Annotated in this window: 55 protein-coding genes, 3 tRNA genes and 1 pseudogene (2 of these 59 only partly in view); 18 read left to right on the top strand and 41 right to left on the bottom strand. The window is 62.8% G+C overall.

What is annotated here, in order from left to right:
- The 17 genes from JQ609_RS08240 to JQ609_RS08160 form a co-directional block, all read right to left on the bottom strand.
- Positions 1-1,225, bottom strand: the 5' portion of a protein-coding gene (locus JQ609_RS08240) for an NADH-quinone oxidoreductase subunit M (RefSeq protein WP_212208106.1). 284 nt of this gene lie to the left of the window's left edge; only the first 1,225 of its 1,509 coding nucleotides appear in the window; it begins with the start codon at positions 1,223-1,225; its stop codon lies off the left edge, out of view.
- Positions 1,225-3,306, bottom strand: a complete 2,082-nt coding sequence (nuoL, locus tag JQ609_RS08235; RefSeq protein ID WP_212272946.1) for an NADH-quinone oxidoreductase subunit L — start codon at positions 3,304-3,306, stop codon at positions 1,225-1,227. The genes JQ609_RS08240 and nuoL overlap by 1 nt, the downstream gene beginning before the upstream one ends.
- Before the next feature lie 86 nt (positions 3,307-3,392).
- Positions 3,393-3,701, bottom strand: a complete 309-nt coding sequence (gene nuoK, locus JQ609_RS08230) for an NADH-quinone oxidoreductase subunit NuoK (protein WP_028162793.1) — start codon at positions 3,699-3,701, stop codon at positions 3,393-3,395.
- Complete coding sequence (locus tag JQ609_RS08225; RefSeq protein ID WP_192733446.1) at positions 3,698-4,336, bottom strand: NADH-quinone oxidoreductase subunit J; 639 nt, start codon at positions 4,334-4,336, stop codon at positions 3,698-3,700. The genes nuoK and JQ609_RS08225 overlap by 4 nt, the downstream gene beginning before the upstream one ends.
- A 9-nt stretch (positions 4,337-4,345) precedes the next feature.
- On the bottom strand, positions 4,346-4,840 hold the full coding sequence (gene nuoI / locus JQ609_RS08220) for an NADH-quinone oxidoreductase subunit NuoI (protein ID WP_192733447.1): 495 nt from the start codon (positions 4,838-4,840) through the stop codon (positions 4,346-4,348).
- 7 nt (positions 4,841-4,847) lie between these two features.
- A complete protein-coding gene (nuoH, locus tag JQ609_RS08215; protein ID WP_212208108.1) occupies positions 4,848-5,888 on the bottom strand; it encodes an NADH-quinone oxidoreductase subunit NuoH in 1,041 nt (346 codons plus the stop codon).
- A gap of 10 nt (positions 5,889-5,898) precedes the next feature.
- Complete coding sequence (gene nuoG, locus JQ609_RS08210; RefSeq protein WP_212272945.1) at positions 5,899-7,974, bottom strand: NADH-quinone oxidoreductase subunit NuoG; 2,076 nt, start codon at positions 7,972-7,974, stop codon at positions 5,899-5,901.
- 7 nt (positions 7,975-7,981) lie between these two features.
- The gene (locus tag JQ609_RS08205; protein WP_212272944.1) at positions 7,982-8,470 is read right to left on the bottom strand and encodes a hypothetical protein; all 489 of its coding nucleotides are present in this window, start codon (positions 8,468-8,470) and stop codon (positions 7,982-7,984) included.
- 5 nt (positions 8,471-8,475) lie between these two features.
- Positions 8,476-9,801, bottom strand: coding sequence for an NADH-quinone oxidoreductase subunit NuoF (gene nuoF / locus JQ609_RS08200; RefSeq protein WP_212001216.1), 1,326 nt, complete (start codon positions 9,799-9,801; stop codon positions 8,476-8,478).
- Between the two features lie 18 nt (positions 9,802-9,819).
- The gene (locus JQ609_RS08195; RefSeq protein WP_212272943.1) at positions 9,820-10,035 is read right to left on the bottom strand and encodes a hypothetical protein; all 216 of its coding nucleotides are present in this window, start codon (positions 10,033-10,035) and stop codon (positions 9,820-9,822) included.
- Entirely contained in the window at positions 10,032-10,643 is a 612-nt protein-coding gene (nuoE, locus tag JQ609_RS08190) for an NADH-quinone oxidoreductase subunit NuoE (protein ID WP_212208113.1), read from the bottom strand. Before nuoE ends, JQ609_RS08195 begins: the two co-directional genes overlap by 4 nt.
- 3 nt (positions 10,644-10,646) lie before the next feature.
- The gene (locus tag JQ609_RS08185) at positions 10,647-11,615 is read right to left on the bottom strand and encodes an FkbM family methyltransferase (RefSeq protein WP_212208114.1); all 969 of its coding nucleotides are present in this window, start codon (positions 11,613-11,615) and stop codon (positions 10,647-10,649) included.
- Between the two features lie 2 nt (positions 11,616-11,617).
- Positions 11,618-11,938: a hypothetical protein gene (locus JQ609_RS08180; RefSeq protein ID WP_212272942.1), complete on the bottom strand. Its 321-nt coding sequence runs from the start codon at positions 11,936-11,938 to the stop codon at positions 11,618-11,620.
- Positions 11,935-13,125 (bottom strand): NADH-quinone oxidoreductase subunit D, encoded by a 1,191-nt coding sequence (locus JQ609_RS08175; RefSeq protein ID WP_192733455.1) that lies wholly within the window; start codon positions 13,123-13,125, stop codon positions 11,935-11,937. The genes JQ609_RS08180 and JQ609_RS08175 overlap by 4 nt, the downstream gene beginning before the upstream one ends.
- A gap of 2 nt (positions 13,126-13,127) precedes the next feature.
- Positions 13,128-13,739 (bottom strand): NADH-quinone oxidoreductase subunit C, encoded by a 612-nt coding sequence (locus tag JQ609_RS08170; protein WP_212208115.1) that lies wholly within the window; start codon positions 13,737-13,739, stop codon positions 13,128-13,130.
- Between the two features lie 12 nt (positions 13,740-13,751).
- Complete coding sequence (locus tag JQ609_RS08165) at positions 13,752-14,348, bottom strand: NADH-quinone oxidoreductase subunit B family protein (RefSeq protein ID WP_192733457.1); 597 nt, start codon at positions 14,346-14,348, stop codon at positions 13,752-13,754.
- Positions 14,339-14,704: an NADH-quinone oxidoreductase subunit A gene (locus JQ609_RS08160; RefSeq protein ID WP_192733458.1), complete on the bottom strand. Its 366-nt coding sequence runs from the start codon at positions 14,702-14,704 to the stop codon at positions 14,339-14,341. Before JQ609_RS08160 ends, JQ609_RS08165 begins: the two co-directional genes overlap by 10 nt.
- Positions 14,705-15,532: 828 nt before the next feature.
- Here JQ609_RS08160 and JQ609_RS08155 point away from each other — a divergent pair.
- Positions 15,533-15,733, top strand: coding sequence for a hypothetical protein (locus JQ609_RS08155; protein ID WP_212208116.1), 201 nt, complete (start codon positions 15,533-15,535; stop codon positions 15,731-15,733).
- 160 nt (positions 15,734-15,893) lie between these two features.
- On the opposite strand, the gene JQ609_RS08150 is transcribed toward JQ609_RS08155, so the two are convergent.
- A tRNA-Asp gene (locus JQ609_RS08150) sits at positions 15,894-15,970 on the bottom strand.
- A 227-nt stretch (positions 15,971-16,197) separates the two neighbouring features.
- Here JQ609_RS08150 and JQ609_RS08145 point away from each other — a divergent pair.
- The 3 genes from JQ609_RS08145 (at position 16,198) to JQ609_RS08135 (ending at position 18,137) form a co-directional block, all read left to right on the top strand.
- Complete coding sequence (locus JQ609_RS08145; RefSeq protein WP_212208117.1) at positions 16,198-16,497, top strand: HU family DNA-binding protein; 300 nt, start codon at positions 16,198-16,200, stop codon at positions 16,495-16,497.
- A 104-nt stretch (positions 16,498-16,601) separates the two neighbouring features.
- Entirely contained in the window at positions 16,602-17,858 is a 1,257-nt protein-coding gene (gene pepT / locus JQ609_RS08140; protein WP_212272941.1) for a peptidase T, read from the top strand.
- A gap of 111 nt (positions 17,859-17,969) precedes the next feature.
- On the top strand, positions 17,970-18,137 hold the full coding sequence (locus tag JQ609_RS08135) for a hypothetical protein (protein ID WP_212208119.1): 168 nt from the start codon (positions 17,970-17,972) through the stop codon (positions 18,135-18,137).
- A gap of 63 nt (positions 18,138-18,200) precedes the next feature.
- Here the strand turns inward: JQ609_RS08135 and JQ609_RS08130 are convergent, their stop codons facing one another.
- The 8 genes from JQ609_RS08130 to JQ609_RS08095 all read right to left on the bottom strand — a co-directional run bounded on the left by JQ609_RS08130 (position 18,201) and on the right by JQ609_RS08095 (position 26,755).
- Positions 18,201-19,061, bottom strand: a complete 861-nt coding sequence (locus JQ609_RS08130; protein WP_212273167.1) for a class I SAM-dependent methyltransferase — start codon at positions 19,059-19,061, stop codon at positions 18,201-18,203.
- 110 nt (positions 19,062-19,171) lie between these two features.
- Positions 19,172-19,248: transfer RNA gene (locus JQ609_RS08125), tRNA-Val, on the bottom strand.
- A gap of 52 nt (positions 19,249-19,300) precedes the next feature.
- On the bottom strand, positions 19,301-19,702 hold the full coding sequence (locus JQ609_RS08120; protein WP_212272940.1) for a GFA family protein: 402 nt from the start codon (positions 19,700-19,702) through the stop codon (positions 19,301-19,303).
- Between the two features lie 105 nt (positions 19,703-19,807).
- On the bottom strand, positions 19,808-22,231 hold the full coding sequence (gene lon / locus JQ609_RS08115; protein ID WP_212208120.1) for an endopeptidase La: 2,424 nt from the start codon (positions 22,229-22,231) through the stop codon (positions 19,808-19,810).
- Positions 22,232-22,553: 322 nt separating this feature from the next.
- Entirely contained in the window at positions 22,554-23,828 is a 1,275-nt protein-coding gene (gene clpX, locus JQ609_RS08110; protein ID WP_027537232.1) for an ATP-dependent Clp protease ATP-binding subunit ClpX, read from the bottom strand.
- 430 nt (positions 23,829-24,258) lie between these two features.
- Entirely contained in the window at positions 24,259-24,894 is a 636-nt protein-coding gene (locus JQ609_RS08105) for an ATP-dependent Clp protease proteolytic subunit (RefSeq protein WP_212001188.1), read from the bottom strand.
- Between the two features lie 250 nt (positions 24,895-25,144).
- The gene (tig, locus tag JQ609_RS08100) at positions 25,145-26,506 is read right to left on the bottom strand and encodes a trigger factor (protein ID WP_212272938.1); all 1,362 of its coding nucleotides are present in this window, start codon (positions 26,504-26,506) and stop codon (positions 25,145-25,147) included.
- Positions 26,507-26,670: 164 nt separating this feature from the next.
- A tRNA-Leu gene (locus tag JQ609_RS08095) sits at positions 26,671-26,755 on the bottom strand.
- 137 nt (positions 26,756-26,892) lie between these two features.
- On the opposite strand from JQ609_RS08095, the gene JQ609_RS08090 reads away from it, so the two are divergent.
- Together JQ609_RS08090 and JQ609_RS08085 are read left to right on the top strand one after the other, a co-directional pair.
- Positions 26,893-28,221, top strand: coding sequence for a multicopper oxidase family protein (locus tag JQ609_RS08090; RefSeq protein WP_212272936.1), 1,329 nt, complete (start codon positions 26,893-26,895; stop codon positions 28,219-28,221).
- Positions 28,222-28,231: 10 nt separating this feature from the next.
- Positions 28,232-29,317 (top strand): enolase C-terminal domain-like protein, encoded by a 1,086-nt coding sequence (locus JQ609_RS08085; protein ID WP_212272934.1) that lies wholly within the window; start codon positions 28,232-28,234, stop codon positions 29,315-29,317.
- A gap of 52 nt (positions 29,318-29,369) precedes the next feature.
- Here the strand turns inward: JQ609_RS08085 and JQ609_RS08080 are convergent.
- Both JQ609_RS08080 and JQ609_RS08075 read right to left on the bottom strand, forming a co-directional pair.
- Positions 29,370-29,519, bottom strand: a pseudogene (locus tag JQ609_RS08080) (transcriptional regulator); the annotation flags it as partial.
- 127 nt (positions 29,520-29,646) lie between these two features.
- Positions 29,647-31,146 carry an NAD(P)H-hydrate dehydratase gene (locus tag JQ609_RS08075; RefSeq protein ID WP_212272932.1) on the bottom strand — a complete coding sequence of 500 codons (1,500 nt, stop codon included), beginning with the start codon at positions 31,144-31,146 and terminating at the stop codon, positions 29,647-29,649.
- A 366-nt stretch (positions 31,147-31,512) separates the two neighbouring features.
- Here JQ609_RS08075 and JQ609_RS08070 point away from each other — a divergent pair, with 366 nt between their 5' ends.
- Both JQ609_RS08070 and glnA read left to right on the top strand, forming a co-directional pair.
- Positions 31,513-31,851, top strand: a complete 339-nt coding sequence (locus JQ609_RS08070) for a P-II family nitrogen regulator (RefSeq protein ID WP_027537227.1) — start codon at positions 31,513-31,515, stop codon at positions 31,849-31,851.
- 139 nt (positions 31,852-31,990) lie between these two features.
- Positions 31,991-33,400, top strand: a complete 1,410-nt coding sequence (gene glnA / locus JQ609_RS08065) for a type I glutamate--ammonia ligase (RefSeq protein ID WP_212208125.1) — start codon at positions 31,991-31,993, stop codon at positions 33,398-33,400.
- A gap of 113 nt (positions 33,401-33,513) precedes the next feature.
- On the opposite strand, the gene JQ609_RS08060 is transcribed toward glnA, so the two are convergent.
- From JQ609_RS08060 to JQ609_RS08045, 4 genes are all read right to left on the bottom strand, one after another.
- On the bottom strand, positions 33,514-33,912 hold the full coding sequence (locus tag JQ609_RS08060) for a RidA family protein (protein WP_212272930.1): 399 nt from the start codon (positions 33,910-33,912) through the stop codon (positions 33,514-33,516).
- A 48-nt stretch (positions 33,913-33,960) separates the two neighbouring features.
- On the bottom strand, positions 33,961-36,267 hold the full coding sequence (locus tag JQ609_RS08055) for a PAS domain-containing sensor histidine kinase (RefSeq protein ID WP_249127748.1): 2,307 nt from the start codon (positions 36,265-36,267) through the stop codon (positions 33,961-33,963).
- Positions 36,268-36,652: 385 nt separating this feature from the next.
- Positions 36,653-37,423, bottom strand: a complete 771-nt coding sequence (locus JQ609_RS08050; RefSeq protein ID WP_212208127.1) for a gamma-glutamyl-gamma-aminobutyrate hydrolase family protein — start codon at positions 37,421-37,423, stop codon at positions 36,653-36,655.
- A gap of 224 nt (positions 37,424-37,647) precedes the next feature.
- Positions 37,648-38,349: a hypothetical protein gene (locus JQ609_RS08045; protein WP_212272928.1), complete on the bottom strand. Its 702-nt coding sequence runs from the start codon at positions 38,347-38,349 to the stop codon at positions 37,648-37,650.
- Positions 38,350-38,602: 253 nt separating this feature from the next.
- Here JQ609_RS08045 and JQ609_RS08040 point away from each other — a divergent pair, with 253 nt between their 5' ends.
- On the top strand, positions 38,603-39,709 hold the full coding sequence (locus tag JQ609_RS08040) for an AI-2E family transporter (RefSeq protein WP_212272926.1): 1,107 nt from the start codon (positions 38,603-38,605) through the stop codon (positions 39,707-39,709).
- Between the two features lie 6 nt (positions 39,710-39,715).
- On the opposite strand, the gene JQ609_RS08035 is transcribed toward JQ609_RS08040, so the two are convergent.
- From JQ609_RS08035 to JQ609_RS08010, 6 genes are all read right to left on the bottom strand, one after another.
- Positions 39,716-40,018: an antibiotic biosynthesis monooxygenase gene (locus JQ609_RS08035; RefSeq protein ID WP_212272924.1), complete on the bottom strand. Its 303-nt coding sequence runs from the start codon at positions 40,016-40,018 to the stop codon at positions 39,716-39,718.
- A gap of 103 nt (positions 40,019-40,121) precedes the next feature.
- Positions 40,122-40,358 carry a hypothetical protein gene (locus tag JQ609_RS08030; protein ID WP_212272922.1) on the bottom strand — a complete coding sequence of 79 codons (237 nt, stop codon included), beginning with the start codon at positions 40,356-40,358 and terminating at the stop codon, positions 40,122-40,124.
- A 51-nt stretch (positions 40,359-40,409) separates the two neighbouring features.
- The gene (locus JQ609_RS08025) at positions 40,410-41,627 is read right to left on the bottom strand and encodes a GGDEF domain-containing protein (protein ID WP_212208131.1); all 1,218 of its coding nucleotides are present in this window, start codon (positions 41,625-41,627) and stop codon (positions 40,410-40,412) included.
- Positions 41,628-41,864: 237 nt separating this feature from the next.
- Positions 41,865-42,341: a 30S ribosomal protein S9 gene (rpsI, locus tag JQ609_RS08020; RefSeq protein ID WP_212272920.1), complete on the bottom strand. Its 477-nt coding sequence runs from the start codon at positions 42,339-42,341 to the stop codon at positions 41,865-41,867.
- 1 nt (position 42,342) lies between these two features.
- Positions 42,343-42,807 carry a 50S ribosomal protein L13 gene (rplM, locus tag JQ609_RS08015; protein ID WP_212032288.1) on the bottom strand — a complete coding sequence of 155 codons (465 nt, stop codon included), beginning with the start codon at positions 42,805-42,807 and terminating at the stop codon, positions 42,343-42,345.
- A gap of 154 nt (positions 42,808-42,961) precedes the next feature.
- The gene (locus JQ609_RS08010) at positions 42,962-43,390 is read right to left on the bottom strand and encodes a PaaI family thioesterase (protein ID WP_192733483.1); all 429 of its coding nucleotides are present in this window, start codon (positions 43,388-43,390) and stop codon (positions 42,962-42,964) included.
- A gap of 95 nt (positions 43,391-43,485) precedes the next feature.
- Between JQ609_RS08010 and JQ609_RS08005 the strand changes: the two genes are divergently transcribed.
- The 8 genes from JQ609_RS08005 (at position 43,486) to nadC (ending at position 51,748) form a co-directional block, all read left to right on the top strand.
- Entirely contained in the window at positions 43,486-44,310 is an 825-nt protein-coding gene (locus JQ609_RS08005) for an enoyl-CoA hydratase (RefSeq protein WP_212272918.1), read from the top strand.
- 130 nt (positions 44,311-44,440) lie between these two features.
- Positions 44,441-45,022, top strand: a complete 582-nt coding sequence (locus JQ609_RS08000) for a CoA-binding protein (protein WP_212272916.1) — start codon at positions 44,441-44,443, stop codon at positions 45,020-45,022.
- Positions 45,023-45,255: 233 nt separating this feature from the next.
- Positions 45,256-46,536, top strand: a complete 1,281-nt coding sequence (locus tag JQ609_RS07995) for an O-acetylhomoserine aminocarboxypropyltransferase (protein WP_192733486.1) — start codon at positions 45,256-45,258, stop codon at positions 46,534-46,536.
- A 230-nt stretch (positions 46,537-46,766) separates the two neighbouring features.
- On the top strand, positions 46,767-47,303 hold the full coding sequence (locus tag JQ609_RS07990; RefSeq protein ID WP_212272914.1) for a hypothetical protein: 537 nt from the start codon (positions 46,767-46,769) through the stop codon (positions 47,301-47,303).
- Between the two features lie 31 nt (positions 47,304-47,334).
- Positions 47,335-48,291, top strand: coding sequence for an NrtR DNA-binding winged helix domain-containing protein (locus JQ609_RS07985; RefSeq protein ID WP_212272913.1), 957 nt, complete (start codon positions 47,335-47,337; stop codon positions 48,289-48,291).
- A gap of 54 nt (positions 48,292-48,345) precedes the next feature.
- On the top strand, positions 48,346-49,332 hold the full coding sequence (gene nadA / locus JQ609_RS07980; protein WP_212272911.1) for a quinolinate synthase NadA: 987 nt from the start codon (positions 48,346-48,348) through the stop codon (positions 49,330-49,332).
- The gene (locus JQ609_RS07975; protein ID WP_212272909.1) at positions 49,329-50,882 is read left to right on the top strand and encodes an L-aspartate oxidase; all 1,554 of its coding nucleotides are present in this window, start codon (positions 49,329-49,331) and stop codon (positions 50,880-50,882) included. The genes nadA and JQ609_RS07975 overlap by 4 nt, the downstream gene beginning before the upstream one ends.
- Positions 50,879-51,748: a carboxylating nicotinate-nucleotide diphosphorylase gene (gene nadC, locus JQ609_RS07970; RefSeq protein ID WP_212272907.1), complete on the top strand. Its 870-nt coding sequence runs from the start codon at positions 50,879-50,881 to the stop codon at positions 51,746-51,748. Before JQ609_RS07975 ends, nadC begins: the two co-directional genes overlap by 4 nt.
- Positions 51,749-51,762: 14 nt before the next feature.
- Here nadC and JQ609_RS07965 read toward each other — a convergent pair whose 3' ends face one another.
- Both JQ609_RS07965 and JQ609_RS07960 read right to left on the bottom strand, forming a co-directional pair.
- The gene (locus JQ609_RS07965) at positions 51,763-52,575 is read right to left on the bottom strand and encodes an FTR1 family protein (protein ID WP_212272905.1); all 813 of its coding nucleotides are present in this window, start codon (positions 52,573-52,575) and stop codon (positions 51,763-51,765) included.
- Positions 52,576-52,694: 119 nt separating this feature from the next.
- Positions 52,695-53,786: a COX15/CtaA family protein gene (locus JQ609_RS07960; RefSeq protein ID WP_212272903.1), complete on the bottom strand. Its 1,092-nt coding sequence runs from the start codon at positions 53,784-53,786 to the stop codon at positions 52,695-52,697.
- Positions 53,787-53,893: 107 nt separating this feature from the next.
- Here JQ609_RS07960 and JQ609_RS07955 point away from each other — a divergent pair, with 107 nt between their 5' ends.
- The gene (locus JQ609_RS07955) at positions 53,894-54,100 is read left to right on the top strand and encodes a DUF2842 domain-containing protein (protein ID WP_192733494.1); all 207 of its coding nucleotides are present in this window, start codon (positions 53,894-53,896) and stop codon (positions 54,098-54,100) included.
- 9 nt (positions 54,101-54,109) lie between these two features.
- Here JQ609_RS07955 and JQ609_RS07950 read toward each other — a convergent pair whose 3' ends face one another.
- Positions 54,110-55,147, bottom strand: partial view of a polysaccharide deacetylase family protein gene (locus tag JQ609_RS07950; RefSeq protein ID WP_409411170.1) — the 3' portion only. The gene runs 15 nt beyond the window's last position; only the last 1,038 of its 1,053 coding nucleotides appear in the window; its start codon lies off the right edge, out of view; its stop codon occupies positions 54,110-54,112.

Raw genomic sequence — 55,147 nt, 5'->3', positions numbered from 1 at the left:
GGATCGAGACCTTGAAGGTGCCGAGCAGCGTCATGAATTCGCCTACGAAGCCGCTGGTGCCGGGCAACCCGACATTAGCCATGGTGAAGACCATGAACACCAGCGCGTAGAGCGGCATCCGGTTCACCAGCCCCCCGTAGGCGGCGATTTCGCGGGTATGCATGCGGTCGTAGACGATGCCGACGCACAGGAACAGCGCGCCGGAGACGATGCCGTGCGAGATCATCTGGAACACGCCGCCGGCCACGCCCTGCGTGGTGCCGGCGAAGATGCCCATGGTGACGAAGCCCATATGCGCCACCGACGAATAGGCGATCAGCTTCTTGATGTCTTCCTGCATCAAGGCCACCAGTGAGGTGTAGATGATCGCGATCGCCGACAGCGTGAAGATGATCCAGGCGAAATCATGCGACGCCAGCGGGAACATCGGCAGCGAGAAGCGCAGGAAGCCGTAGCCGCCCATCTTCAACAGGATCGCGGCCAGGATCACCGAGCCCGCGGTCGGCGCCTCGACGTGCGCGTCCGGCAACCAGGTGTGCACCGGCCACATCGGCATCTTGACCGCGAACGATGCAAAGAACGCCAGCCACGCCCACGTCTGCAGACTGCGCGGCACCGCGGTGTTCATCAGCGTCGGGATGTCCGTCGTGCCGGCGTTCCAGTACAGCGCCATGATGGCGAGCAGCATCAAGACCGAGCCGAGCAGCGTGTAGAGGAAGAACTTGAAGGACGCGTAGACCCGGCGCGGGCCGCCCCAGACGCCGATGATCAGGAACATCGGAATCAGGCCGCCCTCGAAGAACAGGTAGAACAGCACGAGGTCGAGCGCCGAGAAGGTGCCGATCATCAGCGTTTCCAGCAGCAGGAACGCCATCATGTATTCGCGCACCCGCATCGTCACCGATTTCCAGCTCGCGATGATGCAGAGCGGCATCAAGGCGGTGGTCAGGATCACGAACGGCAGTGAAATGCCGTCGACACCCATGTGGTAGGTGATGCCGCTCGCCAGCCACGACGCCTTTTCGATGAACTGGAAGTCCGGATTGGTCGCATCGAAGCGCCAGACCAGGATCAGCGAGACTGCAAAGGTGACCAGCGTGGTCCACAGCGCGATCCAGCGCGAGTTGCTTCTCGCCGCCTCGTCGTCGCCGCGGCTGATGTAGATCACCAGCGCGCCGAACAGCGGCAGGAAGGTGACGACCGAGAGGATGGGCCAGGTTGTCATCACTGGCCTCCCAAGCCGAACATGAACCAGGTGATTAGTCCGGCAACCCCGATCAGCATCGCGAACGCGTAGTGATAGAGGTAGCCGGTTTGGATCTTCACGACGTTGCGGGTGACGTCGAGCACCCTTGCGGAAATGCCGTCGGGGCCGAAGCCGTCGATGACATAGCCATCGCCCTTCTTCCACAGGAAGTGGCCGATCCACTTGGCCGGGCGAACGAAGATCAGGTCATAGAGCTCGTCGAAGTACCATTTGTTGAGCAGGAACTGGTAGAGCATCGGGTGCTGACTGGCGAGTTCGACCGGCAGATAGGGCCGGCGAATATAGAAGACGTAGGAGATGTAGGCGCCTACCACCATCATCACGGTCGGCAGATACGCGATCCACGCCGGGATGTGGTGCATTTCTTCGATGATGTTGGGGTGCATCTTCAGCGATTCACGGAAGAACTCGGCCACGCCATGGCCCGCGAACAACTCCTTGAACGGGAAGCCGGCCAGGATCGAGCCGGCGGCGAGGACGCCGATCGGGACCAGCATCCACAGCGGCGCCTCGTGGGCGGCTTCATAATGCGCCTGGTCGTGCGGCTCGCCGTGGAAGGTCTTGAAGATCAGACGCCAGGAATAGAACGAGGTCAGGCCGGCTGCGACCACCGTCATCAGGAAGCCGTACATCGCGAACGGATTATGCGAGACGAACGCAGATTCGATGATCGCATCCTTGGAGAAATAGCCGGCGGTGAGCGGGAATCCGGTCAATGCCAGCGTACCTATCACCATCACGATATAGGTGAAGGGAATCCGGTCCTTCAGCCCGCCCATGTTGCGGATGTCCTGCTCGTGATGCATCGCGTAGATGACCGAGCCTGAGCCTAAGAACAGCAGCGCCTTGAAGAAGGCGTGCGTGAACAGATGGAAGATGCCGACCGAGTAGGCCCCTGCCCCCATCGCCACGAACATGTAGCCGAGCTGCGAACAGGTCGAGTAAGCGACGATGCGCTTGATGTCGTTCTGCACGAGGCCGATCGTCGCCGCAAAGAAGGCGGTGGTGGCGCCGAAGAACATCACCACGGCCTGCGCATTCGGCGCCAGCTCGAACAGCGGCGACAGGCGCGCCACCATGAACACGCCGGCGGTGACCATGGTCGCGGCATGGATCAGCGCCGAGACCGGCGTCGGGCCTTCCATGGCGTCCGGCAACCAGGTGTGCAGCAGGAACTGGGCGGATTTGCCCATCGCGCCCATGAACAGCAAGAGACACGTCAGCGTCAGCGCGTCGGCCTGCCAGCCGAACACGTCGATGGTCTTGCCGGCGAGCCCCGGCGCGCCCGCGAAGATGGTTTCGAAATCGGTGGACTTGAGCAGCATGAACACGGCGAAGATGCCGAGCGCAAAACCGAAATCGCCGACGCGGTTGACTACGAAGGCCTTGATCGCCGCCGCATTGGCCGACGGCTTCTGGTACCAGAAGCCGATCAGCAGATAGCTGGCGAGACCAACGCCTTCCCAGCCGAAGAACATCTGCACCAGATTGTCCGAGGTCACCAGCATCAGCATCGCGAAGGTGAACAGCGACAGATAGGCAAAGAAGCGCGGCCGGTGCGGATCCTCGTCCATGTAGCCGATGGAATAAAGATGCACGAGCGCCGAGACGGTGTTGACCACGACCAGCATGACCGCCGTCAGCGTATCGACGCGCAGCGACCACGCGACCTGCAGATCGCCGGAATTGATCCAGGGGAACAGGGCAATGCGGACGTCATGGTGCATGAAGCCGACGTCGACCAGCGTGACCCAGGACAGCCCGGCCGAAATCATAAGCAGGCCGGTCGTGATCAGTTCGGCCGCGCGGGAGCCGGCGGCCGGCGGTTCCGCCACGTGGTGGTCGTCATGGCCGTGGTCATCGTGGCCATGGTCGTCATGGGCGGCTGACGCATGCGCGTGCGCGTCGTGCCCATGATGCCCGTCATCATGATGCTCGACGGTGTCGCCGCTCGGGTTGCGCGCATGCGCCCCGAACAGCGCGATCAGGCCGGCCAGAATGGCGCCCAGCAGCGGCAGAAAGACGATTGCCTGAACCATCAACGTTTTCCCTTGCGCATGATCTCCTGACAAACGAAGTCGTTTGTCTGGGAAAACCGGCGTCCACTTTTCCGGATCATGCGCCGTCAGCCCTTCATCAAATTAACGTCTTCAACCGCGATCGAACCGCGGTTGCGGAAATACACCACCAGCACCGCAAGACCGATCGCGGCCTCGGCTGCGGCGACCGTCAGCACCAGCAGCGCAAACACCTGGCCGACGATGTCGCCGAGGAAGGTCGAGAACGCCACCAAATTGATGTTGACCGAAAGCAGGATCAGCTCGATCGACATCAGGATGACGATGATGTTCTTGCGGTTGAGGAAGATGCCGAGGATCCCAAGCGTGAACAGGATGGCGCCGACCGAGAGGTAGTGTCCGAGCCCGATCGTCATTTCACCCACTCCGCCGCGTCCGCGTCCTGCAGGCCCTGCCCCGCGGCCACCTTGCGCACGCTCATCGCGAGCTCCGGTGTACGCGCGTTCTGCACGTTGATGTCCTGCCGCTTGACGCTGACCTTGTGGCGCAGCGTCAGCACGATGGCGCCGATCATGGCGACCAGCAGCACCATGCCGGCGAGCTGGAAGTAATGGATGTACTTCGTATAGAGCACGAGGCCGAGCGCCTCGGTGTTGCTGATATTGGCCGGGATCGCCGCCGTGATGTTCTTGGTCACGGACGGATTGATCGCCCAGCCGCCGACGACAAGCAGCAGCTCGAACACGAAGATGCCGCCGATCACGAGCCCGATCGGCAGATATTGCATGAAGCCTTCGCGCAGTTCGACGAAGTCGACGTCGAGCATCATGATCACGAACAGGAACAGCACCGCGACCGCGCCGACATAGACCACGATCAGCATCATGCCGAGGAATTCAGCGCCCATCAGGATGAACAGGCCCGAGGCGTTGACGAAGGCCAGGATCAGATACAGCACGGAGTGGACGGGATTGCGCGAGACAATCACCATCACCGCCGACGCCACGCAGATGCCGGCAAACAGATAAAAGAACAGCGCGGGAAGGATCATGCCCTCACCTCACCGGTACGGCGCGTCGAGTTCGATCGATTTTGCAATCTCACGCTCCCAACGGTCGCCATTGGCGAGCAATTTCGCCTTGTCATAATACAGTTCCTCGCGGGTCTCGGTCGCGAATTCGAAATTCGGTCCCTCGACGATGGCATCGACCGGGCAGGCTTCCTGGCACAGGCCGCAATAGATGCATTTCACCATGTCGATGTCGTAGCGCACGGTGCGGCGGGTGCCGTCGTTGCGGCGCGGGCCGGCCTCGATGGTGATGGCCTGCGCCGGGCAGATCGCCTCGCACAGCTTGCAGGCGATGCAGCGCTCCTCGCCGTTGGGATAGCGGCGCAGCGCATGCTCGCCGCGGAAGCGCGGCGAGATCGGGCCCTTCTCGAACGGATAGTTCAGCGTCGGCTTCGGCTTGAAGAAGTAGCGCATGGCGAGGAAGAACGCCGATACGAACTCGGTCAGGAGAAGCGAGCGGGCTGTTGCGTTGATATTGACACTCATAGCGACCTCATTTCGGCGCGAGCCCTGCGAATTGCAGGACCCCGGCGACGATCACCACCATCGCCAGCGACAGCGGCAGGAACACCTTCCAGCCGAGCCGCATCAGTTGATCGTAGCGGTAGCGCGGCACGATCGCCTTCGCCATCGCGAACATGAAGAACATGAAGAACACTTTCAGCGCGAACCAGATGATCCCGGGCACCCAGGTGAACGGTGCATAGGGCACCGGCGGCAGCCAGCCGCCCAGGAACAGGATCGTCGCCAGCGCGCACATCGTGGTGATCGCGACGTATTCGCCGAGCATGAACAGCAAATACGGTGTCGAGCCGTACTCGGTCATGAAGCCCGCGACCAGCTCCGACTCGGCTTCGACGAGGTCGAACGGCGGCCGGTTGGTTTCGGCCAGCGCCGAGACGTAAAAGATCACGAACATCGGAAACAGCGGCAGCCAGTACCAGCCGAGCAGCCCGAACCTGGTGTTCTGCGCCTGCACCACGTCGGTCAGGTTCAGCGAGCCGACGCACAACAGCACCGTGATGATGACGAAGCCGATCGAGACTTCGTAGGACACCATCTGCGCCGCCGAACGCAGCGCGGCGAGGAACGGGTATTTCGAGTTCGACGACCAGCCGGCCATGATGATGCCGTAGATCGACAGCGACGAGATCGCAAAGATGTAGAGCACGCCGACATTGATGTCTGATATCACCCAGCCGAAATCCATCGGGATCACGGCCCAGGCCGCCAGCGCCAGCACGCAACTGACCAGGGGCGCGAGCAGGAACACGCCCTTGTTGGAGCCGGAGGGAATAACCGGCTCCTTCAGCACGAACTTCAAAAGATCGGCGAAGGATTGCAGCAGGCCCCACGGGCCGACGACGTTGGGACCACGGCGGATCTGCACCGCCGCCCAGATCTTGCGGTCGGCAAGCAGGATGTAGGCGATCGCGATCAGCAGCACGACCAGCAGCAGCAGGCTCTGCGCGACCATGATGATCAGCGGCCAGAGGAAACCGGTCCAGAACGAGCTTGCGAAGAATTCAGCCATCAGGTCACGCTCACTCCGCTGCCGTCAGCATTTGCCCGGACGCCAGCCGGGAACATTCCGCCATCACCGCCGACGCGCGTGCGATCGGGTTGGTGAGGTAGAAATCCTCGACCGACGTCTTGAACGGCGTCTTGTCGACGCTGCCGCCCTTGCCGGCCAGCGCCTTGATATCGTCCGCCTTGCCGGGCTCGATCTGGTCGATCCGGATCAGATGCGGCACAGCCTTGACCAGCGCCTGGCGCAACGCCTGAAGCGAGTCATAGGGCAGCTTCTTGCCCAGCACGTCCGACAGCGCGCGGACGATCGCCCAGTCCTCGCGCGCTTCGCCCGGCGGGAACGCGGCGCGGTTGGCAATCTGCGCCCTGCCCTCGGTGTTGACGTAGATGCCGGATTTTTCGGTATAGGCCGCGCCCGGCAAAATGACGTCAGCGCGATGCGCGCCGCGGTCGCCATGGGTGCCGATATAGACCACGAAGGTTCCATCCGGCACCTTGACGTCATCGGCGCCGAGCAGGAACAGCACGTCGAGCGTGCCGAAGGTGGTCATTTGCGCGAGATTCAGGCTGCCCTTGCCGGCCGCAAAACCGATATCGAGCGCGCCCGCACGCGACGCCGTGTCCTGCAGCACGCCAAAACCGTTCCAGCCGTCCTTGAGTGCGCCGACGTCGACCGCGAGTTTGGCAGCGAGCGCCAGCACCGCCGCGCCGTCATGACGCGCCAGCGAACCGGCGCCAACCAGCACGATCGGGTTCTTGGCGCCCTTGAGCACCTCGGTGAATGAATGCTTGCCGGCCGCGAGATCACCGAGCGAATCCGTGCCGGCGCCGAGATAATCGTAATCATAGGTCAGGTCGGCCTTGGCGCCGATGACGCCGACCTTGAGCCTGCCCGTGCGCCAGCGCTTGCGGATGCGGGCGTTGAGGACGGCGGCTTCCTTGCGCGGGTTCGATCCCACGATCAGCAGCGCGTCGGCCTGCTCGATCCCGGCAATGGTCGGGTTGAAGATATAGGACGCGCGGCCTGCCTTGGGATCGAAGGCGTCGCCGCCCTGCACCGCGAGATTGCTTGAACCGCACTTGGCCAGCAGTTCCTTCAGCGCGAACATTTCTTCGACCGCGGCAAGGTCGCCGGCGATCGCACCGATCCGCTTGCCGTCGATCCGGCCGGTCTTGGCGGCGATCGCCGCAAACGCCTCCGACCAAGATGCGGCGCGGAGCTGGCCGTTCTGGCGGATATAGGGCCGGTCGAGCCGCTGGGTCCGCAGGCCGTCGACGATGTGACGGGTCTTGTCGGAAATCCATTCCTCGTTCACCGCCTCGTTGATGCGCGGCAGGATCCGCATCACCTCGCGGCCGCGGGTATCGACCCGGATCGCCGAGCCGACGCCGTCCATCACGTCGACCGACTGGGTCTTGCCGAGCTCCCAGGGCCGTGCCGCAAAGGCATACGGCTTCGAGGTCAACGCGCCGACCGGGCAGATGTCGACGAGGTTGCCCTGCAACTCCGAAGTCAGCGCCGATTCCAGATAGGTCGTGATTTCCATGTCTTCGCCGCGGCCGGTCGCGCCCATTTCCGGCGCGCCGCAGACTTCGGCGGAGAAGCGGACGCAGCGCGTGCACTGGATGCAGCGGTTCATCGAGGTCTTGACCAGCGCGCCGAGATACTTGTCTTCGACCGCGCGCTTGTTCTCGGCAAAGCGCGAAGTGTCGACGCCGTAGCCCATCGCCTGGTCCTGCAAATCGCACTCGCCGCCTTGATCGCAGATCGGGCAATCCAGCGGATGGTTGATCAGCAGGAATTCCATCACGCCTTCGCGCGCCTTCTTCACCATCGGCGAACGCGTCGAGATTTCCGGCGGCTCGCCCTTCGGACCCGGACGGCAATCGCGCACGGCCCAGGCGCAGCTGGCCACCGGCTTCGGGCCGCCCTTCACCTCGACGAGGCACATCCGGCAATTGCCGGCGATCGACAGCCGCTCGTGGTAGCAGAAGCGCGGAATTTCGGCGCCCGCGGCCTCGCACGCCTGCAGCAGCGTGTATTCCGCGGGGACATCGATTTCTTTGCCATCGACGATGAGTTTGGTCATTGCGATCTCAAGTCTTTCCGAGCTTGCAGTCGGGTGGTGTAACGCTTGATGTCTTCAGCGACGCCTTGATCCATTGCTGGGTCTCGGCGCCATAGGTGGCGAGATAGGCTGGCTGCGCCGCGTTCTTATCGCACAGGAACGGCAGATGCGGTTTCAGGTCGTAATCGCAGGAAGCCAGCCACTCGCGCTTTCCCGCGAACGCGCCGAGCGCTTCCTCGCAGGCGTAGAGGAAGTACGTGACAAAACTCTCGTACTGGACCTGCTCGTCGCCGCCGCCGGCCTTGATCTTCTCGTAGTCCGGCTGCGCGAATTTCGGATTCTTGAACGCCAGATCGGTGTAGCCCAGAAACGCCTGCCGCGCGCTGGTCGCGCGGTTGCCGGTGCGGATCTCGTTGATCTGGAACAGGATCGCAACAAAGCCGAGCAGCGCCACGGTCGCCTGCGCCATCTGCGCCAGCGTTCCGTATCTCTGCCACCAGAAGCTCGGTTGCGACATCGACATCACTCCGCCGCGACCATGTTGACGGGGTCGCGCACGCCGATATCGTCGATGTCGGCCTTGTGCGAATACTGATCGATACGCTCTTCGATCTCGTGACGGAAATGCGCGATCAGGCCCTGGATCGGCCACGCCGCGGCGTCGCCCAGCGCGCAGATGGTATGGCCTTCGACCTGCTTGGTCACCTCCAGCAGCATATCGATTTCGCGCTTGTGGGCGCGGCCGTCGGCCATGCGCGTCAGCACCCGCCACATCCACCCCGTGCCTTCGCGGCACGGCGTGCACTGGCCGCAGCTCTCATGCTTGTAGAAATAGGAGATGCGCGCGATCGCCCGGATCAAATCGGTCGACTTGTCCATCACGATCACAGCGGCGGTGCCGAGGCCGGAGCGCAGCTTGCCGAGGCTGTCGAAATCCATCGGTGTATCGATGATCTGTTCGGCCGGCACCATGCGCACCGACGAGCCGCCGGGGATCACAGCCTTGAGATTGTCCCAGCCGCCGCGAATGCCGCCGCAATGACGCTCGATCAGTTCGCGGAACGGAATCCCCATCGCCTCTTCGACGTTGCAGGGCCGCTCGACATGACCGGAAACACAAAACAGTTTGGTGCCGACATTGTTGGGCCGGCCGATCGCGGCGAACCATGCCGCGCCACGGCGCAGGATATCGGGCGCGACCGCAATCGACTCGACGTTGTTGACGGTGGTCGGGCAGCCATAGAGACCGACATTGGCCGGGAATGGCGGCTTCAGCCGCGGCTGGCCCTTCTTGCCCTCGAGGCTTTCCAGGAGCGCGGTCTCTTCGCCGCAGATATAGGCGCCGGCGCCGTGCGCGACATAGATGTCGAACGGCCAGCCATTGAGGTTGTCCTTACCGACCAGCTTGGCGTCATAGGCCTGGTCGATCGCGGCCTGCAGATGTTCGCGCTCCCGGATGAATTCGCCGCGCACATAGATGTAGCAGGCATGCGCGTTCATCGCGAAACTTGCGAGCAAACAGCCCTCGACCAGGAGATGCGGATCGTGCCGCATGATCTCGCGGTCCTTGCAGGTGCCGGGCTCGGACTCGTCGGCATTGACGACGAGATAGCTCGGCCGGCCGTCGGTGGACTCCTTGGGCATGAACGACCATTTCAGCCCGGTCGGAAAACCCGCCCCGCCGCGCCCGCGCAGGCCGGAGGCCTTCATCTCGTTGATGATCCAGTCGCGGCCCTTGTCGATGATCGATTTGGTGCCATCCCAGGCGCCGCGGCGGCGTGCACCCTCAAGGCCCCAATCGTGCAGGCCGTAGAGATTCTTGAAGATGCGATCCTTGTCGTCGAGCATGACCAGAACTTTCCGGGATCAACGTTTTGACTGAGAGTAAGCGAGCCCCGCGGCGCATCCGCCGAAGGTCAGCGCCCACAACAAAGCGGAATCAAGCGAGGCGCCCAGCGCGTAGCGCTGCAGCAGAAAAATGAACGTGGCCGCGGCCAGGGCGTGAAGGGTCATCAACTGCCAGGTTTTCATCGCAGCGGCCCTCCCCGGCCCGCCCGCTCGCAAAGTGCGACCGCGCGTCATGTGGTTTCCTTCAGCGTCGTCGGTCCGCCTACCGGCGCCGAGAACTGACGGTCGATCTGCGGTCCAGGCTTCGGCGGATTGCCGGAAGCAAAGCCGTCCAGCACCTTGCCGAAGTTTTCCTTGTTCAGGTCCTCGTAGGTATCCTTCCAGATCAGCACCATCGGCGCGTTGACGCAGGCGCCCAGGCACTCGACCTCTTCCCAGCTGAAATTGCCGTCTTTCGACAAGTGGAAGGGATCGTGATGGATGCGGCTCTGGCACACCTTGATGATGTCTTCCGCGCCGCGCAGGCGGCACGGCGTGGTGCCGCAGACCTGGACATGGGCTTTCTTGCCGACCGGCTGCAGCTGGAACATGGTGTAGAAGGTCGCGACCTCGAGCACGCGGATGTAGGGCATATCCAGGAGATCGGCGACCGCGCGGATCGCGGCTTCCGAAACCCAGCCCTCATGCTGCTCCTGCACGCGCCACAGGATCGCGATTACCGCGGACGCCTGGCGTCCGGGCGGATATTTTTCGATCTGCTTTTTCGCCCAGGCGAGGTTCTCCTCGGAGAACGTAAAGCTCGCGGGCTGCAGTTCCTTTGGTGCGAGGCGGCGGACGGACATCGTTCAGTCTCTCATTGCGCGCGGGGCTGCGGCTTTCGCATTGAGCGCGTTGATCCGGTCGAGCCAGAATGCGCTTGCGGTGCCGAACACGTTGTAGCCGACGTGGGTTGAAACCTTGATGCGATCGAGGATGGAAAGGTCGGTCACGGTTTCAAGGCGATTGCTGCGCGGATCGTAGACGATCAGCTTCAGCGGGGTCTGGTCGAGGATGTAGCGCGAGACGGTATGCTGCGGATCGTTGCCGTGCTCCTCGCACAGGATCACGCTGTCGCTCTCCAGCAGCCGCTTGCCGCCCTTCATGGCCTCGATCTCGACGCCTTCGACGTCGAGCTTGATCAGGAATTTTCCGCCGGCCGTGACCTTGCCGTCGTCGAGCAGATTGTCGAGCGCAATGACCGGCACTTCCTCGCCGCCGGTCTGGTCGCCGGCGATGCTGAAGGCTTCATGCTTGGTGCCGCTCAATCGCGCGGTGCCGCGCGCCGCGCCGATCGCGCATTTCATCACGTCAAAGCGGTTGCCGTTGAGCCTCGCGTTGTTGGCAAGTTTTGGAAAATTCTGCCCCGACGGCTCGATCGCGATCGCCTTGTGCGAACCGAACGGCTTGCTCGAGACCAACACCGACCAGTAGCCGTAATTGGCGCCGCAATCGAGCAGCGTGTAGTCGACGTCGGCGGAATGCTTGAACAGCAATTCGAGTTCGTCCTCATAGGCGAACGTGCGGTTGAGCAGTTTGCTCCAGTAGCCGTCGCCATAGGGGAATGCGAACGTCGCGTCCGCATTCAGCCTGACGTCGATGTCGCGCGCGGGCAACGTCCTGCGCAGCAGATTGGCGCACATATTGTAGCCGCGATGCGAAAAGTTCGACGATATTTTCGATCCCAGCGTCAGCGCAACCGCAGCCAGCCGCTCCCACGGGTTGGCGCCGTCAAGCGCACCCGAAGCCCGGTCAAACTGGATTGGCGGCTGCGCCATCACTAGTGGACCTCACTCAGTTCTTGGCAAGAGTTGACGCGCGAACGCGAACCACTACGCTCGCTGACTAACTGCACACAGACGACCGCCAGCTTCTCGCGAATCCAAACCTCGTAGCGCGAATAACCGTCAGCCATGTCTTGAGGGCTTTCTGCCTTATATTTGAGGGTCCAGCCTTCCTTCGATATTTGGCCTGGACACCAGCGGGCGCCCGTCGGGCTGCCGTCACAAGCCGCGCGGAATGCTTGCGATAGCTGCGCATGCGCGCCGCCGATCAGGCCAAACGTGCCTGCGAGTATCGCGGTCAGCGCAACCATCCTCATCGATCGACCTCTCCGAACACGATGTCGAGCGAACCGAGGATGGCCGAGACGTCGGCGAGCAGATGGCCCTTGCAGATGTGGTCCATCGCCTGCAGATGGGCAAAGCCCGGCGCGCGGATCTTGCACTTGTAGGGCTTGTTGCTGCCGTCGGCGACCAGGTAGACGCCGAACTCGCCCTTCGGCGCCTCGACCGCGGCGTAGACTTCGCCGGCCGGCACGCGAACGCCCTCGGTATAGAGCTTGAAGTGATGGATCAGCGCTTCCATCGAGCGCTTCATTTCGCCACGACGCGGCGGCGCGATCTTGTTGTCCTCGACGACGACAGGCCCCTGCCCGTCCGGCGCCCGCAGCTTGGCGATGCACTGCTTCATGATGCGCACCGACTGGCGCATCTCTTCCATGCGGATGCAGTAGCGGTCGTAGCAGTCGCCGTTCTTGCCGATCGGAATGTCGAAATCCATCTCGGCATAGCATTCGTAAGGCTGCGCCTTGCGCAGATCCCAGGCCGCGCCGGAGCCGCGCACCATCACGCCGGAGAAACCCCACTCCCAGGCTTCCTTCAGCGGCACCACGCCGATATCGACGTTGCGCTGCTTGAAGATGCGGTTGCCGGTGAGCAGCGTTTCGAGGTCGGCGACGACCTGCAGGAACGGATCGCACCAGGCGTCGATGTCGTCGATCAGTTTTGGTGGCAAATCCTGATGCACGCCGCCGAGGCGGAAGTAAGCCGCATGCATGCGCGAGCCGGAGGCGCGCTCGTAGAACACCATCAGCTTTTCGCGCTCTTCAAAACCCCACAGCGGCGGGGTCAGCGCGCCGACGTCCATCGCCTGCGTGGTGACGTTGAGCAGATGCGACAGGATGCGGCCGATCTCGCTATAGAGCACGCGGATCAATTGCCCGCGGCGCGGCACCGTGATGCCAAGCAGCTTTTCCGCTGCGAGGCAGAACGCATGCTCCTGGTTCATCGGCGCGACGTAATCGAGCCGGTCGAAATACGGGATCGCCTGCAAGTACGTCTTCTGCTCGATCAGCTTTTCGGTGCCGCGATGCAAGAGCCCGATATGCGGATCGACGCGGGCGACGACTTCGCCATCAAGCTCCAGCACCAAACGCAGCACACCGTGCGCTGCCGGATGCTGCGGTCCGAAATTGATCGTGAAATTGCGAAGATTCTGTTCGTTCATGGTCAGGCCTTCGGCTCCGCCTTCTCGTCGCCGGGCAGCGGATAATCGGCGCCTTCCCATGGCGAGAGGAAATCGAACTTGCGGAATTCCTGGTTGAGACGGACGGGTTCGTACAGCACCCGCTTCTCCTGGTCGTCGTAGCGCACCTCGACGAAGCCGGTGAGCGGGAAATCCTTGCGCAGCGGATGGCCGTCGAAGCCGTAATCGGTCAGCAGGCGGCGCATGTCGGGATGGCCGGTGAAGATCACGCCATAGAGATCGTAGCATTCGCGCTCGAACCAGTCGGCGCCGGGAAACACGTCGATGATCGAGGGCACCTGCGTGGTCTCGTCGGCCTCGGCGCGCACGCGGAGGCGACGGTTCAGCACAGGCGACAGGAAGTGATAGATCACGTCGAAGCGCTTTTCGCGGCCGGGATAATCCACCGCCGTGACGTCGATGATGCTGACGAAACGGCAGGCGGGATCGTCGCGCAGGAATTTGACGACCTCGACGATTTTGGTCGCATCGATCGTGATCGTGAGTTCGTTGTACGCGACCGCATGGCCGCTGACCGCACCCGGAAGCGCGCTAACAATCGTCTGCCCCAAGGCGTCGAGCTTGCCGTCATCCATTGACCTGAAACCTTAGCGTTCGATGGTGCCGATGCGCCGGATCTTCTTCTGCAGCAGCAGCACGCCGTAGAGCAACGCTTCCGCCGTCGGCGGGCAGCCGGGCACGTAGATGTCGATCGGCACGATCCGGTCGCAGCCGCGCACGACCGAGTAGGAATAGTGATAATAGCCGCCGCCATTGGCGCACGACCCCATCGAGATCACGTAGCGGGGCTCCGGCATCTGGTCGTAGACCTTGCGCAGCGCCGGCGCCATTTTGTTGGTCAGCGTACCCGCAACGATCATGACGTCGGACTGCCGCGGCGAAGCGCGCGGCGCAAAGCCGAAGCGCTCGACGTCGTAACGCGGCATCGACACCTGCATCATCTCGACGGCGCAGCAGGCGAGACCGAACGTCATCCACATCAGCGAGCCGGTGCGCGCCCAGGTGATGAGATCGTCGGTCGCGGCGACGAAGAAGCCCTTGTCCGAAAGCTCGTGATTGACCTCGAGGAAGTACGGGTCATTGGCGCCGACCGGCTTGCCGGTAGAGGGATCGATAATGCCGGTCGCGGCCGGCGCGATCACCGGCGAAGACCCGTGCGATACGGCGGTGGGGCTCAATCCCATTCGAGCGCGCCTTTCTTCCATTCGTAGGCAAAGCCGACCGTGAGGACGGCGAGGAACACCATCATCGACCAGAAGCCGGTGGCGCCGAGCTTGCCGAAAGCCACCGCCCACGGAAACAGGAACGCCACCTCGAGGTCGAAGATGATGAAAAGGATCGCCACCAGGTAGAAGCGGACGTCGAACTTCATGCGGGCGTCATCGAAAGCGTTGAATCCGCATTCATAGGCGGAAAGCTTTTCCGGATCCGGCTGCTGGAACGCGACGAGGAACGGGGCGATCAACAGCGCCAGACCGATCAGGCTTGCCACCCCGACAAACACTATAAGTGGAAGGTAATTCTGCAGGATGCCGTTCATCGGCGGGACCTTTTCCTGCGGTTTCGGACAGCCGCAGATTCGCTGATTGGAATTATTCTTGAGGCTTAGCGCAGCGCAACAGAGGGCGCAAGACAAGCTATTTTGTGGTTTAACCGGCGCTCCCACGCCGTGGACAACTCAGGAAAGAAGGGCGTTGCCGTCGCCACCCCGGCCTGCGTTTCGCGCCGTGCTCCACGCGCAATCCATCCATGCGAACCCTGCTCATGCGGCGCGCAATTGGTGTGCCGATCAACCAACAGGATGTCCGGGCTCGCCGCTCCGGTGTTCGCGATGTGCATGCTGACGCAGGATTTCAAAACCAGGGCGTCGCTTCCGCCTCGGGCCGATTTTTGGCGATCGCACACACGTCGCCGAGCATGCGAGCGCTGGCGTACGCGATCATCCTGAGTGACCGCCAAACTGCATTGGCCGGGGCGTCGGCCCGCTCGCGTCCGGCATGATCAACGGACGAACTAAAGAACGACCATGGCGCAGGCGCTCCGCACTATTCGCTTCTGCCGGCCGAGGTCACGTGTAGGCGCGCTGCTGTTCATCTCGTCCGGTGTCGATACGCGCGGACATCAAACAAACGGGTAAGCAGCCGATCTCGTCTTATCCTATTGTTATTGCTTATATTTCATCTCGGCCTGGCTGGATTATGCCTTCGCCGCGCAACAGGGAACCGCCTAAGGACCCGAAAAGGCGCAAAACCGCCCCAAAAACCCGCCGGACGAAACCATTTCACGGAATCCACGAAACCGTCCCGAAACAGACGAGGCGTACATCTCTTGCCCATCAGATGGCGCATAGACGCCTCGGAGGCATCACATGAACCACTCAATTCACTCGGCAGACCGTTCGACCCACCTGAAGATCGTGGTTGTGGCGCTCGTGGCTGGTATCGCGGTGGCAGCTTTCGGCATCTCGGCGCGCACCAATTCGGAATACACCCAGACGGCCCAGACCCAGGTCGTGAAGGCGGGCAAGCCGGTGGTCATCACCAGCTCGCAGACCTCGACGGTCCGCTAAGGGATTTTGTTCTCAGCACCGGCAAGACGGCCGCCTTCGGGCGGCTTTTTTGTTGGCCGCGCCGCCACTTCTGCCGCACGCTGGAACTATCGGGCCGCGTTTGAGCGCAACCGAGTTCCAGTCCGACGATAGGGGGATTTGTCATTAAGCCATTGAAAAATGGCGCGAGAGACGGGACTCGAACCCGCGGCCTCCGCCGTGACAGGGCGGCGCTCTAACCAACTGAGCTACTCCCGCGGATGCGTAATCACGTCTTGATCCGCGCAGAAGCGAGGACTTAAAGGCCCTCCTTGTTTTAGTCAAGGACGTTGCGAATCCCCTTGTCAAATGGGCCTTTTTGCGATGCCGATGCGAATAATGGCCTATTTGCAGGCAAAACAGCGTAGGCACCCGCCTCCCGAATCGTTTAAGGCCTGATACGCCTAAGTTTCCGTAAAGCCATTCATCACCGAGGAGGGCCGAATATGGCGAAGAAAGCAGCGACTCCGGCGACGATCACGCTGAAGCATCTGGCAGCGGCTATCGCCGAGGACCAGGAATTGTCCAAGAAGCAGGCTGAATCGATTCTGAGCGACATGGTCACCATGATCACCAAGCACCTGAAGAAGGGCGAGCGCATCCGTATCGTCGGTCTCGGCATTCTCCAGGTTCGCAAGCGCGCCGCCCGCATGGGCCGCAACCCCGCCACGGGCGAAGCGATCCAGATCAAGGCCAGCAAGAAGGTTGCCTTCCGCGCGGCCAAGGAACTCAAGGAAGCCGTTTAAGTCACGGTACTTCCGATCCGAAATTCAAGCGCCGTTCCGGGGGCTCGGAATGGCGCTTTTCTGTTATAGAGCGCCGTCGTTTCTCAAATCCGGTTGCGGTTGTCATGCTGGCTTCGCCCCTCGCCTTTACCCACGGTGTCACCGAGCGCTTCCTGCGCTATGTCGTGATCGACACCCAGTCGGATCCGGCCTCGCCGACCTGCCCTTCCACCGAAAAGCAAAGAGACCTCGGTCGCGTGCTCGCGGCCGAACTCAAGGCAATGGGCCTCTCCGACGCCCATCTCGACGAGCACGGCTATGTCTACGCCACCATTCCGGCCAACACCGACAAGCAGGTGCCGGTGATCTGCTTCTGCTCGCACATGGACACCTCGCCGGATTGCAGCGGCAAGGACGTCAAGCCGCAGATCGTGCGCAATTACCGTGGCGGCGACATCGTGCTGCCGGGGGATACGACGCAGGTGATTCGATTCGCCGATCATCCGGCGCTTGCCGACCAGATCGGCAACGACATCGTCACCACAGACGGCACCACGCTATTGGGCGCCGACAACAAGGCCGGTCTTGCCGAGATCATGGATGCCGCGCAGTTCCTGATCGACAATCCGCAAGTGAAGCACGGCGCCATCAAGATCCTGTTCACGCCGGACGAGGAGATCGGCCGCGGCGTCGACAAGGTCGATTTGAAAAAGCTCGGCGCCGACTTCGCCTACACGATGGATGGCGAGACCGCCGGGAATATCGAGGACGAGACGTTTTCGGCCGACGGCGCCACCATCACCATCGAGGGCGTCAGCACCCATCCGGGTTTTGCCAAGGGCAAGATGGAGCACGCCATCAAGATCGCCGCCGCCATCGTCGATCGCCTGCCGAAGGAAACCTGCTCGCCGGAGACCACCGAGGGCAAGCAGGGTTTTCTGCATCCGATCGGCATTTCCGGTGCGCTGGAAAAAGCCACCGTCGGCTTCATCGTGCGTGATTTCACCGACGAGGGCTTGAAGGAAAAAGAGGCGCTGCTGGAGGGCATCGTCAAGGACGTGATGAAAGACTATCCGCGCTCGACCTACCGGATGGAGGTCAAGCACCAGTACCGCAACATGAAGCAGGTGATCGACCGCCACCCCGAAATCGTCACGTACGCGATCGAGGCGATCCGCCGCGCCGGCCTGACGCCGGTGCGCTCATCGATCCGCGGCGGCACCGACGGCTCGCGGCTGTCGTTCATGGGACTGCCCTGCCCCAACATCTTTGCCGGCGAACACGCCTTCCACTCGCGGCTTGAATGGGTCAGCGTTCAGGACATGGAGAAAGCCGTGCAGACCATCGTCCATCTGGCGATGATCTGGGAAGAAAAGGCCTAGCTGACGAGCGGGAGCGATCGTGTGAAAATCAGAAGTTCGATTTGTGTTGTGTGGTTGTTCGCGTTTGGTGCAGCGCCTTCCCTGGCGCAAACCTCAGCCGAGAAAGTCACCGTGAGCTCCCTGCTCGCGCAGGACTACGCAATCGCCGGGACCTCGGCGCCGGCGAGCGGCGGCGCCGGACTGTTTCTGCGCAAGGGTCCAAAACTCTATTTCTGCTTCGTTTCCGAGACCCGGCAATCGGCAACGGTTGCGACGGAATATTGCAAGCCGGTCGAGTAGCGGGGCCCGGACACAAATCGCGACAACCCCATGCAAAGTAACATGAGGCGCAGCTAGCGGTATTCAGGTAGCGCGCGCGGTGACGATCCAGATCGAACCGGGAAGCACCACCGTGTCGCCCTTGGCGAGCGGTGCCAGCGCTTCGCGGAGCGAGTTGATCGCCGCGTCGCGGAGTTCGGCCGGCTGGTCTTCCAGCGCGCGATGGGTGGGGCCGATTTCGAGGGCGCCCTGCACGGCCGCATCGAGGCCGCCTCCGATCGCGATATCCATCGAAAGCGGACATGCCTCCATCGCGATGCCGGTGAAGCCGGCGCCGCCGAGTATCCGGTGCACGCGCTCTTCGGAGGCGAACGCGAACGGGCCCGGATCTTCAGGTCCCTGCGGCGGCAGTTTCGGCACGTGTTTGTAGACCGCCTGCAGCGGCGCGATCATCCAGGGGTTTTCGCGCGGCTCGCGCCAGCAGGCGAAGGCCAGCCGCCCCGAAGGCTTCAGCGCCTTGCGCATGTTCGCAAACGACACCACCGGGTCGGCAAAGAACATCACGCCGAAGCGCGAAACCAGCAGATCAAAACTTGCGGGATCGAACGGGTAGACGGTGGCGTCCGCCTGAACGAAATCAACCGGCAAACCCTGCGGCGCACTCGCCCGCGCCCGCGCCAGCATCGGACCTGATATGTCGACGCCCAACGCATGACCTGATGGAGCAACCTTTTGCGCGAAGCCGATCGTCGTGACTCCGCTGCCGCACCCGATATCGATGACCCGCTCGCCCGGCTTGGGCTTGGCGCGATCGATCACAAGATCGGCGACGGGTCCAAGCAGAATGTCTTGCGCCTGTTGCCGGTCAGCCCAGCGCTGCCCGGCGGGACCGTTCCAGTAGGCGATCTGGTCGGCGTTTTGTTCGTGCCCGGTGGGGGATTCCATGTGGGGAATACTCATTGTTGGTCCGCCTTCGCTCTACGAGCTACGGCGCGACAGCCTTTGCGCTTCGCACCCTGGCTGGCTTGCCCAGCCGTAGCGCGAAGCGCGAAGGCTGGTAGGCGGCGACGGATTCGAACCGCCGACCCTCTCGGTGTAAACGAGATGCTCTAACCAGCTGAGCTAGCCGCCCTCAGGCCCCGTGTTTAGCCCTGCCCGCCCCTTTGGCGCAAGGTCGGATCCAGTCAATCCATTGGGCGCGCCGGCAATCCCTTGAGGTCGTGGATCCACGGCGCCGTGGAACGGCACCAGATTTGCCGCGCCGGCTTTAATTGATCGCGCTGGCGAATGCTGCCCCAGCGGATGCCCCAATCATCTGGCCCGCCGTCGCCGCTGGTGAACAGCGGGGAACCACATTCGGCACAGAAATGCTGAAACCGGGTTCGGCCATTGTCGCCGGTCTTGGCGTAGATTTTCGGCGTCCCGCTGGTCAAGCGGACCTGGTCGGCGGAACCGATCACCGTCACCCGGTACGGCGAGCCCGTCAGGGTCTGGCAATCGGTGCAGTGACAGATCGACACTTTTCCAGGATCGATGTCGGCCTGATACCCCACGCGCCCGCAATGGCATTGCCCGTCGATTTTCATGACAGTTCAACGCCGCTTGCCGGGCCGGGTTCACGGTGAATCACAAACGGCACAAACAAAAACGGCGCCCGAAGGCGCCGTTCTGTCATCTTGCAAATCGTTCGATCAGTGAGCGGTCAGGCCACCGGCTTCGTCCGTGGCGTCGGATTTGACCGGCACCTTGGTGTCCTCTTCCCAGACGATCGCCACCGGAGGGCGCACCAGCGCCTTGGCGACGACGTCATCAAGCCGGGCGACCGGGATGATGTCCATGCCGCCCTTGATCGCATCGGAAATCTCCGTGAGATCCTTGGCGTTGTCCTCGGGGATGAACACCGTCTTGATGCCGCCACGGGCGGCCGCGAGCAGCTTCTCCTTCAGGCCGCCGATCGGCAGCACCCGCCCTCGCAGCGTGATCTCGCCGGTCATGGCGACATCGTGCCGGACCGGAATGCCGGTCATGACCGAGATGATGGCGGTTGCCATCGCGACACCCGCCGACGGTCCGTCCTTCGGGGTTGCGCCCTCGGGAACGTGGACGTGGATGTCACGCCGGTCGAACAGCGGCGGCTCAATGCCGTAGTTGATCGACCGCGAGCGGACATAGGACGCCGCCGCCGAGATCGACTCCTTCATGACGTCGCGCAGGTTGCCCGTCACCGTCATCTTGCCCTTGCCGGGCATCATGACGCCTTCGATGGTGAGCAGCTCGCCACCGACATCGGTCCAGGCCAGGCCCGTTACGATGCCGACCTGCGGCTCGCTCTCGATCTCGCCGTAGCGGTACTTCGGCACACCGAGGAATTCCTCGAGGGACTTCTCGGTGACCTTGACCGACTTCTTCTTGGAGATCATCAGCTCCTTCACCGCCTTGCGGGCGAGTGTGGAGAGCTCACGCTCCAGGTTACGCACGCCCGCCTCGCGGGTGTAGCGGCGAATCATCAACAGCAGCGCATCGTCGTCGATCGACCATTCCTTGGAATCGAGGCCATGCTTGGAGATGGCGTTCGGGATCAGATGCTTGCGCGCGATCTCGACCTTTTCGTTCTCGGTATAGCCGGCGATCCGGATGATCTCCATACGGTCCATCAGCGGCCCTGGAATATTCAGCGTATTCGCGGTCGTGATGAACATGACGTTCGACAGATCGTAGTCGACCTCCAGATAATGGTCGGCGAACGTGCCGTTCTGTTCGGGGTCCAGCACCTCAAGCAGCGCCGACGACGGATCGCCGCGGAAATCGGCGCCCATCTTGTCGATTTCGTCGAGCAGGAACAGCGGATTCGAGGACTTCGCCTTCCGCATCGACTGAATGATCTTGCCGGGCATCGAGCCGATATAGGTGCGGCGATGACCGCGGATCTCGGCCTCGTCGCGCACGCCGCCAAGCGACACGCGCACGAACTCGCGGCCCGTGGCCTTCGCGATCGACTTGCCGAGCGAGGTCTTGCCGACGCCGGGAGGTCCGACCAGACACAGGATCGGTCCAGTCAGCTTGTTGGCGCGCGACTGCACCGCCAGATACTCGACGATCCGGTCCTTGACCTTCTCAAGCCCGTAATGGTCGCTGTCCAGGACCGCCTGCGCGGCGACCAGGTCCTTCTTGACCTTGGACTTCTTGTTCCACGGGATCGACAGCAGCCAGTCGAGATAGTTGCGCACGACGGTGGCTTCCGCGGACATCGGCGACATCTGGCGCAGCTTCTTCAATTCGTGCTGCGCCTTCTCCCGCGCTTCCTTGGAGAGCTTGGTCTTGGCAATCTTCTCTTCCAGATCGGCGAGCTCGTCGCGACCTTCGTCGTCGCCGAGTTCCTTCTGGATCGCCTTCATCTGCTCGTTCAGGTAATACTCGCGCTGGGTCTTCTCCATCTGGCGCTTGACGCGCGAGCGGATGCGCTTCTCGACCTGCAGCACCGAGATCTCGCTCTCCATCAGCCCCAGCACCTTCTCCAGGCGCTGCGTGACGGACAACGTCTCCAGGATGCCCTGGCGATCGGCGATCTTGACGGCGAGATGCTGGGCGACCTGATCGCTCAGCTTGGCGAAATCAGTGATTGCCTGAACCACGCCGACGACTTCGGCGGAGATCTTCTTGTTCAGCTTCACATAGCTTTCGAAGTCGGACACGACCGAACGCGCGAGCGCCTCGGCCTCGACGGAGGTCGCATCGGTATCGGCGAGCGCAACGGCGGTGGCTTCGTAATATTCGCTGCGGTCGGAATATTTCTGGACGCGTGCGCGCTCCAAGCCCTCGACCAGCACCTTCACGGTGCCGTCGGGCAATTTGAGCAGCTGCAGGACGCTGGCGAGCGTGCCGACTTCGTAGATCGAATCCGGGCTCGGATCATCGTCGGACGCGTTCTTCTGCGTCGCGAGCAGGATCAACGCATCGTTCTTCATCACCTCTTCGAGCGCGCGGATCGACTTCTCGCGGCCGACGAACAGAGGCACGATCATGTGCGGGAATACGACGATGTCGCGGAGCGGCAGCACCGGATAAGAGTGGCTTTCGCCGTGAACGATAGATGGCCGGGGTTTGGCTGAAGTCATAGCCTAATTCCTTTTGTTGTGCCCCCTTGCACGCAGTCCGCTCTTTGTGCGCAACCGCCACAAGGTGCCGGGAGGTTCCGGGGCTGCAAGCCACCTTCGCAGCCTGTTTTTCCGGATCGTTTGGCGACGAATCTCAGGCATGAGCTTCGCCACCGAGAGCATTAGGTGGCTATCGGGTACGGGGGTGTCAAGTCACGAAAAATGCCCGTCAAATGGGGCTAAACGCGAAGGATTGCTGCGCAACAACTACGCCGCTCTGGCCGCCGGAATGTCCCGGCAGCCGTCCTGTTTGGGACAGAAATCCATCCCCGACCAGGGCCTATCAGGCGCTGGCGCTGCTCTCGACGGCGCGGTCGGAACGGTCCGCGTAGATGTAGAGCGGACGGGCAGTTCCCTCGACCACTTCGCGCGAGATCACCACCTCTTCGACGCCTTCCAGACCCGGAAGATCGAACATGGTCTCGAGCAGGATGCTTTCGAGGATCGAACGCAAGCCCCGCGCGCCGGTCTTGCGCTCGATCGCCTTGCGGGCGACCGCGCCAAGCGCCTCGTCGGCGAAGGTGAGTTCGATATTCTCCATTTCGAACAGCCGCTGGTACTGCTTGACCAGCGCGTTCTTCGGATCGGTCAGGATCTTCTTCAGCGAAGCCTCGTCCAGATCTTCCAGCGTCGCGACGACCGGCAAGCGGCCGACGAATTCCGGGATCAGGCCGTACTTCAAGAGATCTTCCGGCTCGACATGGCGGAAGATTTCGCCGGTGCGGCGGTCTTCCGGCGCCAGGACCTGCGCTGCGAAACCGATCGAGGTCGAACGGCCGCGTGCGGAGATGATCTTCTCGAGCCCAGAGAAGGCGCCGCCGCAGATGAACAGGATGTTCGTGGTGTCGACCTGCAGGAACTCCTGCTGCGGATGTTTGCGGCCGCCCTGCGGAGGCACGGAGGCAACGGTGCCTTCCATGATCTTCAACAGCGCCTGCTGCACGCCCTCGCCCGAAACATCGCGGGTGATCGACGGATTGTCGGACTTGCGGCTGATCTTGTCGATTTCGTCGATATAGACGATGCCGCGCTGCGCGCGCTCGACGTTGTAGTCGGCCGACTGCAGCAGCTTCAGGATGATGTTCTCGACGTCCTCACCGACATAGCCGGCTTCGGTCAGCGTGGTCGCATCCGCCATCGTGAACGGCACGTCGAGAATCCGCGCCAGCGTCTGGGCCAGCAGCGTCTTGCCCGAACCGGTCGGACCGATCAGCAGGATGTTCGACTTCGCGAGTTCAACGTCGTTGTGCTTGGTCTGGTGATTGAGCCGCTTGTAGTGATTGTGGACGGCGACCGAGAGCACCTTCTTGGCGTGGCTCTGGCCGATCACGTAGTCGTCCAGCACCTTGCAGATTTCCTTCGGCGTCGGAATGCCGTCGCGCGACTTCACCAGCGAGGACTTGTTCTCCTCACGGATGATGTCCATGCAGAGCTCAACGCATTCGTCGCAGATGAATACGGTGGGTCCCGCGATCAGTTTGCGGACCTCATGCTGGCTCTTGCCACAGAACGAGCAATACAGCGTGTTCTTGGAGTCGCTCGTGCCGACCTTACTCATTCTATTCTCCGTCCGCCGTTCGATCCCGTCACTCGATCGACCCATTCCGGTACCAAGCCGGACCTGAAAGTAGATAGAGCAAATTCCGTACCAAAAAAGACCTTAACTCAATACGCGCCGTTCGAATCACGGTTTACTCGAATCCCCGAGATCCTACCCGATCCCTCACAGCCAACCATGCTGACACCCGACTATCAAGAATTCGCTAACCGGGCACGGAGCGGACACCGTGACAATACCGTGATTTTCGGCCTTCGCACGTGGAGAAGTTGCCGAAATCACCCAAGCGTTGCGCGATTACCACGCTGCCAAACCAGCACGAAAGCGGAACTTCCTGCCTACGTTCGGGCATAGACAGCCCCTTAAGAGCGTAATTTGCCGATTGGGCCCACCTGTCAAGGTCAACGCGTGGGTACCTCCACCCGTTACCTTACGGGGTCTTGGTCATCGCCGGCTCTTCCGGACGCTTATCCATCACCTTGTCGACAATACCGAAGTCCTTGGCCATGTCGGCGGTCAGGAACTTGTCGCGCTCCAGCGCATCCTCGATCGCCTTGTAGGTCTGGCCGGTGTGCTTCACGTAGATTTCGTTGAGCCGCTTCTTGAGATTCAGGATCTCCTGCGCGTGCAGCATGATGTCGGTGGCCTGGCCCTGGAAGCCGCCTGAGGGTTGGTGCACCATGATGCGCGAATTCGGCAGCGAGAAGCGCATGTCCTTGTGGCCGGCCGCCAGCAGCAGCGAGCCCATCGAGGCCGCTTGCCCGGTGCACAGCGTCGTCACCGGCGGACGGATAAACTGCATGGTGTCGTAGATCGCGAGGCCCGATGTCACCACGCCGCCGGGCGAGTTGATGTACATCGAGATTTCCTTCTTCGGATTCTCGGCTTCAAGGAACAACAGCTGCGCGACCGTCAGCGTCGCCATGCCATCCTCGACCGGACCGGTCAGGAAGATGATGCGCTCCTTCAGCAGGCGCGAGAAAATGTCGTAAGCGCGTTCACCGCGGTTGGTCTGCTCGACCACCATCGGAACAAGGTTCATGTAGGTTTCAACGGGATCGCGCATGTATCACCTAAAGGGTTGGCGGGGGCGAACATCCAGCGGCAACCAGACTTGATTTGCCAGAAGTGGACGAACGTCCCGTGATGCAGGACTTCACAGACAGAACTCAGATATGAGCCAATTCCCCGGCGACAAGGCCGGACAATGGCGGGCTGAGCTAGACGAGTTCAAACTGATTCGCAGCCGAACTCATAGCGACGGATGCCGGAGCCCCGCCGCTTTCGCCGTTCATCATTAACATCAGGTGCCGGGATTAAGCGGCAGTTTTCTCAGCGTCCTCATCCTTGAACAGGTCTTCACGCGAAACCTTCTTTTCGGTCACGTTGGCGAGCTCGAGGATGAAATCGACCACCTTGTCTTCATAAATCGGCGCACGAAGCTGGGCCAGCGCATTGGCATTGTTGCGATAGTAGTCCCAGACTTCCTTCTCGCGGCCCGGCATCGAACGTGCCCGCTCGATCACGGCCCGGCTGACTTCGTCGTCGGTGACGGTGATCTTGTTCTTCTCGCCGATCTCCGAAAGCACGAGGCCGAGGCGGACCCGGCGGTCGGCGATCTTCTGGTACTCTTCCTTGGCGGCGTCCTCGGTGGTGTTCTCGTCGGCAAAGGTCTTGCCGCTCGATTCCATCTCGGCCTTGATCGAGTTCCACATTAGATTGAACTCTTCAGCGATCAGCGACGGCGGCGCTTCGAATTTGTGGCTCTCGTCGAGACGGTCGAGCAGCGCGCGCTTGACGCGCTGGCGCGTCGCACCGGCAAACTCAGCGACCAGGCGCTCGCGCGCGGCTTCCTTCAGCTTGTCGAGCGATTCCAGACCGAGCGTCTTGGCGAACTCGTCATCGACGGTGGTCTCGCCCGGGGCTTCAATGGCGGTGGCGGTGGTTTCGAACTCGGCGGGCTGGCCGGCGAGCTTTTCGCTAGCGTAGTTCTTCGGGAAGGAAACCTTCAGGTTACGGGTCTCGCCCGCGCCGATTCCGATCAACTGCTCTTCAAAGCCCGGAATGAACTGGCCGGTGCCGATCACGACCTGGATGCCCTCGCCGGTACCACCCTCGAACGGCGTACCGTCGATACGGCCGGTGAAGTTGATGGTGACGCGATCGCCGTTCTCGGCCTTCGCGCCTTCGCTCTTGGCGTTATAGGGGCGGCTCTGGTCGGCGATGCGCTTGATGGCGTCGTCGACATCGCTGTCGGACACGTCGACGACCGGCTTCTCGACGGTAAAGCTCTTGAAGTCGGCAAGCTGGATCGTCGGCACCACCTCGATCGCCACCGTGTAGGTGAGATCGGTCTTGCCGGCGAGGAGTTCCTCGACCTCTTTTTCCTCGGTCGGCATCGTGATCTTCGGTTCGGTCGCAAGGCGGAAGCCGCGATCGGTGAAGATCTGCGTGTTGGTGTCGCGGATGGTCTGGTCGATGGTCTCGGCCATGACAGAGCGGCCATAGACCTTCTTCAGGTGGCTCACCGGCACCTTGCCGGGACGGAAGCCGTTGAGCTTCACCTTGTCCTTGAGATCAATCAGCTTGGCGCCGGCCTTGGCATCGAGATCCGATGCGGGGACGCTGATCTTGAACTCGTGCTTCAATCCCTCGACGAGGGTTTCGGTGACCTGCATGGCGTCAATCTTCTTCCGTTTCGGCAGGGCGCGTGGCCCCGACATTGTCAATTGGGTCGACGCGGGGCCCTTAAAGCCTGCGCCGGTGGTTCGGCTGACCCAACTCCCCAACCGGGGAAACAGGCCCTCCAGTATTCATCATGCAAACGCTTGAATAGAGCGCTTGGTGCGGGCGGAGGGACTCGAACCCCCACAACTTTCGTCACTGGAACCTAAATCCAGCGCGTCTACCAGTTCCGCCACGCCCGCGTAAAAAGCATCCAGTCCGGCCGCGATGCCGCGAGCGGCGGGCTTATAACATGCGCCCACCGGTCCGCAGCAAAAAAATGGCGCTTTTTGAACGCCGCCCGAGGCAAGGCGTCACAGCTGGACAGGACCTTCAGAAAATGGTCCGCATCGGTCTCATGGCAAGCCCCAAATCCCTGCTGCACCGACGCGAGCTGATGGCCGGACTGGGCGCTGCCGCCCTGCTCCCGATATGGCCCGCCATTGGCTCTGCTCAAGGCCGCGCAGCGCTGGCGCTGCAAGCCAAAGGCGATGTTGTTGCGCTTCGGCCAGGGGCGCCGGCGACGCCGGTTTGGTCGCTTGGATCGCCGGAGGTCAGGTTCAAGCGCGGCGACACCGTTGAAGTCACACTCGCCAATGAGCTGCCGCAGCCCGTTGCCCTCAATTGGCGAGGGCTCGACGGCGCCGCGAGCGCCGAATCGCTGACGGCCCGCGCGCCGCTCGCGGCCGGGATGAGGGAAACTCTACAACTGCCGCTGCGACATGCCGGAACGCAGCTGTGTGATCTGACCCTTCTCGGCGACGGCCAGGCACGGCCATCCCGGGCTCGCGCAGTGGTGGTCCGGGAAAGCGAGACTGTCGCCGTCGATCGCGACGAGGTGTTTCTGATCGAGGACTGGCGGCTGCGCCCGGACGGAACCGCCATCGCGCCCGGAATCGATCCCAAGGACGCCGCAACGGTTTTGACGGCCAACGGCCGGCTTTCGCTCGATATTACAGCGCGAACCAATGAACGGATCAGGATTCGCTTCATCAGTGGCTGCCAGCGGTCTGTTATCGCGGCTAAAATCGAGAATCTCGACGTCCGCGTCATGGCCATCGACGGCCAGCCCTCCGAGCCGTTCCAGGCCCGAAACGGCGCGCTTGTGCTGCCCCCCGGCGGCCGCGTCGATGTCTTTATCGATGTGACGGCGCCCGCCGGGACCACCGCAACGATTCTGGTCCATGACGGCAAGGAGGCCCGCCCCATCGGCAGACTGATCGTGTCGGGCGAACCACCGGTCCGCGCCGCCCCGCTTCCCCCGGCGCCGCCGTTACCTTCCAACGGCTTGCCGGAGCGACTCGACCTCAAGGGTGCCACCCGGGCCGAACTGGCGCTTGGCGGGCCGCAAGGCGACTGGGTGCCGCCGGCGAACTTCGCGGCGACTGCCGCGCCCGCCTTCCGTACCAAGGCGGGACGTACCGTTGTGCTGGCCCTGAACAACCGCGGCGCCATCCCGACGGTGTTCCACCTTCACGGCCATCACTTCCGGCTGCTCGACCGGCTCGACGACGGCTGGAAACCGTTCTGGCTGGATACGCTGGCCATCGAACCCGGCCAGACCCAGCGCATCGCCTTTGCCGCCGAATATGCCGGACGCTGGCTGATCGAATCCGTCGCGACCGATTGGGCGGCCCCCCGCCTGGTGCGATGGTACAGTGTGGAATGAGGAGGTCAGCATGAGCTCATCCGTACCCGCCATTCGCAGCGTCACCGCCCGCGGCCTGGTGGTGCCGATCGCGCGGCCCGTGAAGACCGCTTTCTCGACAATCGATGCCGCACCGATGGTGCTGATCGATGTCGCGACCGATCAGGGCGTTACCGGACGCGCCTACATCTTTGCCTACGCCAAACTGACAGTGAAGCCGCTGGTGCACCTGATTGAGGAGATCGGGCGCGAACTCGTCGGCAAGCCGGTCGCGCCGTTTGACCTGATGAAGGCGATGGACGCAAAATTCCGCCTGCTCGGCTGGCAGGGCCTCGTCGGCATGGCGGTGTCCGGCCTCGACATGGCCTATTGGGACGCGCTCGGCCAGATGGCTAGTCGTCCATTGGCCGAGTTGCTCGGTGGCGCGCCGCGGCCGATCAAGGCCTATGACAGCTATGGCGTGGTCGATCCCATTGCCGACGAGAAGGCGCTGCGCCGCTCGCTGGAGCAGGGGTTTCGCGGCATCAAGATCAAGGGCGGCGATGGCGACGCCGCCAATGACGAGCGGGTGGTCAAGGGCGTGCGCGCCCTGCTCGGCCCGGACATCGCATTGATGATCGACTTCAACCAGTCGCTCGATCCTGCGGAAGCCGGCCGGCGCATCGCCCGCCTCGCCCCTTATGACCTGCACTGGATCGAAGAGCCGGTGCCACAGGAAAATCTGTTGGGCCATGCCAAGGTGCGCCAGACGTCGCCGACGCCGATCCAGGCCGGCGAGAACTGGTGGTTCCCGCGCGGCTTTGCCGAGGCGATCGCGGCCGGCGCCAGCGACTTCATCATGCCCGACCTGATGAAATGCGGCGGCGTCACCGGCTGGCTGCAAGTCGCAGCGCAAGCCGAAGCCGCCAACATTCCGGTGTCGAGCCATCTGTTCGCCGAAGCCAGCGCCCACATGCTGGCGGTGACGCCATCAGCGCACTGGCTCGAATTCCTCGATTTCGCCCGCGTCATTCTCGCCCACCCCGCCGAGATCATCGACGGCACGGTCACCGCGCGAGGTCCCGGCCTTGGCCTGGAATGGAACGAGGCGGCGGTGGCGAAATATCTCGTGACGTAGGATGGGTAGAGCGTAGCGAAACCCATCATCGCTGCCATTTCGGCTAGCCAGGTGTCCTACCTTTGGCACGGGCGACAACGCCGAGCGCATGCGCGATATAGCCTGCATCCTCGGTCTTGAATGCTTCCTCCATGAATACGGCAATCGCCTCATCGGACAGCAGATCCTCAGCCGGATCATAAGCCGTTAGATTCTCGCCCATCTCATTCACTCCATGCCCTGGCAAGATGCTTCGCCGTAACCGCAGGATGGGTGGAGCGAAGCGATACCCATCAATGCCTGCAACCGCGAAGACGATGGGTATCGCTTCGCTCCACCCATCCTACCAACTAATACTCAATCCCGAACTCGTCGTAGAGCCGCCGGAACACCGCGGGCAGCACCTCGGTCAAATCTTCCGCGATCAGGCCTGGCCCCGCCTCGCGGGCGCCCTCGCCGTGCATCCAGACGCCGATGCAGGCGGCCTCGAAGGCCGGCACGCCTTGCGCCAACAGCCCTGCGATGATTCCCGCCAGCACGTCGCCGGCGCCGGCGGTGGCGAGCCAGGGCGGCGCGTTGGCGGCGATGCTGGCGCGCCCGTCGGGCGAGGCGACCACCGTGTCCGGCCCCTTCAGCAGCACCACGGCGCCAGAGCGCAAGGCGGCGTCGCGCACCCGTTCGAGTTTGGAGCGGCCCGGATGCTTGTTGCTGATGTCGCTGAACAGCCGCGGAAACTCGCCCTCGTGCGGGGTCAGCACGACCTGCGGATCGCTGGACGCCTTGATCGATTCAAACAGCCGCTCCGGTTCTTGCGCAAAACTCGTCAGCGCGTCGGCATCGAGCACGAGGTGACGTTTCGCCGACAAGGCGGTGTGGACCAGATCGCGCGTGCGCGCGCTGATGCCGGCGCCCGGACCGATCACGCAGGCATTGAGCCGCTTGTCGTTCAGCATGTCGGCGAATTCGACCGCGCTATCGACCGCGCGGATCATCACCGCGGTCAGCGCCGCGGCATTGACCGCGAGCGCCTCGCGCGGCGAGGCCAGCGTCACCAATCCGGCGCCGGCCCGAAGCGCGGCGCGTGCCGCCAGCCGCGCCGCACCCGTCGATGCCATGTCGCCGGAGACGACGACGGCGTGGCCGCGCGCATATTTGTGGCCATCGATACGCGGCACCGGAAAGCGTCCCTGCCACGCCTGCGGGACGTTTTCCGTTGTCTGCGGCTGGATTTCGCCCAGCACATGCGCATCGATGCCGATGTCGGCGACGCTGACACGGCCGCAATGCATCCGTCCCGGCAGCAACAGATGCGCCGGCTTCTTGCGGAAGAACGTCACGGTCTCGACGGCGTTGATCGCAACATCCATGACGGCGCCGGTGGTGCCGTTGATGCCGCTCGGCAGATCGACGGCGAGGACCGGCGCGCCGTTGGCGTTGATCGCCTCGATCATCTCAAGCGGATCGCCCTTCACGGGACGGTTGAGACCGGCGCCGAGCAGCGCGTCGATGATCAGCGCCGGCTTGCCGATCGCCTGGGGATTGAACGGCAGCACCGGATATTTCCAACCCTTCGCCGCGAGTGCCGCGTCGCCCGTCAGACTGTCCCGCTCGCAGAGCAGGATCACCGAAACCTCGCGGCCGCGCGCGGCAAGTTCGGCCGCAGCGACAAACCCGTCGCCGCCATTGTTGCCGCGGCCGGCAACCACCACGATCGCGCCCTCCTCGACCAGTTCCATCGCGGCTTCGGCAACGGCCTGGCCCGCGCTCATCATCAGCGCAAAGCCGGGCGTGCCGGCGGCAATGGTCATTCGGTCGGCGCGCTCCATCTCAGTGGTGGTCAGTACTTCCATGCCGAATCCTCGATCTATCAGCCTTTTCCAGAGGCATTTCCGATGCCGCCCGCAGCCAATTCTTCCACCTGCTGCATACCAATTGATCGGTTTGCCTATTTGATAGGCTTGGGTATCATGCAGCGTCCGGATCGACCTCTGCCGATTGCCTGTTAAAAGTCTGATAACATTCCAAAATCAGGCCCGTTAACAACTTGGCATAGACCCTGCTTTTGGGGAAGCCGGTAAGGAAGCCGGTTCAGGACCGTCGTCGTTCGCAGCAATTGCGAGCGTTTCGGGCCCTGATCAGGGATCGACGACCAGACGGCGCCACGCGCGATATCGAAACTATCTGCTCTGCAATTTGTAATGCCCGGGAGGCGCTCAGTGAAAAAAATCGAAGCCATCATCAAGCCGTTCAAGCTCGACGAGGTGAAAGAGGCGCTTCAGGAGGTCGGACTGCAGGGCATTACCGTGACCGAGGCCAAGGGTTTCGGCCGGCAAAAGGGCCACGCCGAACTGTATCGCGGTGCGGAATACATCGTGGACTTCCTGCCCAAGGTCAAAATCGAGATCGTGATATCAGACGAACTGGTCGAGAAAGCAATCGACGCGATCCGGCGCGCCGCCCAGACCGGCCGCATCGGCGACGGCAAAATCTTCGTCTCCAACATCGAAGAAGCGATCCGGATCAGAACCGGAGAATCCGGGCTGGACGCTATCTAAGCCGGGTGCTATCCCGCATTTTGCGACTGAAAAACAAGAAAAGGGCTGCTTCGGCGGCCTGATTTCGTTTGCGATATCTCTCCACATCGTTAGCGAAAATGTCGTTGTCGCAGAGTCCTGGAAACCAAAAGGGGTATTCATGAAGACCGCCAAAGACGTCCTGAAATCGATCAAGGACAACGACGTAAAATACGTCGACCTGCGCTTCACCGACCCGCGCGGCAAGTGGCAGCACGTGACTTTCGACATCGGCATGATCGACGAGGAAATCTTTGCCGAAGGCACCATGTTCGACGGCTCGTCGATTGCCGGCTGGAAGGCGATCAACGAATCCGACATGTGCCTGATGCCCGATCCGGTCACCGCGACGATCGATCCGTTCTTCGCCGAAACCACCATGGTCATCACCTGCGACGTGCTCGAGCCGACCACCGGCGAGCCCTACAACCGCGACCCGCGCGGCATGGCCAAGAAGGCCGAGGCGATGGTCAAGTCGATGGGCATCGGCGACACCGTGTTCGTCGGACCGGAAGCCGAGTTCTTCGTATTCGACGACGTGCGCTTCTCCTCTACCCCCTACAACACCGGCTTCAAGCTCGACTCCTCGGAGTTTCCGACCAATTCGGACACCGAATATGAAGGCGGCAATCTCGGACACCGCATCCGCACCAAGGGCGGCTACTTCCCGGTCCCGCCGCAGGACTCGGTCCAGGACATGCGCTCGGAAATGCTCGGCGCGATGGCCAAGATGGGCGTCAAGGTCGAGAAGCATCACCATGAAGTCGCTTCCGCCCAGCACGAGCTCGGCATGAAGTTCGACACGCTGACGCTGATGGCCGACCACATGCAGATCTACAAATACTGCATCCATCAGGTCGCGCACATCTACGGCAAGACCGCCACCTTCATGCCGAAGCCGATCTATGGCGACAACGGCTCGGGCATGCATGTCCACCAGTCGATCTGGAAGGACGGCAAGCCGGTGTTCGCCGGCAACAAATATGCTGACCTCTCCGAGACCTGCCTCCACTACATCGGCGGCATCATCAAGCACGCCAAGGCGATCAACGCCTTCACCAACCCGTCGACCAACTCCTACAAGCGTCTGGTCCCCGGTTATGAAGCGCCCGTGCTGCTCGCCTACTCCGCGCGCAACCGTTCGGCGTCCTGCCGTATCCCCTACACCGCCAACCCGAAGGCCAAGCGCGTCGAGGTGCGTTTCCCCGACCCGATGGCCAATCCGTATCTCGGCTTCGCCGCGATGCTGATGGCCGGCCTCGACGGCATCAAGAACAAGATCGATCCGGGTCCGGCGATGGACAAGGACCTCTACGACCTGCCCAAGGAAGAGCTGAAGCAGATCCCGACGGTGTGCGGCTCGCTCCGCGAGGCGCTGGAAAACCTCGACAAGGACCGCGCGTTCCTCAAGAACGGCGGCGTGTTCGACGACGACTTCATCGACAGCTACATCGAGCTGAAGATGACCGAAGTCGAGCGCTTCGAGATGACCCCGCATCCGGTCGAATTCGACATGTACTATTCGCTGTGATTTTTCGCGGCGTTCGCGCCGCTGATGTCACGGTTCACAAATGCGAAAGGCGCTCCGAACGGGGCGCCTTTTGTTTTTGAACACATCTGAACACCGGTGCTCGGAACGCAGGATCATCCCTCTCGCGTTACGGCGGTGAGATTCATCGTCAGCAACACGCCGGGCTTGGGCAGTTCCTTCACCGCAATGACCGTCCGCGCCGGTCTGTGATCTCCCATCATCTCGACATAGGCCGCGTTCATCGCCTCGAAGTCGGACATGTGCTGCAGGAAGATATTGATGTGCAGCACATGATTGAGATCGGACCCCACGGCTTCAAGCATGACCGCGAATGATTTCAGGATTTGCCGTGTCTGCGCGCCGACATCAGCGCCAGCCAATTGTCCCGTCGCCGGATCGAAGCCGGCCGTCCCCCCAATCGAGATGTGTTGGCCGACCTTGGCGATATGATTGTAAGGGCCGATCGGCTTCGGCGTGTTCGGCGGCGTGAGTGTCTCTACGCGAGACTTCATGTGGCGGCCTGTTCAAGTCCAGAGAAGTTGAGGCTGCCAAAGAATAACCTATCCCTCCTTCGGCGGATACTTGCGCAGGAAACGCTCGAGCTCCGGCTGCACGGAATAAGGCGTCGGTATCGGATCGCCGGCCGGATCGACCGCAATATCAAGACAACGGCGCAACGTTCGCGCCAGCTCCGCGCGCCGATAAGGCTTGGTCAAAAGCGGAATCCCGTGGCCTGCGCGGTTTTTCAGCGGCAGCGCGCCGTCGCTATAGCCGGAGGTGAAGAGCACCCGCAGCGACGGCCGGCGGGCCATCAGCGTTTCGGCCAGTTGCCTGCCGTTCATACTGCCGGGCATCACGACGTCGGTGAACAATAAATCAAACGCGGCGCCCCGATTGACGATGGCGAGGGCCTCGTCGGCATTCGAGGCCACGATCACCTTGTAGCCGAGGCTCTCGAGCTGCATCGTCACGTAGTCGCGGATCTTGCGGTCGTCCTCGACGCACAGGAGCGTTTCGCTGCCGCCCTGCACCGGCGAATCCTCGTCGTGTGTCGACGGTTGAAGCGCGCTGGTGTCGGCTTTGGGCAGATAGATCGTGAACGTCGTGCCGCTTCCCTCCTCGCTGCGAACGTCGACGCTTCCGCCCGACTGCTTGGCGAAGCCAAACACCATGCTGAGTCCGAGCCCTGTTCCCTGGCCAACCTCCTTGGTGGAAAAGAACGGTTCAAATATCCTGTCGAGAATGGGCTGCGGAATCCCGGTGCCGGTGTCGCTCACTTCGACCACGACATAATCGCCGGCGCGTTCGACGCCGCGGGCCACCGCCTCGGGCACGCCCAAAGTGATGTTGCCGGTCGCAATGGTCAGCTTTCCGCCATCTGCCATGGCGTCCCGGGCATTGATGGCGAGATTGACGACCGCGGAGGAGAGTTGGCTACGATCGACGAATGCCGGCCACGCCTCGTCGCTCAAGGCGGCCTCGATTTCGATATCCTTGCCGACGGTCGGCGCGAGCAATCGAACGGCCTCGCGAACAAGATCATTGACGTCGATCTCGGCCGGCTGCAACGGCTGCTTGCGCGCGAACGCCAGCAGGCTGGCGGTGAGGTTTGCGCCGCGGTCGGCGGCGTCGCTGATCAGTTTGGTGATCGAAGCCAGGTGCGGAACGTCCTTGACGCCATCGGCCAGGATTTCGATCGTGCCTGTGATCACCGTGAGCATGTTGTTGAAGTCATGGGCAATTCCGCCGGTCAATTGCCCGACCGTATCCATCTTTTGCGCCTGAATCAGCCGCTCCTCGGCGATGCGCCGCTGGGTGATGTCCCGGACAAAGGCGTTGATGATGTAACCGTCGCCGCGGCGCAGCGCCGTGAGCGACACTTCGACAAAAAATTCGTGACCGTCCCGGTGCAGCGCCGGCGCCTCATAGCGCATGCCCATGGCGCCACCGGCGGTTTCACGCAGGAATTTGGCGATCCGCTGCCGGTGCGCCGCGCGAAGGTGTTCGGGAAACACCAGCTCGACCAGCTTCACACCAACCGTTTCCGCCCGCGTCCACCCGGTTAAGGCTTCGGCCTGCGGACTCCATTCGAGAACGAAGCCGTTTTCGTCGGTCTGGACGAAGGCGTCGAGCGCGGTGCTCACGATGGTCTGCGCCATCTGTTCGCTGTCGACCAGGGCCTGCAGGGCGCGCTTTTGTTCGGTGACGTCGCGGAGCACGGTCACCGCCCCGCAAAGCCTGCCGCGTTCGTCGCGCAACGGCCGGGCGTTGGCGACGATGTGGGCTTTCGCGCAGGATCCTTCGGACTGCACCATGAGTTCGAAATCATCGACATGTTCGCCGCGCAGCGCCCGCGCCAGCGGCGAATCCGGGATCGGCAGCGGTGTGGTACCGTCGACAAGGAAACAGGCGAATTTTCTGACCCCCGTCAGGCTGTCGAAGCCGCGGTCCAGACCCAGCAGGTGGCGGGCTGCGCCGTTGGCAACGACGACCACCGCGTTCTCGTCGGCCACGACAACGCAATCGCGGATGCTTTCGACCGTGTTTTCCAGCAGGTTTGGCCTGGCGCCGAGCTGGTCCGACAATTCGGCGAAAGCCGCCGATAGCGGGGCCATCTCCCGGCTACCTTCGGCAGGCATCGCAACGGGCTTGCCGCGCGACAGCCCCTCGACCGCCCGGGTCATTCGGGTCAGCTGTCGGGACAGCGAGCCCGCGATGGCGGCCCCAAGCACCAGCGCGAGCAAAATCGCGATCGCCCCGACGACCAGCGTCGCGCGGCCGAAACCATCACCGAACAAAGCAAGTGCGCAAACGGTGCCCACGACCAGGAACACCATCGCGAACGCAAGGCGGCTCCTCAAAGTCATGACGACCAACTGCCCAATAAAATCGCTAAGAAAACCGCCAGAGAAACCGCCCAGGAAATGATGACGACAATGGTGTGCGTATGAATGCGGGTCCGGCACCTTGCGCCGGTTGTTCGGCGCCCTCAGCTACCCCAATGCATAGCCGAGTTCTGGGCCGCGCTCCCGCGTTTTCGGTTCCGTAGAATTACGGACAGCACCCCGGAGAAATGGATATTTCGAATCAAATTATACCCCGAATATCCTGGAGTAACGCGCCTTGATCTCCTCGCTTTGCGCTTGCACGGTGGCGGGATCGGCCTTGAGCAATTTCAGATTCGCCAGCGGGATGTGCTCGCCCTTCCCCCTCACCTGCTCATGAGCGGTGTGCGAACATTTCGACCAGCAGCTAGCTCGCCCGCTGATGCGCTTTGAGCGCCTCGCCGAACGCCTCAAACAGCGCACGGTTGATCGGATTGCGCTGCGGGTCGTACTCCGCATGCCATTGCACGCCGAGCGCAAAGCTCGGTGCATCGGCAATGCGAATTGCCTCGATGGTGCCGTCTTCCGCCACGCCCTCGATGACGACGCGCTCGCCGGGATCGAGAATGCCTTGCCCATGCAGCGAGTTCACGCGAATGGTTTCGCAGCCAAGCAGCTTCGCAAAGGCGCCATCAGGCGTCAGATGGACGTCATGCCGGTCGGCAAAGATCACCAACGGATCGGGGTGGATCTCGCCGTTCTCCAGCCGCGGCATGCGATGATTCATGCGGCCGGGGATGTCGCGAATCTCCGGGTGCAGCGAGCCGCCAAAGGCGACGTTCATTTCCTGCAAGCCGCGGCAGATGCCGAAGATCGGCACGCCGCGGGCGACGCAGGCTTCCGCCAGCGCAAGGGCGACGTCGTCGCGGTGAATATCGTAGGGCTCGTGCCTCTCATGCGGCTCGGTCTTGAAGCGGGTCGGATGGACGTTGGCGCGGGCGCCTGTCAGCACCACTCCGTCGACGGCTTCGAGCAAGGCGCCGATATCGGTAATCTCGGGCGATCCAGCAAACATCAGCGGCAGTGCGCCCGACACGTCGGCTACAGCGCGGAGATTGCGCTCTCCGACCATCTGGGTTGTGAAACGATTTTCGATGCGATGGGCGTTCCCGATCACACCGACCACGGGCCGTCTCATCGCCAAATTTCTGCTTTCATCGTCCTGCGCAAGGATCTTCCAGGTTGAGCCATGATTTTGGCCGATCATGCCTGCGAGATCGTGCCGGATCAACATGATATGCTGCCTACTCCTGCTTTACAGCTCCGCGCGAAGCCCAGGCCGTGCCGGCAAGCCCGGCGTCAGAACAGGCGCAAAGGCACGCGTTTTGGCTCGTGGAGCGGCCTGACGCGCGGCAAAGACAGCTACTTCCGCGTAAAGGCTTCCCTGACTTCGACAGCCTCGACGCCGGGCAGCCCGGCCGCCCGGAGCGCAGTCGCGGCGGAATTGTCGGCCCCGTTCAGCCACGGCAGTTTCGCCTGAATGGTACGGGTCACCGGCTCGCCCAGCACGCCGCCGAAATCGAGCGGCCAAAATCCGTTCGGCACCGCCTCGGCCGATATCCCGCGGAGGCGATATCCCTTCCCCAGTGCCCTTTCCGCTTCGTCAGGCTGCACATTGCGTGCGGTCCCGGGATTGGCCGGGTCGGCAAACGTCACGAGTACCGGGATCAGCGCGCCCGTTACCGGCACGACGCCGGTCTGGCGGTTCATTTCGTTGAACGACACGCGCTTGCCGTCGCCGGCGGCCGCCGTATAGGCGCGCAGGGCTACGTAATTGATGCCGTCGAGTTCGAGTTTCTTGTCGATATGCGCCAGCAGCGCGACCAGATTTTTGCCGCCGCCGAGGTCGACGTAGACGGCATCACCCACGGTGCGGGTTGGGCCGATGCCGCTGTAGCCGCGATACGGGTGGACCGCCAAAACTCCGCTCGCCGATTTGCGTCCATCGGGGGTCTCGACTTCAATGGTCAAGCGATATTTGTGGCCGGGTCGGTTGATTCTGATCTGGTCGCCGATATAGATCGCCGCCAGCAGCGCAACCGGCCCCAACCATTTGAAATTCATCTCATCCTCGCCGAAGCGCCCGTCGCTGGAGCTTTTCCGCTCCGATGGAATCGGAACGGAGCTCCACATTCTTGATTTGACGCGTTTTCTTGACGCGAACCGGCGTCCACTTCGCTGGAAAACGCTTTAGTTAGCCTGCACCGCTTGGCACACCGGGCATGGCAGCGTCAAACCGGCGCGTACCTCGCCGCTTGATCCCGGGCGCATTTTCGCGAAAGACTGGCGCAGGAATATTCTGGGGGAAGGAATCAACGTGACAGGTCCGGCTGACGGTCGTCTTTTGGCCCGCAACGATCTGGCGTGGGCGATCTCGGTCGGAGGCATCGGTGTCGTGCTGTTCACGGCACTTTTGCTGTTCACCTGGTATTTCGCCGCGACGCTGTTCCTGATCTTTGCCGGCGTGCTGCTCGGCGTCGCCCTCACCGCGATGGCCGGTATGCTCGGCCGCGTGGTCAAACTCCCGCATTCGCTGCGGCTCACTGTCGTCTGCCTGGTGCTGGCCGGCATCCTGTCGGGAATTCTTTTCCTCGGCGGCGCCACCATCGCCCAACAGACCAAGGTGTTGAGCGACACGATCAAGTCGCAGCTGGTCGACCTCAAAGCCTTCCTGGACAGGAATGGGGTCGATACCAGCTTTTTCGACTTCGGCAGCCTCAATGCGGCTTCGGATGCGTCTGCGCCTGCGGCGCCAACAACGCCGCATAGCCTTCCCAGCGCCAGCACCATCGCGTCCAGCGGCGGCGCCATTTTCAGCCAGAGCCTGAAGCTGATCCTGGGCACCGTGAGCGCGGTCGGAAACTTCTTTATCGTGCTGTTTCTGGGCCTCGCCTTTGCCGTGCAACCGAGCGTTTACCGCAACGGGCTGTTGTTCATGGCGCCGGCCAGGCACCGCGCCCGCGCCACCATCATTATCGACCGCATCGGCTGGACGCTGGAGCGCTGGCTGATCGCGCAGATCATCACCATGGCAGCGGTGTTCTTTGTCACCTGGATCGGGCTTGCCATCATCGGCATCCCCAGCTCGTTCATTCTGGGCATCCAGGCCGGCCTGCTCGCCTTCATTCCGACCGTCGGCGCGATCCTCGGCGGGCTGATCGTGGTGCTGGCGAGCCTCGCCTCCGGATGGGTCGCGGCGCTCAGCGCATTCATCCTGTTCCTCGGCGTGCACGCGCTGGAAAGCTACGTGCTGACGCCGATCATCCAGCGTCAGGCGCTGGACATTCCGCCCGCCACGCTGTTCGCGTTCCAGATCCTGCTCGGCGTCGTGTTCGGCATCTGGGGGCTGGCGCTGGCGCTCCCCCTGATGGCGATCGCCAAGGTCATGATCGACCATTTCAAGGCCGAAAAGCCGATCGCGTAAGCCGCTTCAGCCCGCCGACGTCAGCACCGTCTCGGTGTGCTCGACCTCGGGCGGCGCCGCAAAGTACTGCCCGACCAGGCCGCGCCATGCCGTAAAATCTTCCGAGCCGCGGAAATCGACGGTGTGATTTTCCAGCGTTTCCCATTGCGCCATCAGGCGATAGCGCTGCGGCTTCTCGATCGATTTGTGCAGTTCAAACCCCTTGCCGCCCTTGGCGCGCAGGAACAGCGGACGCGCCTTGGCCACGGCGGCTTCAAAATCCCTCTCGGTGCCGGGCTTGACGTCGATCTGTGCGATTTCGGTGATCATGGTGGTTACAGCCTTCTGCTGGGAATAGCCGTGTCTAGCTGAAGGCGCCAAAAAGAAAAAGGCGCCTCGCGGCGCCCGGCATCAGCATCCTGAAAAGTCGGCCTCAGTTGAACAGCAACACTGCGCCCACAACCATCATCGCGCAACCGATCAACAGGATGGCAGGCCAGCGCGTTCTGCGCTGATCGTAACGGCCCTGCGCCCGGCGCTCGGTGATGAGCGCCGTCTCGAATTCTTCCGAGCTGGAGAACATGCAGGCGAAGCCGCAACGGGCGGAAACTGCGGCCGCTTCGAGCGACATCAGCGCAGCCTGGGGATTTCGCGAGCGTATCGATTCCATAAGTAAATAATATGGATGGAATGGTAAACGTGGGGTTACCGCCGCGCTTCTTCAGGTCGTGGCAGCCTGCGCACGGGCCGGCGCCGGAAGGCCCGCGGTCTTGCGCCGCCAGTGCTCCAGTGACAGCGGCAGCTCTTCCGCGGCCTCGACGCGATTGCGGCCGCTGCGCTTGGCCTGATAGAGCGCGGTGTCGGCCGCCGCCAGCAGCACCTCGAGCTCGGTGCCCGCCGGCCCACCGGCCACGCCGATGCTGACGGTGGTATCGACCGGCCCTTCCTCGCACACGATTCCGGACGCCTCGAACGCTTCACGCACGCGCTCGGCCACCAGCACGCCCTCTTCCAGCGCACACGGCAACAGCGCGGCGAACTCTTCACCGCCGATGCGGCCCGACAGATCGCTGATGCGCAGATTGCTCACCACGACTGTGGCAAACAGTTTGAGGATCTCATCGCCCGCCGGATGGCCGAAACGGTCGTTGATGCCCTTGAAATGGTCGATGTCGAAGATCATCACCGTCACCGGTCTGCCGGCCGTGGCCTCGCGTTCGATCACCCGCGCGCAGGCTTCGGCAAAGCCACGGCGGTTGAACATGCCGCTCAAGGGATCGATCGACGCTGCCGTCTTGTGCACGGTCACGGCACGATCCGACACCAGCATGAAGATCACGAACACAGTGCCGATCGCATAGAGCACGAGCTCGATCGAAAACGCCGTCACCCAGATGCTGCTGTAGAAGGTTTCGTCATGCGGACGCAGGAGGTCGCCGAGCAGGATCGGCAGCATCAGCACGCAGCCATGCATGACGGGCACCGCAATGGTCGGCCAGCGCTTCTGCATGCTGCGCCGCCGCTCGCTCCACAATTCCGAGGCCGTCAGCGCTGCATAGATCGCAACGATCAGCGCACCGGCGGTCAGGCGCATCGCCGGATCGAGCCACGGCAAGCCTACCGATACACCGACCCAGGCGATCGCGCCGAACACCAGCCCCGGCAGGTTGGGCGCGCGGCCGAGGAAGACGCGCGCGGCATTCCAGACCATGCCGCAGGCGATGAAGCCGACCGCGTTCAACGCCAGCGTCAGCGGTCCGCCAAGTGCGGCGCCGCCGACGGTCCAGATCGCGACCGAGGCCGCACCGAGCAGATAGGCCGTGCCCCACCACTTCAACGCCGGGACATTTTCCTGCTTGCCGAAGAAAATGAGCATGGCCCCGAGCATGCCCGCAACCATGGTCGCGAACAGATATAGCGTGGACGTATCGAACGACATGAGCCCCACCGTAAAAGTGTGATGCAATGCTGGGCGCGTATTTGGAAATGTGATGCTGCGCCCCCGCAGTCCTGGCACGCTAGGCCGCTCGGGTTCCAATTTCGTGTGTACGCGCACGAAAGTTTTCGTGAAAATCTGCGTTAATTCATCTCTAAACTGAATACAAAAAGGGCGCTGAAAAGCGCCCTTTTTCCTCGTTGATGAATGCAGCAATCGCTGCAAATTTTAGCGAAGCAATTAGCGCTTCGAGAACTGGAACGACTTGCGCGCCTTGGCGCGACCGTACTTCTTGCGCTCCACGGTGCGGGAGTCGCGGGTCAGGAAGCCGCCCTTCTTCAATACGCCGCGCAGATCCGGCTCGAAGCAGGTCAGCGCCTTGGAGATGCCGTGACGCACGGCACCCGCCTGGCCCGACAGACCGCCGCCGGCGACCGTGCAGATGACGTCGTACTGGCCGGCACGGGCAGCTGCGACCAGCGGCTGCTGGATCAACATACGCAGCACTGGACGCGCGAAATAGACTTCGACTTCGCGGGTGTTGACCACAATCTTGCCGGCGCCCGGCTTGATCCAGACGCGGGCGACCGCGTCCTTGCGCTTGCCGGTGGCGTAAGCGCGGCCGTATTTGTCGACCTTCTTGACGTATTTCGGGGCATCCGGCGTTGCCGGCTTCAGCTGCGACAACTGGTCGAGCGACTGCATGGTATCGGACATCTTATGCGGCCCTCATGTTCTTGCGGTTCATCGAAGCGATATCAACCGTCTCGGGCTGCTGGGCTTCATGCGGATGTTCGGCGCCGGGGTAAACGCGCAGATTGCCCATCTGCACGCGGCCGAGCGGACCGCGGGGGATCATGCGCTCGATGGCCTTCTCGACGACGCGCTCGGGGAAGCGACCCTCGAGGATCGACTTCGCGGTGCGTTCCTTGATGCCACCGATGAAGCCGGTGTGCTTGTAATAGACCTTCTGGTCGCGCTTGCGACCGGTCAGAACGACGTGCGCCGCATTGATGATGACGACGTGATCGCCGCAATCGACGTGGGGCGTGTAGGTGGGCAGATGTTTGCCGCGCAGACGCATGGCGACCAGGGTAGCGAGCCGTCCGACCACCAGACCTTTGGCGTCGATCAGCACCCACTTCTTCGTCACCTCGGCGGGCTTAGCCGAAAAGGTTTTCATGTGAGGAAATCCGTGAAAGGGGACCGCGGCGCAGGCTGCGCCGAACTGCGCGGTTTCTAGAGAACCGGGCGCTGCGCGTCAATGCCGATTGGCGACAATTACAACAGCGAAAACAATGGCTTGTAAATATGGTATTATAATACCGTACAAAAGGCTATTTGTTTGGAATGGAATAGGTCGACGTCACGTGCGCGATCGGATCGGGTGACGTGCCTGACAGCAGGTTGACCTCCCCCACCGCCAGCCGCTTGCCGAGCTTCAACAGCCGCGCTGCAGCCAGCACGTCCTGTCCAGGCTGGCCCTTGCGCAGGAAATTGATGTTGAGATTGGTGGTCACGGCAAGCCCAACCGGTCCGATCGCCGACAGCAGCACCACATACATTGCGAAATCGGCCATCGCCATCAGCGTCGGGCCCGACACCGTACCGCCCGGGCGCAGCATGTTCTCGTTATAGCGCTGGCGCAGCAGGCAGGTTTCGCCATCGGCGCTTTCGATGGTGATATCGCCACCCTTGAACGCCTGCGGGAATTCGTCGTGGAGGAACTTCTCCAGTTCAGCCACGCTCATTTTCGCTGCCGCCATGCTGACCCCTGCCCTCGCTTCAGACCGCCTGTTACATTAAGTTGTCATCAAAGCCCAAACAAAACCCAAGAAAACCACTTAGTGGAAATTTTGAGATGTCGCCCCAGACCGCCCGCGCGCCCGCCCCTCAATCGCCGATCCTGCTGCGCGAGCAGGTCGGCAGCGTCGCTGTGCTTACCCTGAACCGATCAGCGGCGCGCAACAGCCTGTCGGAGGCCCTGATCGCCGAACTGCATGCGGCGCTGAAAGACATTCACGACGACAAGAATGTACGCGCGCTCGTCATCGCCGCCAACGGCCCGGCCTTCTCGGCCGGTCACGACATGAAGGAACTGACCGCGCGCCGCAGCGATGCCGATCGCGGCCGCGCCTATTTCGCAGAGATCATGAACGCCTGCAGCGCGATGATGCAGGCGATCGTGCAGTTGCCGAAGCCCGTGGTCGCCGCCGTTCAGGGCGTTGCCACCGCCGCCGGTTGCCAGCTGGTGGCAAGCTGCGATCTGGCGGTCGCCTCCGAGGCCGCGAGTTTTGCCACGCCCGGCGTCGATATCGGTCTGTTCTGTTCGACGCCGATGGTGGCGCTGTCGCGCAACGTGCCGCGCAAGCAGGCGATGGAAATGCTGCTCACCGGCGAGCCGGTGGACGCCGCGACGGCGCAGCGCCTCGGCCTAGTGAACCGCGTCGTTCCATCAGGCACCGAACGCGACGCGGCGATTGCGCTAGCGCAGAAGGTCGCGCTCAAATCCGCCTACACCGTCAAGCTCGGCAAGGAAGCGTTTTACCGGCAGGTCGAAATGAGCCTCGCCGACGCCTATCGCTATGCCGCAGAGGTGATGACCGAAAACATGATGGCGCGCGACGCCGAGGAAGGCATCGGCGCCTTCATCGAGAAACGCGAGCCGAAATGGCAGGATAAGTAAAAATTGTATCTCCTCGTCCTGAGGAGCGGCGTCTTCGCCGCGTCTCGAAGGATGAGGCCCGCACTGTGGCCTCACGGTTCGAGACGCGCGAAGACGCGCTCCTCACCATGAGGAATTGGGAATTGTGTAAATGAACCACGACGCCTACGACGACAATTACATCCGCGCCATCCTCAATAGCGTGAAATCGATCGCGATGGTCGGTGCCTCGCCGGTCAACGTGCGGCCGAGCTACTTTGCGTTCAAATATCTGGCGCAGCGCGGCTACGACATGATCCCGGTCAATCCCGGCCATGTCGGCAAGAGCCTGCTCGGCAAACCCTTCGTTGCTGCGCTTGCGGATATCGACCGTCCGATCGACATGATCGACATCTTCCGCAACTCCAGCCACATCATGCCTGTGGTCGATGAAGCCCTGAATTTGTCGCCGCTGCCGAAAGTGATCTGGATGCAACTCGCCGCGCGCGACGACGCCGCGGCGGAAAAAGCCGAGGCCGCCGGCATCAAGGTCGTGATGAACCGCTGCCCGAAGATCGAATACGGAAGGCTGTCATCGGAGATTTCCTGGATGGGCGTCAACTCACGCACGCTCAGCTCCAAGCGCGCGCCGATCCCGACGCAGGGCATGCGGCTGTCGCTGAACCGGATGAGCGTCGGCGGCGGCGAAACCGCGGCCTCCGACCGCGCCGCGAAAAACAAGAGCGAGCCATAGCGTTTTCAAGCGAAGTGGGTACCGGTTCGCGCCAGGAAAACGCGTCAAAACAAAAAAGCAGAGCCGACAAGGCTCTGTCGTAACGCAGATGCGAAACGATTGTTTCGAAAACGTGGCACCATGAAGCACGTCCGTTCCTAATCCACGATATGTGAAACGCTCGCCTTGACGGCGGACGCGGCTTGCGATCAGCATGCCGCGCATTTTCGACGAACCAAAACAGGACGCACAGAATGACCGATCGTCACCCGGGATTTTCGACCCTCGCCGTGCATGCGGGCGCGCAGCCTGATCCGACCACCGGCGCGCGGGCGACACCGATCTATCAAACCACGTCTTTCGTTTTCAACGACGCCGACCACGCCGCGTCGCTGTTCGGCCTGCAGGCGTTCGGCAACATCTATACCCGCATCGGCAATCCGACCAACGCGGTGCTGGAAGAACGCGTCGCCGCACTCGAAGGCGGCACCGCCGCGCTTGCGGTCGCGTCCGGACACGCCGCCCAGGTGGTCGTATTCCAGCAATTGCTGATGCCGGGCGACGAGATCATTGCCGCGCGCAAACTCTATGGCGGATCGATCAACCAGTTCACCCATGCCTTCAAGAGTTTTGGCTGGAACGTGGCATGGGCGGATTCAGATGATATCGCAAGTTTCGAACGCGCGGTGACGCCGCACACCAAGGCGATCTTCATCGAGTCGATCGCCAATCCCTCCGGCAGCATCACCGATATCGAGGCGATCGCCGCCGTCGCCCGCAAGGCCGGCGTGCCATTGATCGTCGACAACACGCTGGCCACCCCCTACCTGATCCGCCCGATCGATCACGGCGCCGACATCGTCGTGCATTCGCTGACGAAATTTCTGGGCGGCCACGGCAATTCGCTCGGCGGCATCATCGTCGATGCCGGCACCTTCGACTGGTCGAAGGACAACAAATATCCGATGCTGAGCGAGCCGCGCCCCGAATATCACGGCATCAAGCTGCAGGAGACTTTTGGCAATTTCGCCTTCGCGATCGCCTGCCGCGTGCTCGGCCTGCGTGACCTCGGCCCGGCACTGTCGCCGTTCAACGCCTTCATGATCCTCACCGGCATCGAGACGCTGCCGCTGCGCATGCAGAAGCATTGCGAGAACGCCAAGGCCGTCGCGGAATTTCTCGCCGGCCATCCCAAGGTCGCCGCGGTGAACTATGCGGGTCTCGCCAGCGACAGGTACAACAACCTGGCGCGCAAATACGCACCGAAGGGCGCCGGCGCGGTGTTCACCTTCAGCCTCAAGGACGGTTATGACGCCGGCGTCAACCTGGTGTCGAACCTGAAACTGTTCTCGCATCTGGCCAATGTCGGCGACACCCGCTCGCTGGTGATCCACCCGGCCTCGACCACGCACAGCCAGCTCGACGACGCCGCCAAGGTGAAGTCAGGCGCCGCCCCCGACGTGGTCCGGCTGTCGATCGGCATCGAGGACAAGGAAGATCTGATCGCCGATCTGGAACAGGCGCTGACGGCGTAAGGCAAGCAACTCAGTCGTCGTACCCCGCGAAAGCGGGTACCCAGTACGCCGCGGCCTATCGAGTCATCACCGACGTCTCTGGAATACTGGGTCACCCGCCTTCGCGGGTGACGACAACTGGTGGCCGCCGCCTCTCAGCCGGCCATCCGGCCTGAAATCACAGGCCTCTCATTAACGCTCATTCCGGCATAAAGTGGCGCTGAGCCGCCCTTGATGATTCGGAGCAAACGATGCTGCGCTGGATGACGCCATTTCTGGTCGCGATTTTCGCGATCGGAGCTGCTGCCGCGGACGAGAGCCCCGGGGCCGCCAAGGCCACCGATAGCCCCGCGGCAGCAAAGCCTGCCGACAGCCCGGCCGCGACCACATCCGCCAAAAGTCCAGCCGTGGCGAAGCGCGTCAATAACGTCGCCGCCTCCAGGCGGGCCGCGGTTCGCGCCACAAAACAATTGCCGCCGGGCCTGCCCCGCGCGCACTACAATTACCGGACCACGGTCGCTCCTGCTGCAGCGCCTCTTTACGTGCGGCGCGGCCGGCAATTGGTGGTGGTCGAGGAAGCCGATCCCGACGTGTTGTTCACGCCGGTCGGCGTCGTCCCCTATGCGCCGCTCGTAAATGGCGTGCCGTTACTGCCGGGCTCCGACACCCTGCCGGGCTATTATGGGACCAGCCATTCCTACAGCTATGATGGCCCCTATTACGGCGGCCCCTACACGCCCTACTGGAGTCGCCTGCCTTATGCCGGCGGCGTCTACGGCTATCGCTAGCCGCGACTGCAACAGAAACGGACTTTTGGACGTGGCAGGGCCACCGCGAAAAACTAAAACACCGGATTCCGCGCGCGCGATCACCGCCGACCTGGTCGCCGTGCTGGTCGCCGTAACCGACGGCCAACCCAAGATCATGACGATCGCCAATGCGGGTGCGTTGCCGAGCGGGCCGTTCGAATTCAAGCACCGCTCTCTGCAATCAGGTTTGCGGGCGTGGGTCGAAGCGCAAACCGGCCATCCGCTCGGCTATGTCGAGCAGCTCTATACGTTTGCCGACCGCGGACGGACCGGCGATGGCTCATCACCCCACTCCGTCTCAATCAGCTATCTCGGGCTGACCCGGGAGGATCAAGTCGCCGACGGGGCAGCGGCGCATTGGTCCGGCTGGTATGATTATTTCCCCTGGGAAGATCATCGGGAAGGGCCGCCTGCTCTGCTCGCAAAGCTGCTGACACCGCGGCTGCGCGCATGGGCGAAATCCGCCGCCTCGCCGGCGCTGCAGCGGGAGCGCTGGCAGCGAGTCGCGATCACGTTCGGTTTTGAGGATCGTGAGTGGAATGAAGAGCTCGTGCTGCAGCGCTACGAGTTGCTGTTTGAGGCCGCGCTCATTCCGGAAGCGGTTCGCGAAAGCGGTAACGCAGCCACGCTGGTGCCCGGCCGGCCGATGACAGCCGATCATCGCCGCATTCTCGCGACCGGAATCGCCAGGTTGCGCGCCAAGATCAAATACCGCCCCGTGGTGTTCGAACTGATGCCGGCGGAATTCACCCTGCTGCAACTGCAACGCAGTGTTGAAGCGCTTGCAGGACGACTGGTGCACAAGCAGAACTTCCGCCGCCTGATGGAACAGCAGCAACTCGTTGAGGAGACTGGCGCAATCGCCGCCGACACGGTCGGCCGCCCCGCCAAGCTGTTCCGCTTCCGCCACGCCGTCCTCGCCGAGCGGGCGGTCGCGGGAACCAAGCTGCCGCTTTCGCGCACTTGACTTAGGTTATGCTCAGGATAAGTATAAGCCATAATATGCTCATGGAGAGTATAAATGGCCAATCTCAACGCCGGCGCCCTCGCCCGCACCGCGCCGCTTTATGAGAGGGTGAAACGCGTAATCCCGCCACCCGAATGGGCAACCTTCGCAGGCGACGTCGACGCCATTCTCGAGCTGAAGCGAACGCGCAACGCGGTCATCCTGGCGCACAACTACCAGACGCCGGAAATCTTCCACGGCGTCGCCGACATCGTCGGCGACAGCCTGCTGCTGGCGCGCGAAGCCACCAAGGTCGATGCCGATATCATCGTGCTCGCCGGCGTGCACTTCATGGCCGAGACGGCCAAGCTGCTCAATCCGCAGAAGATCGTCCTGATCCCCGACCTTGCGGCCGGCTGCTCGCTCGCGGACTCAATCACCCCAGCGGACGTGCGGCTGATGCGGCAACGCTACCCCGGCGCGCCCGTCGTCACGTATGTCAACACGTCCGCCGCGGTGAAGGCGGAATCCGACATCTGCTGCACCTCGGGCAACGCGCTCAAGGTCGTGGAGTCGCTGGGCACTGACCGCGTCATCATGTTGCCGGACGAATATCTGGCGCAGAACATCGCCAAGCAGACCGACGTGAAAATCATCGCGTGGAAGGGCCACTGCGAGGTGCATGAACTCTTTACGCCCGACGACATCAGACAGATCCGGGAGAACCACCCCGGCGTCACCGTTCTGGCGCATCCGGAGTGCCCGCCCGAGGTGGTGGCGGAGGCTGATTTCTCCGGCTCGACGGCGGCGATGTCCGGATATGTCGAACAGCGGCGCCCGCCCCGCGTCGTGCTGCTCACCGAGTGCTCGATGAGCGACAACGTCGCGGTGCTGCATCCCGATGTCGAATTCATCCGGCCCTGCAATCTGTGCCCGCACATGAAGCGGATCACGCTGAAAAATATCCGCCATGCGCTGGAGGCCAATCAGCACCAAGTGACGATCGATCCCGCGATCGCCGCCCCCGCGCGGCGCGCCGTTGAGAAGATGCTGGCGATATGAGCACGGATATTTCTGCGCTGGCCAACCGTCCCGTGATCATCGGCGGCGGCGCCGCCGGATTGATGACGGCGCTGCACCTGGCGCCGGAGCCGGTGCTGGTGGTGTCGAAGGCCCCGCTGGGCGCGGAGGCCTCCAGCCTGTGGGCGCAAGGCGGGCTCGCCGCAGCGATGGGTGTGGACGACGACCCTGCTCTGCATTTCGCCGACACAGTCGCGGCCGGCGCCGGCCTGTGCGATGAGGCCACCGCAAGCCGGATCGTCCACGCTGCGCCATCGGCGGTCGAACATCTCGCACAACTCGGCGTCGCCTTCGACCGGCGGCCGGATGGACGCTGGCGGCTTGGCCTCGAAGCCGCCCACGGCCGCAACCGGATCGTTCATGCCACCGGCGACGGCACCGGCCGGGAAATCATGCGGGCGCTGATATTGACGGTGCGCCGCTGTCCGTCGATCACGCTGCTCGAGGGTGTCGAGGCGCGCCGGCTGATCGTCGAGGACAACGCCGTCAAGGGCGTGCTCGCCGCCAACGCGCAGGGTCCGCTGGTAATCGACACCGGCCGCGTCGTGATCGCGACCGGCGGCATCGGCGGACTGTTTCTCGACAGCACCAATCCGTCCGGCTGCTTCGGCCAGGGCTTGGCACTCGCAGCGCACGCGGGCGCGCAGCTTTCGGATATCGAGTTCGTCCAGTTTCATCCGACCGCGTTCGATGGACCGTCGCGGCCGATGCCGCTGCTCACCGAAGCTATCAGAGGCGACGGCGCAACCCTGATCGACGAGACCAGCCAGCGCTTCATGGCCGATGAGCCCGGCGCCGAACTCGCAGCCCGCGACATTGTCGCGCGTGCCGTCTGGCGACGCCGCGCCGAGGGACATCGGGTATTCCTCGATGCGCGGAAGCATCCGGGCAAGGATTTTGCCGAGCGCTATCCCGTCATCTCCGCGTTCTGCAAGATGGCCGGGATCGATCCTGCGACCGATCCGATTCCGGTTCGGCCCGCCGTGCACTACCACATGGGCGGCATTGCCGTTGATCTCGAAGGACGCAGCACGGTCAATGGCCTCTGGGCCTGCGGCGAGGTCGCCCGCACCGGCCTGCACGGCGCCAATCGTCTCGCCAGCAATTCGCTGATGGAAGCCATCGTCTGCGCCGAGTGGGTTGCGGGGAGCGTCAGCCGGGCGAGCCGCGGCCCATTGAAGGCGCGTGCGCCCCTTACGCCCCTGCCCGCCTCCGATCCATCGACGATACGGCCGATGATGTCGCAAGGCCTCGGTGTGCTCCGCGACCGCAGCGCAATCGGTCGGCTGGTTCGGGGCCTCTTGCCGATCGCCCACAGAGACGGCGCGGCATCCGATCCGGCGCTGGTGGGATTGATGATCGCCGTCGCCGCATACCAGCGCGAGGAGAGCCGCGGCGGGCACTTTCGTACCGATTATCCCGACACGCCGGCTACCGCCACGCCGTCGTCGATCTCGCTTTCCGAGGCGCTTCAAGCCGCGCGCGAGATCGTGGAATCCGACACCTTGTCTCTTGGGAGTGCCCAATCATGACGCTGAATCCCCTCCTGCCCATCATGTACGAGCCGATCGTGCGAACCGCCCTCCTGGAGGACCTCGGCCGCGCCGGAGACATCACGGCCGACGCGATCGTTCCCGCCGACCAGCAGGCCGCGCTGGTGCTGCGCGCGCGGCAGCAAGGCGTCGTGGCGGGCCTCGACATCGCGCGCTGCGCCGTCCAGTTCGCCTCGCCAGCGATCACGCTTCGTGCGGAGCGGCCGGACGGCAGCGTGGTCGCGCCTGGTGAAGTCATCGCGACCATCGAAGGGCCCGCGCGCGGTTTGCTGACCGGCGAGCGGACGGCGCTGAACTTCCTGTGTCATCTCAGCGGCGTTGCGACGGCTACTGCCTCGCTGGTATCCGCAGCGAAGGGGACGAAGGCGCAGATCGTCTGCACCCGCAAGACGACGCCGGGGCTGCGCGCGCTGGAGAAATACGCGGTCCGCGCCGGCGGCGGCGGCAATCATCGTTTTGGCCTCGACGACGCCATCCTGATCAAGGACAATCACGTCGCGCTGGCCGGCGACATCCGCACCGCCATTGAACGCGCGAAGGCCCATGCCGGCCACCTCGTCAAGATCGAGGTCGAGGTCGATACGCTGGCGCAGCTCGAACAGGTGCTGGCGCTCGGTGTCGACGCCGTGCTGCTCGACAATATGACGAACGAGGAGCTCAGGCAGGCCGTGGCCATGACGGGCGGCAGGGCGATCATCGAGGCTTCCGGCCGCATCACCGCCGCCACCGCGAAGGCGATCGCGGCGACGGGCGTCGACCTGATTTCGGCGGGGTGGATTACCCACAGCTCGGCCGCGCTCGATATCGGGCTCGACTATCTCGATCTCAAGCGGCAGGCCGCTTGAGAGTTACGTGAGGACTACTCGGCCGGACGCGACGCCGCCTTGTCTTCGCGCATCAGACGGCTGTTGCGCTGGAATACCGAATAGGTCGCGAGCGCAAACAGGATGACCAAGAGCTGGATCGACAACGCTTCCATGCTCGGATTGAGTCCGATCGCGGTGAAGAACGCGCTGCCCTTGACCTCGGTCACCGTGATGATCGTCTGCTCCTGGAATTCCTGCACGGCTTCGCCGATGAACTTGATCGCCATCGCGAACAGGAACGCCGACGTGATAACGAACAAGGGCCGCAGCGGAAGCTTTTGCGCGATCATGTTGATGAAATAGAATAGCACAGCAAGTCCGACCGCCGCCGCCGCAAGGCCGCCGAACAGCCCGGCGCTCCAGCCGCCTTCGGTCTTCGCCAACGCATTGATGAATAGCACGGTTTCGGCGCCCTCGCGGAACACCGCGAGGAAGGCGAGCGCGCCGACTGCCCACACCGTGTCCTGCGCCAGCGCGCTGTCGGCCTTGTGCGCCAGATAATCCTGCCAGCCGCGCGGATCCTGCTTCACCATCAGCCAGCCGCTGACATAGAGCATCAAGGCGGCGGCGAACAGGATGATGACGCCTTCGAGGACGTCGCTGTGGTCGCCGGAATTGAACACCGCAAACACCCAGGCGGCGATGAAGCTGGCGCCGACCGCCACCAGTGCGCCGCCATACAGCGCGCCGACACGGTGCGCGGAGCCGACCTTTCTCAGATAGCCGGCGAGCGCCGCGATCACCAGCATGGCTTCAAGCCCCTCGCGGAGCAGGATGATTGCGGCCTGGATGAATGCTGAGGACATGATGCGAACCCTGATTTCCGGTTCGTTTTATCGTCCGGATATTTCAAGTAAAGCGCGACGCCGGGCACAAGCGCGTCAAGCCATCGCAATAGATTAGAATAGCTTTAGAGTTCTCCCTTTCAGCCGGGCTGCCCCACCGGCTGAACCAATCCTTCGCGGCCCGGTTCCGCGCGGCGGGCGACCAGCCGCTCGGTCTGAAATATCGCCAGCGTCAGGACGACCATTGCAACCGCCTGATGGGCCAAAGCCAGATCGATCGGCACCTGGTGCAGCAGCGTGAGGATGCCGAGGACCGCCTGTACGACGATCGCGGCGACCAGCCACCAGGCGCCGCGGACCACGGCCGGCCCGGCGCGCGAGGCGACCGCATCGATCGCATGCAGCACCGCCAGCGTCAGCAGCGCATAGGCGGTCATGCGATGCTCGAACTGCACCGTGAGCGTGTTGTCGAACAGATTGCGCCACCATGGCTCTTCGAAGAACAGCCGCGCCGAGGAGGGAATGAAGGCGCCGTCGATCTGCGGCCAGGTGTTGTACACCCTGCCCGCGCGCAGGCCAGCGACCAGCGCGCCGAAATAGATCTGCACGAATGTCAGCGCCAGCAGCGCGACACCGGTGATCTTGAGGCGCGAAGAGGCGGCCGGTCGCGGCCGGTCCGCCAGCCGCAGCAGAGTCCAGACGATCGCCGCAAAAATCACCAGCGCCAGCATCAGATGCGCCGCCAGCCGGTATTGCGAGACTTCGACCCGCTGCGAGAGGCCCGAGGCCACCATCCACCAGCCGACCGCGCCCTGCAGCGCGCCGAGGCCGAAGATCACCCACAACCGCCGCTTCAGCTCGGTGCCGAGCATGCCGCGCCAGAGGAAGAACAGGAACGGCAGCAGATAGACCGCGCCGATCACGCGCCCGAGCAGCCGGTGGCTCCATTCCCACCAGAAGATGGTCTTGAACTCAGCCAGACTCATGCCGGCATTGAGTTCGCGATATTGCGGAATCGTCTTGTAGCCCTCGAACGCCTGCGCCCATTGCGCATCGGTCAGCGGCGGCAAGGTTCCGGTGACGGGTTTCCACTCGACGATCGACAATCCGGACTCCGTCAGCCGCGTGGCGCCGCCGACCAGCACCATGATCGCGATCAGGGCCGCGACCGCAAACAACCACCATCTGACAGCGCGGTTTGGCAGCCCCTCGCTCCTGGAAATACCGGTCATTGAACCCGTTCGATGCCCATGCTTGATTGAATTGCTGCGCCCCTTATAGTCCGCCCCTTCCCGCGCGCAACAGGCTCTAAGTTCAGTAAAGGCTTCACATATCCGCCATGACAATCCGTACCCGCAAATTCGTCGGAACCATCTTTTTGCTGGTCCTCGTCGTGGTCTGGTCTCTACTCGGCATGACCATCGCGCAGACGCCGTGGCTGGCCAATTCGGGGCTGTTGCAATCGATTTTCTACGTCGTGGCGGGCCTTGGATGGGTGCTGCCGGCGATGCCGATCATCAGCTGGATGTCGCGGCCCGACGCCTGAATTTTGCACTCACCCGCGATTGGTTGGTTTCGCCTTTACCTGCGGAAGAAACGCCCCCGACAGCATCACCCGCATCATGCGCAGCGAACGCTGCCGTCCGTCCCAGGCGACGCGCGGCAACGCATGCAGATTGGTATATCCCTTCGAAGCGACCACGCCGGGCAACATTGTTGCCGCGCTGGCGAGACCCAGCTCCTGCGCCATCGCCACGTGCGCCCGGCGAAAGCCGTCGCGATCGCCGAACGGATAGGCGAAATGCTTGATGGTGCGTTGGAAGGCCGCTTCCGTCACCGCCTTGCCCATCGCCATCTCGCGCTGGGCGTCAGCGTCTTTCAGCTTCGACAGAACCGGATAGTTCACCGTGGCGCTACCGATCGTCACATTCGGATCGGCCGCAAGCCTGGTCAGGTCGTCCCAGTCCATCGACGCGCCGCGCGAGAGGCCCGCAAGGTCGACCGAATAGCGCTTGCAGAGATCGTTGATGGCGAATGACAGATCCGGCGGCGACAGCGACCGCATCCAGCTCGAAAGAAATTCGAACGCCTGATATTTATCGGAAGCGTCCCGGATGGCGAAGTGCCGCTCCTGGCGATCGATCACGAGGCTGATGCGGTTTTCCCGCGCGATCATGTCCTCCAGCGCCAGCCACCACGCTTCGCCAAGGCCGTCCGGAAACGCCGTCGGCAGATAGATGGTAAAGGGAACGGCGTGCTTCGCCAGCACCGGATAGGCCGCTGTCATCACGTCCTTGTAGCCGCCGTCAAATGTCAGCGCGACAAACCGATTGGCCGTCGGCAACGTGACCGCGCGCCGGCATACCTCGTCCATCGAGACGATGTCATATTTCCAGCGCTTCAGAGCCCGGATCATCCGGTCGAGAAATTGCGGGGTGATCTCGCTCGATTTGAGCGGCTGGAACCGCCGTTGCTGCCGCGCGCGCACGCGTTCGAACCGCAGTACGACACCGGCGCCGCCGCTTCGGCGCTGCTTCAGCCGCGCGTAGCCGCTGAAATAAGCGAGCTCCATTTGGGCCCGCCTCAAAAACCC

It is taken from the genome of Bradyrhizobium sp. AUGA SZCCT0169, assembly GCF_018130085.1.
In the GTDB taxonomy this organism is placed as follows: domain Bacteria; phylum Pseudomonadota; class Alphaproteobacteria; order Rhizobiales; family Xanthobacteraceae; genus Bradyrhizobium.
The sequence above is the reverse complement of the archived record's forward strand: the minus strand, read 5'-3'. Positions and strand labels throughout refer to the sequence as shown.

What these genes read in the sequence shown, in the direction of transcription:
- nuoL (WP_212272946.1), bottom strand. Translation starts at nt 3,306, where the DNA reads ATGGTTCAGGCAATCGTCTTTCTGCCGCTGCTGGGCGCCATTCTGGCC.
- nuoK (WP_028162793.1), bottom strand. Translation starts at nt 3,701, where the DNA reads ATGACGATCGGGCTCGGACACTACCTCTCGGTCGGCGCCATCCTGTTC.
- JQ609_RS08225 (WP_192733446.1), bottom strand. Translation starts at nt 4,336, where the DNA reads ATGATCCTTCCCGCGCTGTTCTTTTATCTGTTTGCCGGCATCTGCGTG.
- nuoI (WP_192733447.1), bottom strand. Translation starts at nt 4,840, where the DNA reads ATGAGTGTCAATATCAACGCAACAGCCCGCTCGCTTCTCCTGACCGAG.
- nuoH (WP_212208108.1), bottom strand. Translation starts at nt 5,888, where the DNA reads ATGGCTGAATTCTTCGCAAGCTCGTTCTGGACCGGTTTCCTCTGGCCG.
- nuoG (WP_212272945.1), bottom strand. Translation starts at nt 7,974, where the DNA reads ATGACCAAACTCATCGTCGATGGCAAAGAAATCGATGTCCCCGCGGAA.
- JQ609_RS08205 (WP_212272944.1), bottom strand. Translation starts at nt 8,470, where the DNA reads ATGTCGCAACCGAGCTTCTGGTGGCAGAGATACGGAACGCTGGCGCAG.
- nuoF (WP_212001216.1), bottom strand. Translation starts at nt 9,801, where the DNA reads ATGCTCGACGACAAGGATCGCATCTTCAAGAATCTCTACGGCCTGCAC.
- JQ609_RS08195 (WP_212272943.1), bottom strand. Translation starts at nt 10,035, where the DNA reads ATGACGCGCGGTCGCACTTTGCGAGCGGGCGGGCCGGGGAGGGCCGCT.
- nuoE (WP_212208113.1), bottom strand. Translation starts at nt 10,643, where the DNA reads ATGTCCGTCCGCCGCCTCGCACCAAAGGAACTGCAGCCCGCGAGCTTT.
- JQ609_RS08185 (WP_212208114.1), bottom strand. Translation starts at nt 11,615, where the DNA reads ATGGCGCAGCCGCCAATCCAGTTTGACCGGGCTTCGGGTGCGCTTGAC.
- JQ609_RS08180 (WP_212272942.1), bottom strand. Translation starts at nt 11,938, where the DNA reads ATGAGGATGGTTGCGCTGACCGCGATACTCGCAGGCACGTTTGGCCTG.
- JQ609_RS08175 (WP_192733455.1), bottom strand. Translation starts at nt 13,125, where the DNA reads ATGAACGAACAGAATCTTCGCAATTTCACGATCAATTTCGGACCGCAG.
- JQ609_RS08170 (WP_212208115.1), bottom strand. Translation starts at nt 13,739, where the DNA reads ATGGATGACGGCAAGCTCGACGCCTTGGGGCAGACGATTGTTAGCGCG.
- JQ609_RS08165 (WP_192733457.1), bottom strand. Translation starts at nt 14,348, where the DNA reads ATGGGATTGAGCCCCACCGCCGTATCGCACGGGTCTTCGCCGGTGATC.
- JQ609_RS08160 (WP_192733458.1), bottom strand. Translation starts at nt 14,704, where the DNA reads ATGAACGGCATCCTGCAGAATTACCTTCCACTTATAGTGTTTGTCGGG.
- JQ609_RS08155 (WP_212208116.1), top strand. Translation starts at nt 15,533, where the DNA reads ATGAACCACTCAATTCACTCGGCAGACCGTTCGACCCACCTGAAGATC.
- JQ609_RS08145 (WP_212208117.1), top strand. Translation starts at nt 16,198, where the DNA reads ATGGCGAAGAAAGCAGCGACTCCGGCGACGATCACGCTGAAGCATCTG.
- pepT (WP_212272941.1), top strand. Translation starts at nt 16,602, where the DNA reads ATGCTGGCTTCGCCCCTCGCCTTTACCCACGGTGTCACCGAGCGCTTC.
- JQ609_RS08130 (WP_212273167.1), bottom strand. Translation starts at nt 19,061, where the DNA reads ATGGAATCCCCCACCGGGCACGAACAAAACGCCGACCAGATCGCCTAC.
- JQ609_RS08120 (WP_212272940.1), bottom strand. Translation starts at nt 19,702, where the DNA reads ATGAAAATCGACGGGCAATGCCATTGCGGGCGCGTGGGGTATCAGGCC.
- lon (WP_212208120.1), bottom strand. Translation starts at nt 22,231, where the DNA reads ATGACTTCAGCCAAACCCCGGCCATCTATCGTTCACGGCGAAAGCCAC.
- clpX (WP_027537232.1), bottom strand. Translation starts at nt 23,828, where the DNA reads ATGAGTAAGGTCGGCACGAGCGACTCCAAGAACACGCTGTATTGCTCG.
- JQ609_RS08105 (WP_212001188.1), bottom strand. Translation starts at nt 24,894, where the DNA reads ATGCGCGATCCCGTTGAAACCTACATGAACCTTGTTCCGATGGTGGTC.
- tig (WP_212272938.1), bottom strand. Translation starts at nt 26,506, where the DNA reads ATGCAGGTCACCGAAACCCTCGTCGAGGGATTGAAGCACGAGTTCAAG.
- JQ609_RS08090 (WP_212272936.1), top strand. Translation starts at nt 26,893, where the DNA reads ATGGTCCGCATCGGTCTCATGGCAAGCCCCAAATCCCTGCTGCACCGA.
- JQ609_RS08085 (WP_212272934.1), top strand. Translation starts at nt 28,232, where the DNA reads ATGAGCTCATCCGTACCCGCCATTCGCAGCGTCACCGCCCGCGGCCTG.
- JQ609_RS08075 (WP_212272932.1), bottom strand. Translation starts at nt 31,146, where the DNA reads ATGGAAGTACTGACCACCACTGAGATGGAGCGCGCCGACCGAATGACC.
- glnA (WP_212208125.1), top strand. Translation starts at nt 31,991, where the DNA reads ATGAAGACCGCCAAAGACGTCCTGAAATCGATCAAGGACAACGACGTA.
- JQ609_RS08060 (WP_212272930.1), bottom strand. Translation starts at nt 33,912, where the DNA reads ATGAAGTCTCGCGTAGAGACACTCACGCCGCCGAACACGCCGAAGCCG.
- JQ609_RS08055 (WP_249127748.1), bottom strand. Translation starts at nt 36,267, where the DNA reads ATGACTTTGAGGAGCCGCCTTGCGTTCGCGATGGTGTTCCTGGTCGTG.
- JQ609_RS08050 (WP_212208127.1), bottom strand. Translation starts at nt 37,423, where the DNA reads ATGAGACGGCCCGTGGTCGGTGTGATCGGGAACGCCCATCGCATCGAA.
- JQ609_RS08045 (WP_212272928.1), bottom strand. Translation starts at nt 38,349, where the DNA reads ATGAATTTCAAATGGTTGGGGCCGGTTGCGCTGCTGGCGGCGATCTAT.
- JQ609_RS08035 (WP_212272924.1), bottom strand. Translation starts at nt 40,018, where the DNA reads ATGATCACCGAAATCGCACAGATCGACGTCAAGCCCGGCACCGAGAGG.
- JQ609_RS08030 (WP_212272922.1), bottom strand. Translation starts at nt 40,358, where the DNA reads ATGGAATCGATACGCTCGCGAAATCCCCAGGCTGCGCTGATGTCGCTC.
- JQ609_RS08025 (WP_212208131.1), bottom strand. Translation starts at nt 41,627, where the DNA reads ATGTCGTTCGATACGTCCACGCTATATCTGTTCGCGACCATGGTTGCG.
- rpsI (WP_212272920.1), bottom strand. Translation starts at nt 42,341, where the DNA reads ATGTCCGATACCATGCAGTCGCTCGACCAGTTGTCGCAGCTGAAGCCG.
- rplM (WP_212032288.1), bottom strand. Translation starts at nt 42,807, where the DNA reads ATGAAAACCTTTTCGGCTAAGCCCGCCGAGGTGACGAAGAAGTGGGTG.
- JQ609_RS08010 (WP_192733483.1), bottom strand. Translation starts at nt 43,390, where the DNA reads ATGGCGGCAGCGAAAATGAGCGTGGCTGAACTGGAGAAGTTCCTCCAC.
- JQ609_RS08005 (WP_212272918.1), top strand. Translation starts at nt 43,486, where the DNA reads ATGTCGCCCCAGACCGCCCGCGCGCCCGCCCCTCAATCGCCGATCCTG.
- JQ609_RS08000 (WP_212272916.1), top strand. Translation starts at nt 44,441, where the DNA reads ATGAACCACGACGCCTACGACGACAATTACATCCGCGCCATCCTCAAT.
- JQ609_RS07995 (WP_192733486.1), top strand. Translation starts at nt 45,256, where the DNA reads ATGACCGATCGTCACCCGGGATTTTCGACCCTCGCCGTGCATGCGGGC.
- JQ609_RS07990 (WP_212272914.1), top strand. Translation starts at nt 46,767, where the DNA reads ATGCTGCGCTGGATGACGCCATTTCTGGTCGCGATTTTCGCGATCGGA.
- nadA (WP_212272911.1), top strand. Translation starts at nt 48,346, where the DNA reads ATGGCCAATCTCAACGCCGGCGCCCTCGCCCGCACCGCGCCGCTTTAT.
- JQ609_RS07975 (WP_212272909.1), top strand. Translation starts at nt 49,329, where the DNA reads ATGAGCACGGATATTTCTGCGCTGGCCAACCGTCCCGTGATCATCGGC.
- nadC (WP_212272907.1), top strand. Translation starts at nt 50,879, where the DNA reads ATGACGCTGAATCCCCTCCTGCCCATCATGTACGAGCCGATCGTGCGA.
- JQ609_RS07965 (WP_212272905.1), bottom strand. Translation starts at nt 52,575, where the DNA reads ATGTCCTCAGCATTCATCCAGGCCGCAATCATCCTGCTCCGCGAGGGG.
- JQ609_RS07960 (WP_212272903.1), bottom strand. Translation starts at nt 53,786, where the DNA reads ATGACCGGTATTTCCAGGAGCGAGGGGCTGCCAAACCGCGCTGTCAGA.
- JQ609_RS07955 (WP_192733494.1), top strand. Translation starts at nt 53,894, where the DNA reads ATGACAATCCGTACCCGCAAATTCGTCGGAACCATCTTTTTGCTGGTC.